The 55850-nt window shown below is 60.9% G+C and carries 55 protein-coding genes, 1 tRNA gene and 2 pseudogenes (2 of these 58 running past the window's edge); 25 read left to right on the forward strand and 33 right to left on the reverse strand.

Annotation, left to right across the window (positions count from 1 at the left end):
- Together FBY02_RS16295 and FBY02_RS16300 are read left to right on the forward strand one after the other, a co-directional pair.
- Window positions 1–1189 carry the 3' portion of a tripartite tricarboxylate transporter permease gene (locus FBY02_RS16295; RefSeq protein ID WP_144929199.1) on the forward strand. It extends 326 nt beyond the left edge of the window, so the window shows 1189 of its 1515 coding nt (coding positions 327–1515); the start codon falls outside the window, past its left edge; its stop codon occupies window positions 1187–1189.
- Window positions 1182–2219: an AbrB family transcriptional regulator gene (locus FBY02_RS16300; protein WP_144929201.1), complete on the forward strand. Its 1038-nt coding sequence runs from the start codon at window positions 1182–1184 to the stop codon at window positions 2217–2219. The genes FBY02_RS16295 and FBY02_RS16300 overlap by 8 nt, the downstream gene beginning before the upstream one ends.
- Window positions 2220–2270: 51 nt before the next feature.
- Here the strand turns inward: FBY02_RS16300 and ung are convergent, their stop codons facing one another.
- Window positions 2271–2963: a uracil-DNA glycosylase gene (ung, locus tag FBY02_RS16305; protein WP_144929203.1), complete on the reverse strand. Its 693-nt coding sequence runs from the start codon at window positions 2961–2963 to the stop codon at window positions 2271–2273.
- Between the two features lie 131 nt (window positions 2964–3094).
- Here ung and FBY02_RS16310 point away from each other — a divergent pair, with 131 nt between their 5' ends.
- Entirely contained in the window at window positions 3095–4207 is a 1113-nt protein-coding gene (locus FBY02_RS16310; RefSeq protein WP_144929205.1) for an enoyl-CoA hydratase/isomerase family protein, read from the forward strand.
- 157 nt (window positions 4208–4364) lie between these two features.
- On the opposite strand, the gene FBY02_RS28425 is transcribed toward FBY02_RS16310, so the two are convergent.
- Window positions 4365–4748, reverse strand: coding sequence for a hypothetical protein (locus FBY02_RS28425; protein WP_144929208.1), 384 nt, complete (start codon window positions 4746–4748; stop codon window positions 4365–4367).
- A gap of 396 nt (window positions 4749–5144) precedes the next feature.
- Between FBY02_RS28425 and FBY02_RS16320 the strand changes: the two are divergent.
- The 5 genes and pseudogenes from FBY02_RS16320 to FBY02_RS16340 form a co-directional block, all read left to right on the forward strand.
- Window positions 5145–5750: pseudogene (locus FBY02_RS16320) on the forward strand (GGDEF domain-containing protein); the annotation flags it as partial.
- Window positions 5743–5961 (forward strand): cysteine-rich CWC family protein, encoded by a 219-nt coding sequence (locus tag FBY02_RS16325; protein WP_144929212.1) that lies wholly within the window; start codon window positions 5743–5745, stop codon window positions 5959–5961. The pseudogene FBY02_RS16320 and the gene FBY02_RS16325, both read left to right, overlap by 8 nt.
- A gap of 33 nt (window positions 5962–5994) precedes the next feature.
- Window positions 5995–6687, forward strand: coding sequence for a pseudouridine synthase (locus FBY02_RS16330; protein ID WP_144929214.1), 693 nt, complete (start codon window positions 5995–5997; stop codon window positions 6685–6687).
- Window positions 6688–6997: 310 nt separating this feature from the next.
- A complete protein-coding gene (locus FBY02_RS16335; RefSeq protein ID WP_144929216.1) occupies window positions 6998–7882 on the forward strand; it encodes an alpha/beta fold hydrolase in 885 nt (294 codons plus the stop codon).
- 157 nt (window positions 7883–8039) lie between these two features.
- A tRNA-Gly gene (locus FBY02_RS16340) sits at window positions 8040–8113 on the forward strand.
- 140 nt (window positions 8114–8253) lie between these two features.
- On the opposite strand, the gene FBY02_RS16345 is transcribed toward FBY02_RS16340, so the two are convergent.
- The 3 genes from FBY02_RS16345 to FBY02_RS16355 form a co-directional block, all read right to left on the reverse strand.
- Window positions 8254–8586, reverse strand: a complete 333-nt coding sequence (locus FBY02_RS16345; protein WP_144929218.1) for a type II toxin-antitoxin system HicB family antitoxin — start codon at window positions 8584–8586, stop codon at window positions 8254–8256.
- The gene (locus tag FBY02_RS16350) at window positions 8583–8837 is read right to left on the reverse strand and encodes a type II toxin-antitoxin system HicA family toxin (RefSeq protein ID WP_144929220.1); all 255 of its coding nucleotides are present in this window, start codon (window positions 8835–8837) and stop codon (window positions 8583–8585) included. Before FBY02_RS16350 ends, FBY02_RS16345 begins: the two co-directional genes overlap by 4 nt.
- Before the next feature lie 287 nt (window positions 8838–9124).
- Window positions 9125–9904 carry an SDR family NAD(P)-dependent oxidoreductase gene (locus tag FBY02_RS16355; protein ID WP_144929222.1) on the reverse strand — a complete coding sequence of 260 codons (780 nt, stop codon included), beginning with the start codon at window positions 9902–9904 and terminating at the stop codon, window positions 9125–9127.
- A gap of 276 nt (window positions 9905–10180) precedes the next feature.
- On the opposite strand from FBY02_RS16355, the gene FBY02_RS16360 reads away from it, so the two are divergent.
- Window positions 10181–12208: a hypothetical protein gene (locus tag FBY02_RS16360; RefSeq protein ID WP_144929224.1), complete on the forward strand. Its 2028-nt coding sequence runs from the start codon at window positions 10181–10183 to the stop codon at window positions 12206–12208.
- A gap of 95 nt (window positions 12209–12303) precedes the next feature.
- On the opposite strand, the gene FBY02_RS16365 is transcribed toward FBY02_RS16360, so the two are convergent.
- A complete protein-coding gene (locus FBY02_RS16365; RefSeq protein ID WP_144929226.1) occupies window positions 12304–12780 on the reverse strand; it encodes an Lrp/AsnC family transcriptional regulator in 477 nt (158 codons plus the stop codon).
- 142 nt (window positions 12781–12922) lie between these two features.
- Here FBY02_RS16365 and FBY02_RS16370 point away from each other — a divergent pair, with 142 nt between their 5' ends.
- Both FBY02_RS16370 and FBY02_RS16375 read left to right on the forward strand, forming a co-directional pair.
- Window positions 12923–13552 carry a LysE family translocator gene (locus FBY02_RS16370; protein WP_144929228.1) on the forward strand — a complete coding sequence of 210 codons (630 nt, stop codon included), beginning with the start codon at window positions 12923–12925 and terminating at the stop codon, window positions 13550–13552.
- Between the two features lie 73 nt (window positions 13553–13625).
- Window positions 13626–13808: pseudogene (locus FBY02_RS16375) on the forward strand (type II toxin-antitoxin system HicB family antitoxin); the annotation flags it as partial.
- A gap of 38 nt (window positions 13809–13846) precedes the next feature.
- Here FBY02_RS16375 and FBY02_RS28125 read toward each other — a convergent pair.
- Window positions 13847–13993, reverse strand: a complete 147-nt coding sequence (locus FBY02_RS28125) for a hypothetical protein (RefSeq protein ID WP_178111909.1) — start codon at window positions 13991–13993, stop codon at window positions 13847–13849.
- 175 nt (window positions 13994–14168) lie between these two features.
- On the opposite strand from FBY02_RS28125, the gene FBY02_RS16380 reads away from it, so the two are divergent.
- Window positions 14169–14573 (forward strand): low affinity iron permease family protein, encoded by a 405-nt coding sequence (locus tag FBY02_RS16380; protein ID WP_055134305.1) that lies wholly within the window; start codon window positions 14169–14171, stop codon window positions 14571–14573.
- Between the two features lie 49 nt (window positions 14574–14622).
- Here the strand turns inward: FBY02_RS16380 and FBY02_RS16385 are convergent, their stop codons facing one another.
- From FBY02_RS16385 to FBY02_RS16395, 3 genes are all read right to left on the reverse strand, one after another.
- Window positions 14623–15531 (reverse strand): SDR family oxidoreductase, encoded by a 909-nt coding sequence (locus FBY02_RS16385; RefSeq protein ID WP_144929230.1) that lies wholly within the window; start codon window positions 15529–15531, stop codon window positions 14623–14625.
- A 73-nt stretch (window positions 15532–15604) separates the two neighbouring features.
- A complete protein-coding gene (locus tag FBY02_RS16390) occupies window positions 15605–16108 on the reverse strand; it encodes a DUF4142 domain-containing protein (protein WP_055134307.1) in 504 nt (167 codons plus the stop codon).
- A gap of 313 nt (window positions 16109–16421) precedes the next feature.
- Complete coding sequence (locus tag FBY02_RS16395; RefSeq protein WP_144929231.1) at window positions 16422–17771, reverse strand: diguanylate cyclase domain-containing protein; 1350 nt, start codon at window positions 17769–17771, stop codon at window positions 16422–16424.
- A 460-nt stretch (window positions 17772–18231) separates the two neighbouring features.
- Here FBY02_RS16395 and FBY02_RS16400 point away from each other — a divergent pair, with 460 nt between their 5' ends.
- A complete protein-coding gene (locus tag FBY02_RS16400) occupies window positions 18232–19467 on the forward strand; it encodes an aminotransferase class I/II-fold pyridoxal phosphate-dependent enzyme (RefSeq protein WP_144929233.1) in 1236 nt (411 codons plus the stop codon).
- 37 nt (window positions 19468–19504) lie between these two features.
- Here the strand turns inward: FBY02_RS16400 and FBY02_RS28130 are convergent, their stop codons facing one another.
- Entirely contained in the window at window positions 19505–19657 is a 153-nt protein-coding gene (locus FBY02_RS28130) for a hypothetical protein (protein ID WP_178111907.1), read from the reverse strand.
- Window positions 19658–19699: 42 nt separating this feature from the next.
- Entirely contained in the window at window positions 19700–20848 is a 1149-nt protein-coding gene (gene yiaY, locus FBY02_RS16405) for an L-threonine dehydrogenase (RefSeq protein ID WP_144929235.1), read from the reverse strand.
- A 141-nt stretch (window positions 20849–20989) separates the two neighbouring features.
- Between yiaY and FBY02_RS16410 the strand changes: the two genes are divergently transcribed.
- The gene (locus tag FBY02_RS16410) at window positions 20990–22009 is read left to right on the forward strand and encodes a DUF4917 family protein (protein WP_144929237.1); all 1020 of its coding nucleotides are present in this window, start codon (window positions 20990–20992) and stop codon (window positions 22007–22009) included.
- Between the two features lie 48 nt (window positions 22010–22057).
- On the opposite strand, the gene FBY02_RS16415 is transcribed toward FBY02_RS16410, so the two are convergent.
- The 6 genes from FBY02_RS16415 to FBY02_RS16440 all read right to left on the reverse strand — a co-directional run bounded on the left by FBY02_RS16415 (window position 22058) and on the right by FBY02_RS16440 (window position 26745).
- Window positions 22058–22402: a YegP family protein gene (locus FBY02_RS16415; protein WP_144929239.1), complete on the reverse strand. Its 345-nt coding sequence runs from the start codon at window positions 22400–22402 to the stop codon at window positions 22058–22060.
- Between the two features lie 71 nt (window positions 22403–22473).
- The gene (locus FBY02_RS16420) at window positions 22474–23055 is read right to left on the reverse strand and encodes a DJ-1/PfpI family protein (protein WP_144929241.1); all 582 of its coding nucleotides are present in this window, start codon (window positions 23053–23055) and stop codon (window positions 22474–22476) included.
- A 206-nt stretch (window positions 23056–23261) separates the two neighbouring features.
- Complete coding sequence (locus tag FBY02_RS16425) at window positions 23262–24479, reverse strand: SAM-dependent methyltransferase (protein WP_144929243.1); 1218 nt, start codon at window positions 24477–24479, stop codon at window positions 23262–23264.
- A 132-nt stretch (window positions 24480–24611) separates the two neighbouring features.
- Window positions 24612–25229, reverse strand: a complete 618-nt coding sequence (locus tag FBY02_RS16430; protein WP_144929245.1) for a TPM domain-containing protein — start codon at window positions 25227–25229, stop codon at window positions 24612–24614.
- Between the two features lie 28 nt (window positions 25230–25257).
- Window positions 25258–26013, reverse strand: coding sequence for a YgcG family protein (locus FBY02_RS28595; protein ID WP_144929247.1), 756 nt, complete (start codon window positions 26011–26013; stop codon window positions 25258–25260).
- A gap of 123 nt (window positions 26014–26136) precedes the next feature.
- Entirely contained in the window at window positions 26137–26745 is a 609-nt protein-coding gene (locus FBY02_RS16440; RefSeq protein WP_047701804.1) for a LemA family protein, read from the reverse strand.
- A 249-nt stretch (window positions 26746–26994) separates the two neighbouring features.
- Between FBY02_RS16440 and bglX the strand changes: the two genes are divergently transcribed.
- Window positions 26995–29286, forward strand: coding sequence for a beta-glucosidase BglX (bglX, locus tag FBY02_RS16445; protein ID WP_144929249.1), 2292 nt, complete (start codon window positions 26995–26997; stop codon window positions 29284–29286).
- A 133-nt stretch (window positions 29287–29419) separates the two neighbouring features.
- Here the strand turns inward: bglX and FBY02_RS16450 are convergent, their stop codons facing one another.
- The 4 genes from FBY02_RS16450 to FBY02_RS16465 all read right to left on the reverse strand — a co-directional run bounded on the left by FBY02_RS16450 (window position 29420) and on the right by FBY02_RS16465 (window position 32718).
- Window positions 29420–30577 carry a phosphatidylserine/phosphatidylglycerophosphate/cardiolipin synthase family protein gene (locus FBY02_RS16450; protein WP_144929251.1) on the reverse strand — a complete coding sequence of 386 codons (1158 nt, stop codon included), beginning with the start codon at window positions 30575–30577 and terminating at the stop codon, window positions 29420–29422.
- Window position 30578: 1 nt separating this feature from the next.
- A complete protein-coding gene (locus FBY02_RS16455; protein WP_144929253.1) occupies window positions 30579–31169 on the reverse strand; it encodes a YceI family protein in 591 nt (196 codons plus the stop codon).
- A 146-nt stretch (window positions 31170–31315) separates the two neighbouring features.
- Window positions 31316–31627 carry an amidase gene (locus FBY02_RS16460; RefSeq protein WP_144929255.1) on the reverse strand — a complete coding sequence of 104 codons (312 nt, stop codon included), beginning with the start codon at window positions 31625–31627 and terminating at the stop codon, window positions 31316–31318.
- Window positions 31624–32718 (reverse strand): serine hydrolase, encoded by a 1095-nt coding sequence (locus FBY02_RS16465; protein ID WP_144929257.1) that lies wholly within the window; start codon window positions 32716–32718, stop codon window positions 31624–31626. The genes FBY02_RS16460 and FBY02_RS16465 overlap by 4 nt, the downstream gene beginning before the upstream one ends.
- A 314-nt stretch (window positions 32719–33032) precedes the next feature.
- Here FBY02_RS16465 and olsB point away from each other — a divergent pair, with 314 nt between their 5' ends.
- Both olsB and FBY02_RS16475 read left to right on the forward strand, forming a co-directional pair.
- Window positions 33033–33788, forward strand: a complete 756-nt coding sequence (gene olsB, locus FBY02_RS16470; RefSeq protein ID WP_144929259.1) for an L-ornithine N(alpha)-acyltransferase — start codon at window positions 33033–33035, stop codon at window positions 33786–33788.
- Window positions 33788–34582, forward strand: a complete 795-nt coding sequence (locus tag FBY02_RS16475; protein WP_144929261.1) for a lysophospholipid acyltransferase family protein — start codon at window positions 33788–33790, stop codon at window positions 34580–34582. The genes olsB and FBY02_RS16475 overlap by 1 nt, the downstream gene beginning before the upstream one ends.
- Window positions 34583–34696: 114 nt before the next feature.
- Here the strand turns inward: FBY02_RS16475 and FBY02_RS16485 are convergent, their stop codons facing one another.
- On the reverse strand, window positions 34697–35281 hold the full coding sequence (locus FBY02_RS16485; protein ID WP_144929263.1) for an ACP phosphodiesterase: 585 nt from the start codon (window positions 35279–35281) through the stop codon (window positions 34697–34699).
- Between the two features lie 165 nt (window positions 35282–35446).
- Here FBY02_RS16485 and FBY02_RS16490 point away from each other — a divergent pair, with 165 nt between their 5' ends.
- The 4 genes from FBY02_RS16490 (at window position 35447) to FBY02_RS16505 (ending at window position 38857) form a co-directional block, all read left to right on the forward strand.
- On the forward strand, window positions 35447–35749 hold the full coding sequence (locus tag FBY02_RS16490) for a helix-turn-helix transcriptional regulator (RefSeq protein WP_003198672.1): 303 nt from the start codon (window positions 35447–35449) through the stop codon (window positions 35747–35749).
- 12 nt (window positions 35750–35761) lie between these two features.
- Window positions 35762–36928: an MFS transporter gene (locus FBY02_RS16495; protein ID WP_144929265.1), complete on the forward strand. Its 1167-nt coding sequence runs from the start codon at window positions 35762–35764 to the stop codon at window positions 36926–36928.
- A gap of 32 nt (window positions 36929–36960) precedes the next feature.
- Window positions 36961–38010 (forward strand): alkene reductase, encoded by a 1050-nt coding sequence (locus tag FBY02_RS16500; RefSeq protein ID WP_144929267.1) that lies wholly within the window; start codon window positions 36961–36963, stop codon window positions 38008–38010.
- A 340-nt stretch (window positions 38011–38350) separates the two neighbouring features.
- On the forward strand, window positions 38351–38857 hold the full coding sequence (locus FBY02_RS16505) for a hypothetical protein (protein ID WP_144929269.1): 507 nt from the start codon (window positions 38351–38353) through the stop codon (window positions 38855–38857).
- 138 nt (window positions 38858–38995) lie between these two features.
- On the opposite strand, the gene FBY02_RS16510 is transcribed toward FBY02_RS16505, so the two are convergent.
- Window positions 38996–39628, reverse strand: coding sequence for a TetR family transcriptional regulator (locus tag FBY02_RS16510; protein ID WP_144929271.1), 633 nt, complete (start codon window positions 39626–39628; stop codon window positions 38996–38998).
- Between the two features lie 258 nt (window positions 39629–39886).
- Here FBY02_RS16510 and FBY02_RS16515 point away from each other — a divergent pair, with 258 nt between their 5' ends.
- From FBY02_RS16515 to adeC, 3 genes are read left to right on the forward strand one after another with little or no spacing between them, the layout of a single operon-like run.
- Window positions 39887–41068 (forward strand): efflux RND transporter periplasmic adaptor subunit, encoded by a 1182-nt coding sequence (locus tag FBY02_RS16515; protein WP_144929273.1) that lies wholly within the window; start codon window positions 39887–39889, stop codon window positions 41066–41068.
- A gap of 3 nt (window positions 41069–41071) precedes the next feature.
- Window positions 41072–44227, forward strand: coding sequence for an efflux RND transporter permease subunit EmhB (gene emhB / locus FBY02_RS16520; RefSeq protein ID WP_144929275.1), 3156 nt, complete (start codon window positions 41072–41074; stop codon window positions 44225–44227).
- Window positions 44224–45681: an AdeC/AdeK/OprM family multidrug efflux complex outer membrane factor gene (adeC, locus tag FBY02_RS16525; protein WP_047701819.1), complete on the forward strand. Its 1458-nt coding sequence runs from the start codon at window positions 44224–44226 to the stop codon at window positions 45679–45681. The genes emhB and adeC overlap by 4 nt, the downstream gene beginning before the upstream one ends.
- Before the next feature lie 543 nt (window positions 45682–46224).
- Here the strand turns inward: adeC and FBY02_RS16530 are convergent.
- Complete coding sequence (locus tag FBY02_RS16530) at window positions 46225–46575, reverse strand: DUF6124 family protein (protein WP_144929277.1); 351 nt, start codon at window positions 46573–46575, stop codon at window positions 46225–46227.
- Window positions 46576–47109: 534 nt separating this feature from the next.
- Here FBY02_RS16530 and FBY02_RS16535 point away from each other — a divergent pair.
- Entirely contained in the window at window positions 47110–48363 is a 1254-nt protein-coding gene (locus tag FBY02_RS16535) for an OprD family porin (protein WP_144929279.1), read from the forward strand.
- A gap of 272 nt (window positions 48364–48635) precedes the next feature.
- Here the strand turns inward: FBY02_RS16535 and pcaC are convergent, their stop codons facing one another.
- The 8 genes from pcaC to FBY02_RS16575 all read right to left on the reverse strand — a co-directional run.
- A complete protein-coding gene (pcaC, locus tag FBY02_RS16540; protein WP_144929281.1) occupies window positions 48636–49028 on the reverse strand; it encodes a 4-carboxymuconolactone decarboxylase in 393 nt (130 codons plus the stop codon).
- Window positions 49029–49038: 10 nt separating this feature from the next.
- Window positions 49039–49830 (reverse strand): 3-oxoadipate enol-lactonase, encoded by a 792-nt coding sequence (pcaD, locus tag FBY02_RS16545; RefSeq protein ID WP_144929283.1) that lies wholly within the window; start codon window positions 49828–49830, stop codon window positions 49039–49041.
- A gap of 12 nt (window positions 49831–49842) precedes the next feature.
- A complete protein-coding gene (locus tag FBY02_RS16550) occupies window positions 49843–51207 on the reverse strand; it encodes a 3-carboxy-cis,cis-muconate cycloisomerase (RefSeq protein ID WP_144929285.1) in 1365 nt (454 codons plus the stop codon).
- A gap of 16 nt (window positions 51208–51223) precedes the next feature.
- The gene (locus FBY02_RS16555; RefSeq protein ID WP_047701827.1) at window positions 51224–52519 is read right to left on the reverse strand and encodes an MFS family transporter; all 1296 of its coding nucleotides are present in this window, start codon (window positions 52517–52519) and stop codon (window positions 51224–51226) included.
- Between the two features lie 172 nt (window positions 52520–52691).
- On the reverse strand, window positions 52692–53258 hold the full coding sequence (gene pcaG / locus FBY02_RS16560) for a protocatechuate 3,4-dioxygenase subunit alpha (protein WP_144929287.1): 567 nt from the start codon (window positions 53256–53258) through the stop codon (window positions 52692–52694).
- Window position 53259: 1 nt separating this feature from the next.
- Entirely contained in the window at window positions 53260–53964 is a 705-nt protein-coding gene (pcaH, locus tag FBY02_RS16565) for a protocatechuate 3,4-dioxygenase subunit beta (RefSeq protein ID WP_144929289.1), read from the reverse strand.
- A gap of 37 nt (window positions 53965–54001) precedes the next feature.
- Window positions 54002–55207, reverse strand: a complete 1206-nt coding sequence (pcaF, locus tag FBY02_RS16570; RefSeq protein WP_178115368.1) for a 3-oxoadipyl-CoA thiolase — start codon at window positions 55205–55207, stop codon at window positions 54002–54004.
- Window positions 55204–55850 carry the 3' portion of a CoA-transferase subunit beta gene (locus tag FBY02_RS16575; protein ID WP_144929293.1) on the reverse strand. The gene runs 133 nt beyond the window's last position, so 647 of the gene's 780 nt are visible here — the last part of the coding sequence; its start codon lies off the right edge, out of view; the stop codon is at window positions 55204–55206. The genes pcaF and FBY02_RS16575 overlap by 4 nt, the downstream gene beginning before the upstream one ends.

Consider the following 55850-nt stretch of genomic DNA (forward strand, 5'->3'; position numbering starts at 1 on the left):
CGTGGCGTTGTCGCTGTCGGCGTGGAGTTCGTTCATCGGAGCGTTCATTGCCACCTGCGGCATGGTGCTGTTCGCCCCACTACTGGCCAAATGGGCGATTGCCTTCGGGCCGGCGGAATATTTCGTCCTGATGGTGTTCGCCATTGTCTGCCTCGGCGGCATGGCTGGCGACCGCCCGCTCAAGACGTTTATCGCGGCGTTGATCGGTCTGTTCCTGTCCTCTGTCGGGATCGACGCCAACAGCGGCGTGTACCGCTTCACCGGTGACAGCGTTCACCTGGCCGACGGTATCCAGTTCGTCGTGCTGGTACTGGGTCTGTTCTCCGTCAGCGAAATCCTGTTGATGCTGGAAAAAACCCATCGCGGCCAGGAAGCGGTGACCGCCACCGGGCGGATGATGTTCAACTTCAAGGAAGCCGCGTCGGTATTCATCGTGAACCTGCGTTGCGGCGTGCTTGGTTTCATCATGGGCGTGTTGCCTGGTGCCGGTGCAACACTGGCCAGTGCCGTGGCCTACATGACCGAAAAACGCATCGCCGGTGCCAGCGGCACTTTCGGCCAAGGCGACAAGCGCGGCCTCGCAGCCCCGGAAACCGCCATCGGCGGCGCGGCCTGCGGTGCGCTGGTACCGATGCTGACCCTCGGCGTTCCCGGCTCGGGCACCACGGCGGTCATGATCGGCGCGCTGTCGCTGTACAACATCACCCCCGGCCCACTGTTGTTCCAACAACAACCGGACATCGTCTGGGGCCTGATCGCGTCGTTGTTCGTTGCCAACATCATGCTGGTGATCCTCAACATCCCGATGATCCGCGTGTTTACCCGTATCCTGGCGGTACCGAACTGGGCACTGGTGCCGGTCATCGCCATCATCACCGGCATCGGTGTCTACGCGGTGCACGCCACCACGTTCGACCTGTTCCTGATGACTGGCATCGGCATCTTCGGCTACATCCTGCGCAAGCTGGACTTCCCGCTGTCGCCGGTCCTGCTGGGGTTCATCCTTGGCGGTCTGATGGAACAGAACCTGCGGCGCGCGCTGTCGATTTCCAACGGTGCATTGGAAATCCTCTGGTCGAGCCCGATCACCTTCGGCTGCTGGATCCTGACAGCGATCATGCTGTTCATGCCACTGCTGCGGATCTGGCGTCGTCGCAGCGCCCAACGACGTGCCGTGGCCAATGTCTGAAACGACCTTCAGACAATGGTGGGGAACACCGCTGGTCGGCCTGGCCGGCGGTTATCTGGCCAGCCTGATCGGCTGGCCTTTGCCCTGGATGGTCGGCTCGTTGCTGGCGATCATCCTGGTGCGCTGCCTGACGCCATGGCAGTTGATGGAAATCCCCGGTGGCCGTAAATGCGGCCAATGGGTGGTGGGCATCGGCATCGGCCTGCATTTCACCCCACAGGTGATGGAACAGGTGTTGGGCCACTTCGGCCTGATCTTCTTCGGCGCGCTGATCACCAGCGTGTCCAGCGTGGTGAGTGTGTGGCTGATGCGCCGCACCGGCGAAGACCGCGCCACCGCGTTTTTCTCCAGCATGCCGGGCGGTTCCGGTGAAATGGTCAACCTTGGCTCGCGCAATGGCGCGGACCTGAGCCGCGTCGCCGCGGGCCAGAGCTTGCGAGTCTTGGTGGTGGTGTTGTGCGTGCCTGCTGCCTTCAAATACCTGTTGGGCGAAGGCGCACCAGTGCAGCACGCCACCACCGTGGACTGGCTGTGGCTGGCGCTGTTGTTCCCGGCGGGCGCCCTGCTCGCCTGGATCTGGGAACGCCTGCGTCAACCCAACCCGTGGCTGTTCGGGCCGCTGCTGGTGAGTGCGGCGGTCAGCATCGGCTGGGACCTGCACATCGGCCTGCCCAACGGCGGCAGCCAGATTGGCCAGTGGCTGATCGGCAGCGGGTTGGGTTGTCACTTCAACCGGCAGTTCTTTCGCCGGGCGCCCTCATTCATGGGGCGCACCTTGATCGGCACCGTGTTGACGATGCTGATCGCCACTCTTGCGGCCCTGGGCCTGAGCACGCTGACCCATCTGGACCTGCGTTCACTGACCCTCGGCATGATGCCCGGCGGCATCGCGGAAATGAGCCTGACAGCGGAGACGCTGCAACTGTCGGTGCCATTGGTGACAGCGTTGCAGGTGATGCGGCTGTTGTTCGTGTTGTTTCTGGCGGAGCCATTGTTCAGGTATTGGATGCGCAGGCCCGGTTCGGCCTGATAACCCTGTGGGAGTGGGCTTGCTCGCGATGAGGCCCGCATTGCCGAACACTTAAACCGGCGGCAACCGCCAATCGATCGGCGCCTCGCCATGTTGTTGGAGAAACTTGTTGGTCCGGCTGAAATGGCCGCAGCCGATGAAACCTCGGTGGGCCGACAGCGGTGACGGATGGACCGAAGTCAGCACCAAATGCTTGGTGGCATCGATCAGCGTCTGCTTGCTCTGGGCATGGGCGCCCCACAACAGGAACACCAAGTGCGGCTGGTGTTCGCTGACGACTTCAATGATCCTGTCGGTAAAGTGTTGCCAGCCTTTTTTGGCGTGGGCGTTGGCATTGGCGCGCTCCACGGTCAGGGTCGTGTTGAGCAGCAACACGCCCTGGTCGGCCCAGCTTTGCAGGTAGCCGTGATTCGGAATGTCGATGTTCAGGTCGCGCTTCAGTTCCTTGTAGATGTTCACCAGGGACGGCGGTGTCGGCACACCCGGCTGTACCGAGAAGCACAAGCCATGGGCCTGGCCTGGACCGTGGTAAGGGTCCTGGCCGAGAATCACCACCTTGACCTTATCCAGCGGCGTGGAATTGAGGGCATTGAAAATCAGTGGAGCCGGCGGATAGATCTCCTTGCCAGCAGCGTATTCACTGCGTAGGAACTCACGCAACTCCGCCATGTAGGGTTGGTCGAACTCGGCACGCAGTGCCTGCTTCCAGCTCGGTTCGAGTTTGATACGGTCGTCAGCAGTCATGGTTGCATCCGGTAAAAAACAATGGGCGCACCCTAGGAAAGCCTACATGGCTTGTCAATTGATCTGACGCAGAACCGGCACTTTCCCACGCAGCGTTCATACTGAACATTCAATTTCTGATCGAGGTCACGATGAATCTGCACTTCGAAGAGCTCACGGGCATCACGGGGGCCCGTATCGGCATCGCTACCCTGGACGCCGAAAAATCCTTGAACGCCCTGTCCTTGCCGATGATCAACGCCTTGCGCGATCGTCTCGATGCCTGGGCCCGGGAACCACAGATCGTTTGTGTATTACTGCGCGGCAACGGCGCCAAGGCCTTCTGCGCAGGGGGCGAAGTACGCAGCCTGGTGGAAGCCTGTCGCGCCCATCCCGGCGAAGTGCCGCCGATGGCGGCGCAATTCTTCGCGGCGGAATATCGCCTGGACTTCAACTTGCACACCTATCCCAAGCCCTTGGTGTGCTGGGGCCACGGCTACGTGCTCGGCGGCGGCATGGGCCTGTTGCAGGGCGCCAGCACCCGGATCGTCACACCAAGCAGTCGCCTGGCGATGCCGGAAATCAGCATCGGCCTGTACCCGGATGTCGGCGCCAGTTGGTTCCTGTCGCGCCTGCCGGGCAAGCTCGGGCTGTTTCTCGGCCTGACCGGCGCCCACATGAACGCCCGGGACGCCATCGACCTGGGCCTGGCCGACCGATTCTTACTGGACGAACAACAGGACGATCTGATCGAAGGCCTGCTGCAGCTCAACTGGCAGGAACAGACCGACATGCAACTCAACAGCCTGCTCAAGGCCTTGGCGCGCGAAGCGTCCGAGCAGTTACCCGAAGCCCAGTGGTTGCCACGTCGGCAACAAATCGACGAATGGTTGGATGTCAGCGACGTGCGCTGCGCCTGGAAGGCCCTCAGCTTGCTGGTGGAGCATCCGGACCCGCTGATTGCCAAGGCTGCCAGGACCATGACCGAAGGCTCCCCGTTGACCGCCCATCTGGTCTGGGAACAGATCGCCCGGGCTCGGCATTTGTCCTTGGCCAGCGTGTTTCGCATGGAATACACATTGAGTCTCAACTGCTGCCGGCATCCTGAATTCAGCGAAGGGGTGCGGGCCCGGTTGATCGACAAGGACCAGAAACCCCGCTGGCACTGGCCGGACATCAACCATGTGCCGGAAGCGGCAGTGGAGGCGCACTTTCACAAAGCCTGGGAAGGACGGCATCCGCTGGCGGATCTGGCTAATGAGTGAATGAAACCGTGTGGGACCGAGCCTGCTCGCGATAGCGGTGTGTCAGCCAACCTTGACGGCACTGACCCGACGCTTTCGCAAGCAGGCTCGCTCACACAGGTTTTGCTACAGGCGAAAAAAAGCGGCGCTCGATGCGCCGCTTTCAATAATCTGGAGATCAGCGGTGATTGCCCCGTCCATCATGATCGCCCCGACCACGCCGATCATGCCCGCCACGCCGATTATCATCCCAACCACCCCGGTAACGGCCGTCCCAGCCGCCCCGACTCGGATAAGACCGATAGGCCGCTCGCGGTGGTGAATAATAATAGCGAGGGCCGGGTTGATAGTAGCGCGGCGAATAATAGCGCGGCGCCGATTGGTAATACCTGGGTGCCGAATAGTAGCGCGGCCCCGAGTAGTAACTCCCACCGCCGTAATAGACCGGCGCCGGTGAGGTATAGACCTCCGAACGGTAATAGCTCGAGTCTCCGTCGTAGTAAGGCACGCATGCCGAAAGAGTCAAACCGAGAAACGCAATGAGCAGCAATCGTCGATACATGGCGGCCTCCTGGACCGCGAATGAGCCACATCAGCGACGCTGATGGGCGGCAGCCACCTTTCGGTAACTGTCGACTAATCTGACAACGAAAACGGAATCTGGTGCGATTTGGCAATAAGTTGAAACATGTAGCTTTTTGCCTGTTTTCCAGACCTTGCCCCCTTCCTCGCCACAGACCGCCCCTCTACAAATCCCATTGCCATTTCCTACAAGCCACTAAACTGAATCCATCCGATCGCCGCTCAGGGAATCGCCATGTCGCCTCGTTCGCCGTTGTATTCCCAACGCAAACCGCTCCTGACACTGGCGGTACTGTTGGGTACGAGTTTTCTGGTGATTTCGCTGCTGGGCTATTACGTCGCCCACACCTCGATCCGTGACCACCAGATCAAGGTCCTGTACCTGAACCTCGTGATCGGCCTGCTGGTCACGCTGGTGGTGTTGGCGGTGCTGTGCCGGATCATCGGGGGTTATCAACGCCGCATCGACGCCCAGGCAACGCTCGACAGCCTGACCGAATTGCCGAACCGTCGTGGCTTCGACCTGCTGGCCGTGCAAGCCCTGCACGAAGCCCAGCGCGAGCCCAAACCCTTGACGGCGCTGCTGGTGGAGCTGGACGATTTCAAGCGACTGGACACCACCCATGGTCACATCGTCAGCGACCAGCTGCTGAGCGGATTTGCCCGCGACCTGAGCGATAGCCTGCGGCATTCGGACATCGTGTGTCGCTGGAGCACCGACGCCTTTGTCGTCCTGCTCAAGGACACCGACGGACAGACAGGTCTGAAAATCGCCGAGAAAATTCGTCAGCACATCGAGAAGCAGCGCTATTTCTGCAGTGGCAAACAACTGTTGGCAACCGTCAGCATCGGCCTCACCACCTTGCAAGACAACGACGCCTTGCACAGCCTGCTGTCGCGGACCGATCATGCACTGCAACGTGCCCGACAGACCGGAAGCAACCGAACCTGCGTTGAGATGCCCCACTCCAGTTATGAATAAACCCGACCTGTGCCCTGCCTGCGGCAGCGCCAACGACTGCACCCTGGCCAACCCGAAAACAGCCGACCGAACCTGCTGGTGCTACGGCGTGAGTATCGACCCGGCTGTGCTCGAGGCATTGCCGGTCGAGCTGCGCGAACAATCCTGCCTGTGCCCGCGCTGCGCCCAGGTCGAAAGCCAATTGCGCGCCAGACAGCCACCGATCGCGTAAGATCCCCACCTCCGCTCCTATGCCTGAATACCCATGCGTGTCGACCGTTTCCTCAGCAATCTGCCGCGCTTCAATCGCCAACAGGTCCGGTTGTTGTTGGTGACGCGCCGGGTGCGAATCGACGGCCTGGTGATCAGCGACCCGCACGCCCAGGTCCGTGAGTTCAGCCGTGTCGAAGTCGACGACGAACTGTTGCAGGCAGGCCGACCGGCGCGGTATTTCATGTTGCATAAACCTGCCGGCTGCGTCAGTGCCACGCGCGATCCGCAGCACCCCACCGTACTCGATTGGCTGGACGAACCGGACAAGGACGACCTGCACATCGCCGGACGTCTGGATTTCAACACCACCGGGCTGATGCTGATCACCAATGACGGCAACTGGTCGCGACGCCTGACCCAGCCGCAAACGAAGCTGCCAAAGGTCTACTACGTCGAGACCGAGCAGACCATCACTGCCGAGTACGCCATCACCTTCGCCCGAGGCCTGTACTTTGCCTTCGAAGACCTCACCACCCAGCCTGCGGAGTTGACACTGCTGGGCCCGAAGTCGGCGCGGCTGAGCATCGTTGAAGGACGCTATCACCAGGTCAAACGCATGTTCGGCCACTTCGACAACAAAGTGCTGCGCCTGCATCGCGAACGCATGGGGCCGCTTTCGCTGGACGCCGATCTCGAGCCGGGCCATTACCGCGCCTTGACCCCGGCAGAGGTCTGCCTGATCTGATCAGACGACCGTCGGGCAGAAGCGTCGAACAATTTTCAAAAGGACACTTGCGCAACGGCCGTCCCCCTGCTTGAATCAAACCGTCGGCCGAAATGTGACCGATGAGTCACCCCATACCTCTAAGAAACTTTTTGTCGGCCGCAACCCTCTGGTTGCGCCTTGCCCGCCGACAGACTGCCCGCCAAATAACAACACCCGTCGACCGCTTCCTTGGGATCGACTTGGGCCTTATCTTCCAGGCGAATGCCTACCTGTCACATTGCCCGTGCAATCTCATTGCGCGCATACCCGCTTGCCAGGAGTCTATGACATGAGGCCAGAAATCGCTGTGCTGGATATACAGGGTCAGTATCGGGTTTACACGGAGTTCTATCGCGCAGACGCCGCACAAAAGACCATCATTCTGGTCAACGGCTCGCTGGCCACTACCGCGTCGTTTGCACAGACCGTCAAGAACCTTCATCCGCAATTCAACGTCGTACTGTACGACCAACCGTACGCAGGCAAGTCCAAGCCCCACAACCGGCACGAGAAGATGCTGACGAAGGAGGTCGAGGGCCAGATCCTGCTGGAACTGATCGATCATTTCGCCGCCGAACACGTGTTGTCATTCTCATGGGGCGGCGCCGCCACGTTGACCGCATTGTCCCATCGCCCACGGCGCATCGAAAAAGCAGTGATCAGCTCATTTTCACCGGTTCTCAATGCCCCCATGCGCGACTACCTCGAACGTGGCGTCGATTACCTGAGCAGCCTGGACGGCGACCGGGTGGGGCATCTGGTCAACAGCACCATCGGCAAACACCTGCCACCGCTGTTCAAGCGCTTCAACCATCGCCATGTCAGCAATCTGGCCGAGCATGAATATGGACAGATGCATTTCCACATCAGCGAAGTGCTCCAGAGCGACCTGCGCTGCTATGCAACGGCCGCAAAAAAAATCAACGTACCGGTGCTGTTCCTCAACGGTGAATGGGACGAATACACCTCGGCCGCCGACGCCAGGCTGTTCGCCGACTATGTGCAACACAGTACGTTCAGCACGCTGCAAGCCACCGGGCACTTCCTGGACATGGAACACAAGGCCGCCTTCCGGGACAGCCGTAACGCGTTGCTCGGCTTCCTCAAGCCGGGCCACCACGAAAGTCGACCGCGTTACAGCCAGATGCAGGGCTACCATGCACTGGCAATCTGAAACCGCGTCCTCGCGAGCAAGCTCCGTCCCCTCGACAACGGGGCTTGCCCGCGAATGACCGCTCTGGTTTGAGGCTTGGGTTGCCCGGGAACCTCGCCGCAGGCAAAGAAAAACTTCAAATCCGCGCCCACATCTGGTACAAAGTCAGCCGCTCTGAGCGGGTGTCGTATAATGGCATTACTCCAGCTTCCCAAGCTGATAACGAGGGTTCGATTCCCTTCACCCGCTCCAATCGAATTCTGGTCTCGCGTCATGGTGGTTTTGACGAGGGATATAAAAAACCGGCACTGAGTGGCCGGTTTTTTTGGTCTTGAATTTACGATTACGCCATGGCTGAGCGCGATGAGTCAGGACTGATACCGTAGCCTGTCTCAGGCGTGCGCCTCACGATCAAGCACATCAGCCACCCACTGGTTGATGCTCTTGTGAGCAAGCTGAGCTTTTACGGCGACTGTTGCATGGAGCGCGGGGGCGAGGCGTAGGCTGAGATTGCCAGAATAGGGCTTTTGCGGTGCCCGTCCCAGTTTGGCACACGTCTCCAAATAATCAGTCACCGCCTCTTCAAACGCTGCCCGAAGCTCGCTGACAGATTCGCCGTGAAAGCCTACGATATCCTTGATACCAGCGATGTGGCCTACAAAGAGACCGTCTTCATCGCTGTAGTCAATCCGAGCGGCATAGCCTTGATAATTCATAACGTTCACGGGATAACTCCTGCTTGTTCAAGGAAAGCCCGAGCATCACGTACCTGGTAGGGCTTTGCTTCTTTGTCTGGGTGGGGGCGGTGGAATGTTGCGACCACACCGTTCAATTCGAAACGTACACGCGATCCACTGCCTTCGATGGTCTTGGCACCCGTTGCGCTGAGCAACGACTCAATACGAGCCCACTCCAGCGTTGAAGGTGTCGGCCTAGAGAATATGGCTCTGAGCGTGCCGAGCTGCTTGTTGTCCATGGTATTACACCGTGATACCAAAAAAAAGATACATCATCTGCGCTTGACGTCGCTGATGCATGAGCTGCACCGATCAACAACGTAAAAACTCAGTTGACTAAGAGATTCAGCGGTCCTGTTGAACCGCCATGAAATATCGGGGGGATTATTATTAGAACGCTCTGCGAAGCTGACGAATCTGTTCTACGGAGCACTATTTCTCATCTACTCAGTCATGGGTAGCGGGCTGTTCCCGCTTAGCTCGTAGGCCCAATCAGAGAGTTACGTATGAAAAAGGATCGTCTTTTTCACGCTCGGCCTTTGTTCTCGGAAAGGCAGTTGCCCCCATCCACCACCAGAACCTCGCCCGTAATGTAGCTGGACTCCGGGGAAGCCAGAAAAGCGACCGCCGCAGCCACCTCATCCGGTCTACCGGCACGCCCGACAGGAACATACTGCGCTGCGCTCATTTCCTCCGCCGTGCTGGACTGCGTCGCGATCCACCCAGGAGCAACTGAGTTCACAGTGATACCGTACGGCGCGACTTCCAGCGCCAGGCTCATGTTCATGCCCACCATCCCTGCTTTCGCCGCCGCATACGCGGCCTCGCCGGGGTTGCTGACGCGGGTGCCAGTGGTAGAACTGATCTGGACGATGCGTCCGTAACGACGATTCTGCATTCCCGGCAACACCGCGCGAGTCAGCAGGAATGCAGTGGTCAGATTACGGGCAATCGAAGTGTTCCACAGCTCGACGCTCATAGTGGCCACTTCAGCGAACGTTTCAGGTTCCCCCTGTATCGCCATGCCGGCGTTGTTCACGAGTATATCGATCCGCCCCCATAGCGATTCAGCCCAGGTCACCAGTTCGTCGACCTGGGCCGGTTGAGTAAGATCCGCAGCACGTCCTTGCACCTCATGACCTTCCGCACTCAGTTGCGCGACGCGATCATGGATACGGGCACTGCTGCCGGTGATGATCAGTTTTGCACCCGCCTCCCCGAGCCGTCGCGCGATAGCCAGGCCAATCCCATGTTCGCTGCCAGCGCCACTGACCAATGCGACCTGACCATTCCAGCTTTTGACCATTGCACGGCTCCACAAAGAGACACACGAAGACAGTTTGACTGTCCAGAGTAGACGCCAGGCGCCCGCTTCGATGCAATGAAGATTCTGAACGGCAGGGAATGGCAGAAGCGGGTGGCCTATCTTGGGCAATAAAACCGGCTTGTTAATCCTATTTTTCGTAAATAAAGAGGCCACATGCCACTAGCACGGTACGGATACCGGACTAGACTTTCAACGCTTCGCAGCCACGAAGCATCACTCAAAAGCTGCTTTTATCCGCGGATAGGGAGATCTCTCATGTTCAGCCTCGACGCCTCTGGATATACGAAAAGCGCCACCGCCCCTGCATTTGCCACAGTTCCGCCCGTCAATGCCGGCATCGAAAGCACCAGCGTGACCGTTGTCTGGCAGAATATTCTGCAAAGTGACGTGCTTCAGATGCTCTCGGAAATCAATCCTCCTCTGACCGGTTCCTTCATTGATTACCGATACTGGGCAAACGGCATTCTCCGTTGGGCACTGAGCCAGCAGGACGGCAATGGCAACCCGCTTTATGCTTTCGCTATCCCGTCATGGGAAACGGGCTTCGATGACAACGGCAATCCCGTCGTCGGGGCATTTCTGTTCCCTGTGGGGACCCAGGTCACCGTGCTCCAACCCAGCGACGACGAACTCAACGCCGCGTTGGCGAGTGTCTATGGCAACCAGCCGCCCCTCACATTGACCACGAACCAGACCGGCGATCCTGACGAGCGCCGCTGGGCCGCTGCCGCCCATGCCTATGCCCTGTCGCAAAACGACGCCAACGGTAACGCCTACGTGGCCGGCATCCCGAGCTGGGAAATGGCGGTCGAAGGTGACCAGACCATCCGCGGTGTTTTCGCTTTCAGCAACACCCCTGGTATCCAAGTGTTCGAGGCTGGTCGAGCCGCCCTCATGGATCAGATCCTCGCGGGCATTCTCGAACCCTTGAACAGCCCGAACCTGATGGATACGAACATGAGTGTCCTCGCCGTGGCCGCCAACCGTTGGGCCATGCGCTACGGTGCTGTATGCGGCGCCGCTACCTTTGGCTATTGCTCGGCCCAATACCCCGAGGGAGGCGAGTGGTACACCCTCTTCACCCACGACATTGTCATCTGTTTTGCGCCACAGCAGCCGACCATGGACCTGCTGCAATCCATCGTCGATCAGCCCGCAGTCGCCTGGCCTGATTTCAACGGTGCCTACTCGGCGCTGTGCATCGTGCTTGGCAATATCATCAATGGCGCGAACTCCAATGACCCACTCGATCCGCGTGAGCTGGCTGTGGCTTCTCCCGCCTGGTCCCCGAACACCGTCGCCAACCAGCTCGACAACTGGTTGCAATTCGACACGGACGGCAACTACAGCCTGTCTCCAACCGCACCGGCGGCGCCGACCGGCGTGGCCGCTGACGACTGGCTCCAAATCATCTATACCGTCTGGCAGGAGATGAGCGCCGTCGAACAACTCCAATCCCTCTACACCTACACCCAAGGAACCCTGAACACAGCCCAAGGCACGGCAAATAGCCTGATAAGCGGCGCTATCGCCAACATGCAAGCCAAGACCGACGACAGTACGCTGCTGGACTTCGGCCAGTTGCTCAAGGACCTCGGTTATTCGCTGGTATGGTTCTTCTCCGGAACCACTGCTGCCTGGGCCAACCTGGCGGCGGTTGCCGTGACCGATGTCATTCGTGTGATCACCAACACCCTCGGCGGGACGTCCAGTTCGATCACCATCAGCCAGTACTGGGATCAGGTCGCTGACTCCTTCGAAGCGAGCAACAAGAGCCTCAGTCACTTCTACACGACCATCGCCGGCGACCATGGACGCCTGGTGAACTTCTACAGGTATGCCGACAACGGTAACCTCCCGATACCCACCGGCAACAACGGCGGTTCCTCGACGGACTACGACAGTTCCACTGCCACCGCCATGGCCAACGGGCTGATGCTGCAGGCCTACCAGAACCTGATGCCGCTCTACTGGGCAATCGCCTGGGCCTACCCCAATCCATACGTCGGCCCGGGATACAGTGCTTATATTCCACTCACCATTCCAGAAGCTCCGGAAGGCACCTATGTCGAGGGGACGTATTACGAGTTTGCGATCGTCTGGAGCAGCAGTGGCGTCATCAAAAGCTATCCGACGCCGGCGATGATGACGGACCTCACTGACACACTGAACGTCAATCTGATGGATGTCCTGGCGCGGACCCAGCCCTGGCTCGGTATCACCGCTTGGTTTGGCTGGTTCGCCGGCACCCAGGTCAACTTGCAAGGCCCTTATACCCGCTGATCCGTAAACACTAGCCCCAACGGCGCGGCGCCCGCGCCGTTGGGGCTAGCCACGCGTCCGAATTGCAATTTGCACCGTAGCCGGTAAAGGCTGACTCATGCCCCAGGCAAATGCCCCAACGGCAACGGTCCCGGGGTCTTCACGGTATGAATCGCAAAGTTACTGCGAATATCACTGACCCCCGGCAGCTTGAGCAGTCGCCCCGTAAGAAAGCGGTCGTACGCCCGTAAGTCCGGCACTACCACCTGCAGCAGGAAGTCCGACTCTCCCGATACCAGAAACGCTGAAATCACCTCCGGCAACGCCGTGACAGCCTGGCGAAATGCGTCAGCCTGTTCGTCGTTATGCCGTTCAACCTTGATACCGACGAATATCGTCAACCCAAGGCCCACTTCATCCCGGTCGAGGACAGCCTGGTAGCCGCGAATCACACCGGCCTCTTCGAGCATCCGCACGCGGCGCAGACACGGCGAGGGTGACAGGCCGATCTCCTCGGCCAGTTGCACATTGCTCAGGCGGCCATCGCGTTGCAACGCGGCGAGGATCTTGCGATCGAAGGCATCGAGTTTCATAGCTTGGCATTATCCAGATTCTTTTATTTGATTGTTGGCAGGTTATGCCAACTTTTGCCAATTTAGAAGCTGACTTCGCAACCACCTGCCCTGCCCTTCCACCTTAGACTGGCATTCTCAAACGTTACGGAGGGGGCGTCGCATGACAGAGTTCTGGTTGTTCTTGATGGCTTTGACGGTGGTATATCTGTTACCGGGACCCGACATGATTCTGTTGCTGCAAACCGGTGCACGTCAGGGTAAAGGTCCGGCACTGGCGACGGCGGTGGGCTTGGGAGTCGCTCGGGGATGTCATGTCGCATTGGCTGCGTTGGGGCTCTCGGCATTATTCAAGACCGCGCCCTGGACCTTCGACGCAGTGCGCCTGGCCGGTGCGGCCTACCTGCTGTGGATCGGCTTTCAATGCCTGCGGAGCACATTGTTGCCAAGCTTTGAAGCGGCCGGTATCGAACCTGGAAAACAGCGCGGGAGGCAGGCGATTCGGCGCGGGTTGTTGACCAATCTGCTCAACCCCAAGGCATTACTGTTCTGTTCGATATTGCTGCCACAGTTCATCGATCCACGGAGCGGTTCGGTACTTGGGCAATTTGCGACCCTCGGTGTGATTCTTGTCGGCGTTGGCTTGCTGTTCGATTGCGCCTACGCACTAGTGGGGGTGGCGCTTGGCCGCTGGTTGCAACGCTCCCCTTCAGCCCAGCGTATGCAGCAGTGGTTGTTTGGGAGCCTGTTGATCGGGTTTGCGGTGCGGCTGACATTTGTGCGGCAGGCGTAGAGTACCGGAGTCTCGAAACGGCTCGACAAATACGAGTCCAAATCCTGGGGCTGCTTCGCAGCCCCTCCCTTACACCTGGGCGCTGGTGGACATTGATGTGACCAAGTACCTGGGCAAGGCGCAGAAACTCAATATCACCCTGCCCGGCTACCTGCTGAACCGTATCGATGAATATGTACTGCATCATCCGGAAGAAAAGAGCCGCTCCGGTTTCCTGGCTTCGGCAGCGCTCAAGGTGTTGCAGCAGGGGCGGTAAACCGCTGGAAACAAAACCTGTGGGAGCGAGGTCGAGGTCTATTTTTTCTGGGCGTCGGATTCTTTCATCTGCACCGAAGATTGGGTGCCGTCAGTGTTGTCCTTGGTTTCATTGTCCGAATTGTCGAAACAGCCTTGCAGGACGAGCAGGCTACAGGCGAGGCAGAACGTGCGCGTGAGGTTCATGGTGTACTCCGGCTGTGGGCTTTAAGGAGTGACCGATGAAGGCAGCAAATGGTTGCGACAGACTTCAGCCAGGACGACAGACGTTCGCCCCAGGGCCGCACCTAAATGTAAGTAGAATTTTCAGCGAGGCGTTGCTGTCACACCAGACAGGTGCAATCCCATAAGGAACACAGCAATGACCTTCGCAAAAATCGCGCAAAAACTGTCCCTGTGGGCGGGGAGCCCCAAGACATTCCTTGGGGCAATCGTGCTGCTCGTGCTTTGGGCGTGCAGCGGGCCACTGTTCAAGTTCAACGATACGTGGCAACTGATCATCAACACATCCACGACGATCATTACCTTCCTGATGGTGTTCCTGATCCAGAATACGCAGAACCGCGACACCGATATCCTGCACCTGAAGATCGACGAATTGTTGCGCGCGACCAGCGAAGCGCAAAACGCAATGCTCGGGCTCGAGGCGCTGGATCTCAAGCAATTGGAAGCATTGAGGAAGCATTACCAAGCCATGGGACAAGGCGAGGCTAAAAGCCTGGAAGGGTTGGAAAAGAAAAGCAAGATCGATCTGAATCAGTGCTGATCGCGCTGGCGCGAGTGGCGTGGTGCCACTCGCGCATGCTGAACGTGCCTCAAGGCAGCGGGTTACCCCCGGTCACGCCGAAGACTTCGCCAGTGATGTAGCTCGACTCCTGGGATGCCAACAGTACATACAGCGGCGCACATTCGGCCGGCTGCCCGGGACGCTTCATCGGCACCTGGGAGCCAAAGGTAGGAATCTTCTCCTGGGGTTGTCCGCCGCTGGGTTGCAGTACCGTCCAGATCGGTCCGGGCGCAACCGCGTTGACGCGGATACCCTTACCGATCACCTGCCCCGCCAATGCCTTGGTGAAGGCCACGATGGCCGCCTTGGTGGTGGCGTAATCCAGCAGCGTCGCGGACGGATCGTAGGATTGGATCGAGGCGGTGTTGATGATCGTCGCCCCTGCCGGCATCAGTGGCACCGCAGCCTTGCAGATCCAGAACATCGCGTAGATGTTGGTTTTCATGGTGTCATCGAATTGCGCGGTAGTGATGTCGGCGATGTCCTTTTGCGCCTCCTGCTTGCCGGCAACGTTTACCAGGATATCCAGGCCCCCCAATTGCTCGTGGGCGCTCCTCACCAGTTGGACGCAGAAGGCTTCGTCCTTGAGATCACCGGGAATCGCAATGGCTTTACGGCCTTCGGCTTCGATCAGTTCGATGACTTGCCGAGCGTCGCGCTCTTCGCTGGGCAGGTAATTGATCGCGACATCGGCCCCCTCCCGGGCGTAGGCAATGGCGGCTGCGCGGCCAATACCCGAGTCGGCGCCGGTCACCAGCGCCTTGCGACCTTCCAGGCGGCCGAAGCCTTGATAGCTTTTTTCACCATGGTCGGGCTTGGGCACCATGTCCTGGTCGATACCGGGTGGCGATTGCGGCTGGTCTGGAAACGGTGGACGGGGATACTGAGTCAGCGGGTTCTGCATCGCGTATTGGTTGGGTTCTCGGCGTGTAGACATCGAGGTTCTCCTTTCGGCGGGCAAGAAAAGCCGGGCGCGAAAGCCCCGGCCCTGAATATAAGACATGCCGCGATCAGCGACTGGCCTGCAGTGCCCTGGCCATTTCCAGATGGGTCTGCAATTTCGGCAAGGTTTCATCGGCAAACGCTTTGATTTCCGGCACTTCGGTGGTCTTGGCTTCCTGTTCGATCTGCGCGATGGCTTCCTCGGTAGCCTTGACCTGGCTGGCGGCATAAGCGGCCTCGAACGACTCGCCTTCCTGCATCTGCGGGATCATGGTCTTGGCCTTGTCAGCGACCTCCTCCCGTGGTGCGACAGGCAGGTCGAGTTTTTTCGCAATCTTGGCCAGGTGCTGGTTGGCGGTGGTGCGGTCGTTGATCACCATGATGGTGTAATCCTTCACCTCCCTGGACTCGGCTTTGCCGTGGGCCATGCGACTGGCCTCGATGTCGGCCATGCCTTTGGCGGAGGCATCGTTGATGAATTCGGCTGGCGATTGGGCCCAGGCACTGTTGGCACCCAGGCCCATCAGCACGACGAGACTGGTGGTGCGAAAAAAGGTAGCCATCCGGCTCATGGTCGCGCCCTCCTCGTAGTTGAACGTTCGGGCAGGTCTCCTGCCTCTGAATCAGAACCACTGATGACCGCTCAGCGACCGCCTTTCGGCTGTCGACGGTCATGATGGTGGTTCTCCCACTTTTGCGACCCGCTTAAGCCACCTTGGTTCGATTGCGGGCGATGTTCTCGGGATGAATGCTGCGTGAACCCGGCATGCCCCGGCCCTCAAGAACCATGGATATCGGCGAGCAAGGCCCACCTGACATTCGAAAGGACCAGGAGCGCAAAGGTTTGAATAAACCAGCGACGCCACGACGAACGGTGACGTGCTTTCAGATGCCGAAGGCTCTGTGGTTCTGGCGTTTGGCGGCGTACATCGCTTCGTCGGCATGGCGGAAAAGTGCCACGTCTTCGATACCGTGGTCCGGGAAACAGGCCACGCCGATGCTCGGCTCGATGCTCAGGCAGTGTTCGCCCAGTCGCAGCGGCTGGGTCAACGCCTGACGGATTTTTTCTTGCACACCATGGGCATCTTCCAGTGCCTGGATGCTATGGAGCAGCACCACGAACTCATCGCCACCAATGCGCGCAACCGTGTCGGAATCACGTACACAGCCTTGGAGCCGACTGGCCACCGCTTGCAACAGCAGGTCACCGACACCGTGGCCGTAGGTGTCGTTGACCTGTTTGAAGCGGTCCAGGTCGATATACAGCAATGCCATGCGCCCTGACGCCAGGCGGGCACTCGCCAGAGCGGCCTTGAACCGTTCACGCAGCAGTTCGCGATTCGGCACCTGGGTCAGCTGGTCGTACTGCGCCATGCGCTGCAAGCGGGCGTGCAGTTGCTGGCGCTCGATGGCCAGGGTGATCTGCGAGCAGACGTACTGCAGCAATTCCATGTCCTGCTCGGTGTAGCGCTCCTTGTCCTGGGCACTCTTGAGGATCATTGCGCCAATCGTGCCATTTTGCGAGTTCAGCGGCACACCCAGCCAGCACGGCGCGTCCGGCTGCTCCACGAGGTCAAAAAAAGCGGGTGGCAGTGGATTGCAATCAGGCGTCAGCAGGATCGGCTGACCACTGCGGATCACCTCGGTGGACAAGCGCCTGGTAATCGTCCCCGGCAGTTCGGGTTGCCGTTCCTGATCGTCGACGTGATAGGCAAAATTCAATTGGGCGCATTGTTCATCGTACAGCGCCACCGAGAAGTTCAGGGCCGGCAGCCACTCACCGATGATCAGGTGGATACGCTTGAAGAGCGCGAGCAGGTCTGCCGCGGCATGGGCCGCTTCGGAAATGGCGTACAGCGCCGCCTGTCGGGACTCGGCCAGTTTACGTTCGGTAATGTCCCGGGCCACGGCGATGCGCAATTGATCAATTTCTGACCAGCGCGCTGACCACAGGATATGCACCACCCGACCGTCCTTGCGCAGGTAGCGATTCTCGAAGTTGAGCTTGGGCTCGCCGTCCATGATCTCCCGCGCCGCCTCGAGAGTACGCTGGCGGTCGCCGGGGTGAACCAGTTCGATCATCGGCCGACCGATCAGCTCCTGAGGGGTGTAACCGAAAATGCGTTCGCAGGCGGCACTGACAAACACGAAACGCCCCTGTCCGTCGACGGCACACACGGCGTCCAGCAAAAGGTCGATGTAACTGGCCAGCGGCGCGGAATCTCGAGTACCCATTGGCTGAAAGCCATCCGGAGAATGCAGCAGTGGGCGAATCGGGTGATCGGACATACACCCCACGATACAAAGAGGATAGCGCAGCCAATCAAGCCACCCGAGAAAATTGATTGCAATAAGCCATCTATGGCTGATCGGTATGACCGAGCGGCCCATCCCGGGAACTCCGCAAAGGAAATGGATGTTACGCCCTTTTACCAATACCTTGACAGCGCTTCAGGCCAGGGAAAACGCAGCGGATCCGGGGCCATCCGACTAAACCCACCGAGCTCCGACTCACCGTAGGGAATCCCCGTCCACGTTCATAGGCAAGGTCCTACACGGAAGACTCCGGCAGCCCTCAAACACGCCAGAAACAGCCGATTCAAAGCCTTGCGCGGTGGTCTGTAAAGTCCAGAAACACACAGATATTGAAACAACCCACGGACTGCAGCTCTCAACCAAGGAATGTCATCGCACCATGAACCAGATCGCGCAACCCACCCATCGCTTCACCAACTATCGCAAGGTCATTTCCCTCGCGGATCAGGACTGGCAATGTGCCGAGGCCGGAAAGATCTCGGGGCTCAACGTCGAGGTCAAGACGCCCAACGTCCTGGTCGACCAGCACGGTCGCACCCTCCACCACTTCTGTACGACATCCTACCTGGGCCTGGACTATCATCCCGCCTTGCTGGACGGCGCCATGACCGCGCTCTGGGAAACCGGGACCCTGCGTGTCGCCACCCCTAAGAATCGCTGCAAGCTGGCGATCCTGGCCCAATACGAAACCCAACTGTCGGAACTGTTCGGCGCCAGTTGTCTGAGTGCCTTGTCCTGCAGCGCGGCAAGCGCCGGGATCCTGCCGCTGCTGGCCAGCGGTGCCCTCACGGGCAATCGACCACCCGTCATGGTCTTCGACAAGCATGCCCACTATTCGATGACCCACTTCAAGACCGCTTGCGCCGATGAAACCCAGGTCATCACCTGCCCACATAACGACATGGACTTCATCGAGGACCTGTGCAAGCGCGAACGCAACGTCGCCTACGTGACTGACAGCGCCTACAGCATGGGCGGCATGGCGGACCTGGACAGCCTGCTGTTTCTCAAGCAGCGGTACGGCCTGTTCCTGTACCTGGACGACTCCCACGCGTTGTCCTCCGTCGGTAAGTGCGGTGCGGGGCTGGTCCGCTCGCGCCTGCCTGCCGTGGACGAACGCACGCTGATCGTCGCCTCGCTGGCCAAATCGTTCGGCGCCAGTGGCGGGTTGGCCATGTTCGGCAGTGAGCGGCATAAAGCACTGGTGCAGCGTTACGGTGGGCCGAGCAACTGGTCCCAAAGCCTGAACGCAGCGGCCATCGGTGCCGGCATGGCCTCGATCCGCCTGCATCGCAGCCGGGAGCTGGTGTCGTTGCAGGAGCGTTTGCAGGTTAATATCCGCCTCTTCGACAAACTTGTCCGTACCGAGCAGCGCGGCAACCCGATGGCGATACGTCTGGTGCCCTGTGGTGAAGCCGCCCTGGCGAACCGCCTGGCGGTTGAACTGGCCGAGCTGGGGTACCTCACGTCGGCGGTCTTTTTCCCCGTGGTGCCACAAGACCAGGCGGCCATACGCATTACCCTGCGCGCCGACATGGAAGCGAATGTGATCCAGTCCTTTTGCGAACAGATCACCAGCCTGCTGCAGGCCCACGGGCGTGATATCCGCCCCTGACACGAGTCATCGATGAAAAGCGGTACAACCCTGATCGTCACTTGCACCACCGTTTCCCTGGCACACTGGGCGGCCAGCGACGGATGATGGGTTGGGGCATCGCGCCGGTGCCCGGCGCTACGCCATGGCACTGAGCGGCTTCCTGCACCAACTGCTGGCCGCTAGCGACCATGGCCTGCATGCAGGCCATGCCGCCTCGGGATCGCTAGTGTGGTGTTTCAAAAATGCCACACTAGAACGCGTTGCGGAAAATTTCCTCGATCTGCCGTTGATCCGCTGCCCGCGGGTTGGTCAGGCCGCAGGCGTCTTTCAGGGCGTTGGCGGCCAGCACCGGCACGTCATCGAGGCGCATGCCCAACTCACGCAGGCCGGCCGGGATCTCCACGTCCCGGGCCAGGCTGACGATCGCGGCGATGGCGGCCTGGGCGCCTTCCTCCGGGCTGGATCGGAACGTATCGCCCCCCATGGCATGGCCCACATCGGTCAGGCGCGTAGCGCACACCGAGGCATTGAAACTCTGCACGTGGGGCAACAGTACAGCGTTGCAAACGCCATGGGGCAAGTCGTAGAAACCGCCCAACTGGTGAGCCATGGCGTGTACGAAACCCAGCGAAGCATTGTTGAATGCCATCCCGGCGAGAAACTGCGCGTAAGCCATGTTCTCCCGTGCCGCCAGATCGTGGCCGTCACGCACCGCCAGGCGCAGGTTGTTGCTGATCAGGGTGATGGCTTTCAGGGCACAGGCATCGGTGATCGGGCTGGCGGCGGTGGACACGTAGGCTTCGACCGCGTGGGTCAGCGCATCCATGCCCGTCGCAGCCGTCAGTCCCTTGGGCATTGCCACCATCAGCGCCGGATCGTTGACTGACATGAGCGGCGTCACGTTACGGTCGACAATCGCCATTTTCACGTGGCGCGATTCGTCGGTGATGATGCAGAAGCGAGTCATCTCGCTGGCGGTGCCAGCCGTGGTGTTGATGGCGATCAGCGGCAATTGCGGCTTGGCCGACCGGTCGACACCCTCGTAGTCGCGGATCTGCCCGCCATTGGTGGCGCACAGGGCAATGCCCTTGGCGCAGTCATGGGGCGAACCGCCGCCCAGCGACACCACGAAATCGCATTGGCTTTCCTTCAACAATCCCAAGCCACTCTCGACGTTCGCGGTGCTCGGGTTGGGCTTGGCACCGTCGAAAATCACCGAGGCGATGTCCTGCAGCGCCAGCAGGTCGGCCACCCTGCCCGCAACGCCGGCCCTGGCCAGCCCCACGTCGGTCACGATGAGCGCCTTGCGAAAACCGTAGTTGCGAATGGCGGTCATGGCCTCGTCGAGGCAACCCAGCCCCATGACGTTCACGGCGGGAATGAAAAAAGTGCTACTCATGGGGACACGCTCCTGGAAGAGGCCGGATCGGCACGGGCCTACAGGATTGACCAGTCAGTCACGCGGTTCCTTGATCTGGCTCAAGAGTCGGTCGTGATAAAGTCGCGCCCTGCCCTTGCCACGTTTTGAGATGACTTTCCAATGACCGACTTCCAGGAATACGACGCCCGGCTTGAAGATTGGGAGACCTTGCGCGCCCATACCGCTTTCAGCGGGCTGCTGGTGGGCAATGGCGCCAGCCGTGCCGTATGGGATGATTTCGGCTATGACTCGCTGTTCGAGAACGCCCGCACCGTCGAGGAAAAGCCCCTGAGCCCGTCGGAGTTGAGCGTGTTCGACGCGCTGCAGACCCGCAGCTTCGAACAGGTGCTCGGTGCGCTGAAAACCACCAGCCGGGTCAACAAGGCCCTCGCCGTCAGCTCCGCCGCCCCGCGCAATCGCTACTACGCGATCAAGGAAGCGCTGATCAACACCGTGCACGCGGTGCATATCCCATGGCGATTGGTACAGCCATCGACCTTGGCGGCGCTCGGCCAGGAGTTGAGCCGTTATGCCACGGTGTTCACCACCAATTACGACCTGCTCAACCACTGGGCGATCCAGCAGGCGCCGCACGCCATTACCGATCTGTTCACCGGCGCCGACCACAGTTTCGATCTGCGCCAGGCGACCACGGAAAAACCACGACTGTTGTACCTGCACGGCGGCCTGCACCTGGTGCGCAACCAGGACGGCACGGCGCGCAAGCTCACGTCCACCGAAGGCTCGCTGCTGGGCAATTTCGCCATCAACAACACCCTCAAGACCCTCGACGACGTGCCGCTGTTCGTCAATGAAGGCCCGAGCGAGGACAAGCTCAAGACCATCCGCAGTTCCGACTACCTGTCGTTCTGCTACGACCAACTGCTGCACCACGGCGACAACCTGTGCCTGTTCGGCCACGCCCTGGGCGAGCAGGACCGGCATATCGTCCACGCCTTGCGTCAGGCAAAACCACGAACCATGGCGGTCTCGATCTACCCCCGCAGCCAGGCGTTCATCCAGCACCAGAAGCGCCATTACGCCAAGCTGTTCCAAGGATTGGACATGGAACTGCGCTTCTTCGACGCCAAGAGCCATCCGTTGGGCGATCCGAAGCTGTCGGTGCCGGTGGAGGTGTAGGAACAGTAAGGGCTGAGGGGAAGCATTAACTTATGGCATTGATTGCTTTCAAAGCGCCAGCAGGGTCTTGTCCTTGATCATCGTGGTCGGTCCATTCGCCTTGACACTGGCAATGCCCTTGTCCCGGGCGGCGTCCGATGAATAGGTTTCGCTGCTGCCGATCACTTCGTGGTTGGCAGCCTTGAGATTGAAATAGGGATGGCCATCCCTGGTGTTCTTGAGCTCATAGCGCTCGGTCAAGGGGCTGTTCTTCTGCACCGCGGCGATACCTCCATCGGCACCGCTGCGGGTGGCGTACAACTCGCTGGTCAGGATCGTTTCGGCGTTGGCTGCCTTGAGCACGAACCGAAACTGGCCGCTGCTGTGCTTGCTGATTTCGTACCATCCGGACATGATCATTTCCTCGAGAGGTCAAGAGCTTCAAGAGTAAAGACCTGCCCCGCCGGCTCTGCCAGTCGGCGCCACTACAGGGTGATGGCCGTGCCCAACAGCGTCAGGAACCCCGCCAGCCAGTTCGGATGAGCCGGCCAGGCCGGTGCAGTCGCCAGGTTGCCCTGGACATGACCTTCGGTCACCGGAATGTCGATGAAGGTCCCGCCCGCCAGGCGCACTTCCGGGGCGCAGGCCGGGTAAGCACTGCATTCACGCCCTTCCAGAATGCCCGCCGCCGCCAACAACTGTGCACCATGGCACACCGCGGCGATCGGCTTGCCCGCCACATCGAAATCGCGCACCAGTTGCAGGACCTTTTCATTCAGCCGCAAATATTCCGGCGCCCGTCCGCCGGGGATCAGCAGCGCGTCGTAGGCAGCCGCTGCGACATTGGCAAAATCATGGTTAAGGGCGAACAGGTGGCCCGGTTTCTCGCTGTAGGTCTGGTCGCCTTCGAAGTCGTGGATCGCCGTGCGCACGGTCTGCCCGGCGGTCTTGTCAGGGCACACCGCGTGCACGGTATGGCCGACCATCTGCAAGGCCTGGAACGGCACCATCACCTCATAGTCTTCGACATAATCGCCGACCAGCATCAGGATTTTCTTTGCGGCCATGGGTTGGGCTCCTTTGGGAATGCGTGAGGGGTGAACGCATTAAAGGTAGTCCGGCGGGGAAGGCTTCACTTGTCATCTGACGGGCTGCACATAGCCCCTGTGGGAGCGGGCTTGCTCGCGAAAGCGATATGTCAGTCACAGCTCAGTCGCCAGATCCACCGCATTCGCGAGCAAGCCCGCTCCCACAAGGGCCAAGCTCTATCAATTCAGGCGAGATAACCGTCAGCCCGCAGCAGGGTTTCGAGGCAGTGTTCGGTGATGTGGTAGAACGCCTTCAGTTCCTGGATCTTCGCCAGCAGCTCGGCCGGATCGATCGGCGTGGCGCGTTTGACCGCCAGGATCATCTTGTTCTTGTTGGTGTGTTCCAGGGAAATGAACTCGAACACCTTGGTTTCGTAGCCACAGGCCTCCAGGAACAGCGCTCGCAGGCTGTCGGTGACCATTTCCGCCTGCTGGCCCAGGTGCAGGCCATATTGCAGCATCGGCTTGAGCAGCGCCGGGCTCTGGATCTGCAAGCGGATCTGCTTGTGGCAGCACGGCGAGCACATGATGATCGAGGCGCCCGAGCGGATACCCATGTGGATCGCGTAGTCGGTGGCGATGTCGCAGGCATGCAAGGCGATCATCACGTCCACCGCACTCGGCGCCACGCTACGCACGTCACCGTGCTGGAAGCTCAGGCCCGGGTGTTGCAGGCGTGCGGCGGCCTCGTTGCATAGCCGCACCATGTCCTCGCGCAACTCGACGCCGGTCACCACGCCTTCGGCCTGCAAGGTGTTGCGCAGGTAGTCGTGAATGGCGAAAGTCAGGTAGCCCTTGCCCGAACCGAAGTCCGACACCCGTACCGGTTTGTCCAGGTCCAGCGGCGAGGAGGTCAGCGCATGGCTGAAGACTTCGATGAACTTGTTGATCTGCTTCCACTTGCGCGACATGGCCGGGATCAGCTCGTGCTTGTGGTTGGTCACGCCCAGGTCGGCCAGGAACGGCCGACTCAGGTCGAGAAAGCGGTTTTTCTCACGGTTGTGTTCCACCGAGGACACTTCGCGCAATTGCTGGGGCTTGCTCTTGAACAGTGAAGACTTGCCTTTCTTGCTGTACTCCAACTGTGCCTCGTCGGTGACCGCCAGCAAATGGGCATTCTTGAACGAAGCCGGCAACAACGCCGCGATGGTCGCCACGCCTTCGACCAGCGGGAAATTCTTGGTGATGTCGCGGGTTTTGTAGCGGTAGACGAAAGACAGGCAAGGCTGCTCCTTGACCGTCAGTTGCTTGATGATCAGCCGTTGGAGATCCGCTTCATCACCGACATGCTTGGCCAGCACCAGCTTGATGAACGCGTTCTGGTCGAGGCTGGCCTGCAGCAGCTCGATGAACTGGGCATGGTGATCCGGCGCGGGACGGGCAGGAGTTGCAGTAACGGACATGGAAAAGCGGCCTCGGGGCGGGCGGATCGGGAATGGCGGGTATTTTAGGAGGAATGGGGTGTCAGGGCACGAGGAATTCTTGTGGTGAGGGGGATTTATCCCCTCGCCACAACGGAACTCCGATAGGTAGCGTCAGCCCAGTACCACCAACCGGTTCGGCAGCTCATTGCGTTCGTGAGTCACCGGAACATGGGTTTTGAGCAACTCGCCGCAGGCTTCGATGCAGGTCACAAAGCCTTGCAAGGTCTGCCCCTGGCGGACCTGCTCGGTGAAGGCCGCGACAATGGCCTCCCAGTTCCGGTTATCGAGGCGTCTGGAAATACCCTCGTCCACCAGGATCTCCACGTAGCGCTCGGCCTCGCAGACGAAGATCAGCATTCCGGTACCGCCCACGGTGTGATGCAGGTTCTGTTCGAGAAACTGCCGACGAGCCAGGTTGGACGCCCGCCAGTGGCGCACCGAGCGGGGAATCAAGTGGGTGGTGACCTTCGGAATGCGAAACACCAGGCACAGCACGATGAAACTGATCCACTGCACCAGCAACAGGCTGTGCATGCTCAACCAACCCGTCAGGTAATGCAGCACTCCTGGTACCACCAGGGCCAGCAGGCTGGCCCATAGCAGCGGGATGTAGGCATAGTCGTCGGCGCGCGCAGCGAGCACCGTGACCAGTTCGGCGTCGGTATCCCGCTCGACCCTGGCGATGGCTTCGGCCACCTTGCGTTGTTCGTGTTCAGTCAGTAATGCCATGGTTAAAAGTGCCCGCTCATTATTATTCTCACCAGCCGCCCGACGAACCGCCGCCCCCGAAACTGCCACCGCCGCCGCTGAAACCACCGCCTCCACCACCGCCGAAACCGCCGCCGCCAAAGCCTCCCCCGCTTGAGCCGCTGGAGCCGCCTCCCCCGGCCGGTAGAATCCCCAACACCTGGCAGACCATGATCGTGACGATGAACAACATCACCAGCATCACGAATGTCCACGGATGCCGCGAGACGAAGTCGCCCTCCTCCTGCTCGCCCGCATTGTATGCGGCAGCCGGCTCATCCAGAGGGCTGCCCCCCAACACCACCAGCATTGCCGCGACGCCGTCGCTGATGCCCTTGTCGAAGTTGCCGGTCTTGAACGCCGGGGTGATCACCTGGTTGATGATCACCGAACTCTGGGCGTCGGTCAGACGGTCTTCCAGGCCGTAGCCCACCTCGATGCGCAGTTTACGGTCATCCCGGGCGACGATCAGCAGGGCACCGTTGTTCTTGTCTTTCTGCCCGATGCCCCAGTGGCGCCCCAGCTGGTAGCCGAAGTCTTCGATGCTGGTGCCTTGCAGGTCCGCCAGCGTGACCACCACTACCTGTTCCCCAGTGGCCTGCTCGTGGGCCTTGAGCTGCGCATCCAATTGCTCGCGCACCGACGGCTGAAGCAACTGGGCGGTATCCACCACCCGCCCGGTCAGCGCCGGAAACTTCAGCTCGGCCTGGGCCATGACTGCAAACACCCAGAGCAACAGCACCAGGCCAAATTTCAACACACGCATTGGAACCTCTGTGGGAGCGGGCTTGCTCGCGAAAGCGTTGGGTCAGCGGGCAACATTATTGGATGTGCTGTCGCCTTCGCGAGCAAGCCCGCTCCCACAACGCTTCAAGCTGCCGGGTATCGGTCAGAATTTCACCTGCGGCGCTTTTTCGGCGTCGGGGCTGGTGGCCTCGAAGGTCTGACGGATCGGCAGGTCGCTGTACATCACGCTGTGCCACAACCGCCCCGGGAAGGTCCGGATCTCAGTGTTGTACTTCTGCACCGCCAGGATGAAATCGCGACGGGCCACGGCGATACGGTTCTCGGTGCCTTCGAGTTGCGATTGCAGCGCCAGGAAGTTCTGGTTGGCCTTAAGGTCCGGGTAGCGCTCGGACACCACCATCAGGCGGCTCAGCGCACCGGTCAATTGATCCTGGGCCTGCTGGAACTGCTTGAGTTTTTCCGGGTTGTCCAGGGTGTTGGCATCGACCTGGATCGAGGTGGCCTTGGCGCGCGCCTCGATGACGGCGGTCAGGGTTTCCTGCTCGTGCTGGGCATAGCCCTTGACGGTTTCCACCAGGTTCGGGATCAGGTCGGCGCGCCGCTGGTACTGGTTCTGCACCTGGCCCCAGGCTGCCTTGGCCTGTTCGTCGAGGGTCGGAATCGTGTTGATGCCGCAGCCGGCCAGCAACGCTGTGAACAGCATCAGGGCCAGCATTCGCAAGCCGCTTCGGTGGTTCAGTCGTAGATTCATCGGGTGAAGCTCTCCCTTGCCTTTACATTGGAAAACACGGCCACCTATCCCGCCGGTGTCTGGGGCATAATCTGCCGCCGCACTGGATTGAAACGGATCGATGGGCTAAAAGATGCGCGGTGCGAAACTAAGTTCAGCCCCATGGGTTCGAAAGTGTGCTGCATTTGACCGAACAACAATAGCCACTCCTCACATTTCGGCTGACGGCGTGTCCTGATTACCGCCTTTGGGCCTGCGAGAAAACTATTCATGAAGAAGCTGTGTTTGCTGGGCCTGTTTGTCAGTCTGGCCAGTCAATCCGTATTAGCCGACACCCTGCCAGCCCCCATAGAGAACAAGGACGCTTTCATCGGTAACCTGATGAAGCAGATGACCCTCGAGGAAAAGATCGGCCAGTTGCGCCTGATCAGCATCGGCCCGGAAATGCCCCGGGAGATGATCCGCAAGGAAATCGCCGCCGGCAACATCGGTGGTACGTTCAACTCCATCACCCGTGATGAAAACCGTCCGATGCAGGACGCGGCCATGCGCAGCCGGCTGAAGATCCCGATGTTCTTCGCCTATGACGTGATCCACGGCCACCGCACCATTTTCCCGATTCCCCTGGCCCTGGCTTCGAGCTGGGACATGGACGCCATCTACCGCTCCGGCCGCATCGCCGCCCAGGAGGCCGCGGCCGACAGCCTGGACATCACGTTCGCGCCGATGGTCGACATTTCCCGCGACCCACGCTGGGGTCGGACCTCCGAGGGCTTTGGCGAAGACACCTACCTGGTGTCGCGCATTGCCGGGGTGATGGTCAAGGCGTTCCAGGGCAACGGTGCCAACGCGGCCGACAGCATCATGGCCAGCGTCAAGCACTTTGCCCTGTATGGCGCCGTTGAAGGCGGCCGGGACTACAACACCGTGGACATGAGCCCGGTGAAAATGTACCAGGACTACCTGCCGCCCTACCGCGCCGCCATCGATGCCGGTGCCGGCGGGGTGATGGTGGCGTTGAACTCCATCAACGGCGTGCCGGCCACGGCCAACACTTGGCTGATGAACGATCTGCTGCGCAAGGAATGGGGCTTCAAGGGCCTGGCCGTCAGTGACCACGGTGCCATCTTCGAACTGATCAAGCACGGCGTCGCCAAGGACGGTCGCGAAGCGGCGAAGCTGGCGATCAAGGCCGGTATCGACATGAGCATGAACGACTCGCTGTATGGCAAGGAATTGCCGGGGCTGCTCAAGGCCGGCGAGATCGAACAGAGCGACATCGACAACGCCGTGCGTGAAGTGCTCGTCGCCAAGTACGACATGGGCCTGTTCAAGGACCCGTACCTGCGTATCGGCAAGGCCGAGGATGACCCGGCCGATACCTACGCCGAAAGCCGCCTGCACCGCGCCGATGCCCGTGACGTGGCACGCCGCAGCCTGGTCCTGCTGGAAAACCGCAACCAGACCCTGCCGCTGAAGAAGAACGCGAAAATTGCCTTGGTCGGCCCGCTGGCCAAGGCACCGATCGACATGATGGGCAGTTGGGCCGCCGCCGGTCGCCCCGCGCAGTCGGTCACCCTGTTCGACGGTATGAGCCGCGCCCTCGGTGGTGACGCCAAGTTCATCTATGCCCGTGGCGCCAACATCACCAGCGACAAGAAGGTGCTCGACTACCTGAACTTCCTCAACTTCGACGCCCCGGAAGTGGTGGACGATCCACGTCCGGCCCAGGTGCTGATCGACGAAGCGGTGAAAGCCGCCAGGCAAGCCGATGTGGTGGTGGCCGCCGTGGGTGAATCCCGTGGCATGTCCCACGAGTCTTCGAGCCGCACCGAGCTGAACATCCCCGCCAGCCAGCGCGAGCTGATCAAGGCCCTGAAAGCCACCGGCAAGCCACTGGTGCTGGTACTGATGAACGGCCGTCCGCTGTCGTTGCTGGAAGAAAAACAGCAGGCCGATGCCATCCTGGAAACCTGGTTCAGCGGCACCGAAGGCGGCAACGCTATCGCCGACGTGCTGTTCGGTGACTACAACCCGTCGGGCAAACTGCCGATCACCTTCCCACGCTCGGTGGGTCAGATTCCGACCTACTACAACCACCTGAGCATTGGCCGTCCGTTCACCCCGGGCAAGCCAGGCAACTACACCTCACAGTACTTCGATGACACTACCGGTCCGCTGTACCCGTTCGGCTACGGCCTGAGCTACACCGAGTTCAGCCTGTCGGACATGGCCCTGTCCTCCACCACGCTGAACAAAACCGGCAAGCTCGACGCCAGCGTGACCGTGGAGAACACCGGCAAGCGCGACGGCGAAACCGTGGTGCAGCTTTACATCCAGGACGTGACCGGATCGATCATCCGTCCGGTGAAGGAACTGAAGAACTTCCAGAAGGTGATGCTCAAGGCCGGCGAGAAGAAGGTCATTCATTTCTCCATCAGCGAAGACGACCTGAAGTTCTACAACGCCCAGCTCAAGTACGCGGCTGAGCCAGGCAAATTCAACGTGCAGATCGGCCTGGACTCCCAGGATGTGAAGCAGCAGAGTTTTGAGTTGCTCTGACTCCAGGGCAACACACTTTCCCCTGTGGGAGCGGGCTTGCTCGCGAATGCGGTGTATCAGTCAACCATTCAGTTGGCTGATACACCGCATTCGCGAGCAAGCCCGCTCCCACATTGGGATTCTCGGTGTATCGTCAGCCCCGCCGATCCAGCAGATTCACCACCACCCGATCCACCAGCCCCCACACCCGCTGCTTGAAACGCTTCCACAACGGCCGGCGCTGCCAGGCATCGAGGCTGACTTGCAGGCTTTGGCTGAAGTCCTGCTCGAAGCTTGCCGCCACTGCGCGGCTGAGTCTGGAATCCAGGGCTTCGAGGTTCGCTTCCAGGTTGAAGCGCAGGTTCCAGTGGTCGAAATTGCACGAACCGATACTGACCCAGTCGTCCACCAGCACCATTTTCAAGTGCAGGAAACACGGCTGGTACTCGAAGATTTTCACCCCGGCCTTGAGCAGGCGCGGGTAGTAGCGGTGCCCGGCGTAGCGCACGGACGGATGATCGGTGCGCGGGCCGGTGAGCAGCAGGCGCACGTCGATGCCCCGGGTGGCGGCCTTACGCAAGGAACGGCGCACGTTCCAGGTCGGCAGGAAGTACGGCGTCGCCATCCAGATGCGTTTCTGGCCGCTGTTCAAGGCCCGGGACAGCGATTGCAGGATATCGCGGTGCTGGCGGGCGTCCGCATACGCCACCCGGCCCATGCCCTCGCCCGCCGGTGGCACCCGCGGCAGACGCGGCAGGCCGAAGTTGGAAGCGGGCTTCCAGGCCCGGCGATGGCGGTTGGCGAGCCACTGGCGATCGAACAGCAACTGCCAGTCCAGCACCAGCGGGCCGACGATTTCCACCATCACTTCGTGCCACTCGCTGCGACCGTCCAGGGGGTTCCAGAATTCATCGGTCACCCCGGTACCGCCGACCACCGCCAGACGCTGATCCACCAACAACAGTTTGCGGTGGTCGCGATAGAAATTACGCACCCAGCGGCGCCAGCTCAGGCGGTTGTAGAAACGCAACTCCACACCGGCCTCGATCAGCCGATTGCGCAAGCTCAGGGTAAACGCCAGGCTGCCATAGTCATCGAACAGGCAACGCACCCGGACACCGCGCTCGGCCGCCTGGACAAGCGCCTGGACCATCGCTTCGGCACAGGCGCCCGCCTCCACCAGGTACAGCTCCAGTTCGACTTGCTCCTGGGCGCGGGCGATCTCCACGAGCATGCGCGGAAAGAATTGCGGGCCGTCGATCAACAGCTCGAACCGATTGCCTTCACGCCAGGGAAAGACCGGGCCGCTCATGTCAGCGCGCCGTAAAGATCAGCACCGCACTCACCGGTACCGAAAGGCTGATGGCCGACAGCCCGGCCATTTTTCGCAACGTCTCCAGGCCCGGCGCCAAGTCGAAGTCCGCCGCGTTGAGCACCACCGGTTCCAGGGTCACCACCTGGAACCGGTGTTCATCCAACCGCGTCGCCAGGAGTTCGACGTTGTACTCGTGCTGTTTGCCATGCAAGTCCACGATCAGCGGCAGGCGCAGTTCCAACTGGGCGCCGTTGGCCAGGTCCTGGATCGGCAACAGATCGATCTGCGCAGTGACGGTGGCTTCACCGAACTGCTTGATGTTGAACAGTTCGGTGCGCATGCGCTCGTCCCGCAGGGGGATGCCGCTGTTGATCGACTCCAGTTCCACTTCCAAACGCGCCAGCCCCTTGGGCTGGACCTGGCCATGCAGCACCAGGAAGCGCTGGACCTCGGAAACATTGCCGTTCTTGCTGCTGACGAACGACAACCGTGACGACTCACCGTCCAGGTACCAATCGGCCCGGGCAGGCAGCACAACGCCGGCCAGCAGCAAGGTCGCGACAGCGAAGGAAAGACACTGCTTGAACATACACACTCGGAGGGCAGATAAACCTGTGGCGAACCTTAACCGGGCCGAGGGCGCTTGCAAACTGTCTGTTTAATCCATCGTCCGGCCCACGGCCCCCGTGGCGAGGGGATTTATCCCCTCGCCACAAGGTTCGTGTCGCTCCAAGCTCACGGCTCCAACCGGCACCCCTGCCGCTCCCCCAACCACCGCGCACTGTTGCCGCGTCCCAGCCCGGCGACCGTCACGCGTTTCGCTTCAGGGGTTTCGAGAAAGTCGCTGATGGGTACCGACTGTTTCACGTAGCCACGGCAGTAGTCGGCCGGTTGCAGCATCACGTAGCGGCACGAGCAATACTCCTTGGCGGTGTAGGCGCTGATGATGTCGGGGAACGCTCGCAGGGCCACCCGATCGATCCAGATCCAGCTGAACAGCGTAATAAGCAGCGCCACCATCAGCGTCAACATTGACCTGCGTCTCATGGCTGCACCGCCCCGGCGAACGCCGCCATGACACGCTTGAGCAATTCGTTATGGCGATAGCTGCCGTCGCGGTCGTCACCGTATCGCACAATAACCAACCTGGCGCTGGGAATGACATACAACGCCTGCCCCCAATGCCCAAGTGCGGCATAGGTGTCCGCCGGCGCATCGGGCCAGGGGTGGAGGCTGGGGTCGGTGGCGCGGTTGAGCCACCAGTGTCCGCCGGGCACGGCCTCGTCCTGGCCGGCCTGGAACCGGGTGAAAGGTTCGCGATTGAACGCCACCCACTCCTTGGGAATCAGCTGCCGCTCGCCCCAGCGGCCATCGCGCTGCATCAGCAAGCCGACACGGGCCAGGTCGCGGGCGGTGAGGTAGGCGTAGGACGAACCGACAAAGGTGCCGCTGGCATCGGTTTCCCAAACAGCATGGCGGATGCCCAGCGGTTCGAACAATGCCGTCCAGGGATAGTCGGGATATCGCGCCGGGCCGACGATATTTTTCAAGGCCGCCGCCAGCAGATTGCTGTCGCCGCTGGAATAACGGAACGACTGCCCCGGTGGACTGTAGCGCTCATGTTGCGTGGTGAACGCCGCCATGTCGCGGTGCCCCCGGGTATAGAGCATCGCCACCACCGAGGAGTGGAGCGGTGCGTACTCATAGTCCTCCTGCCAGTCCAGGCCCGAGGCCCAATGGAAAAGGTCGGCCAGGGTCAAGTCCGGCGAGTGGCTCAACGCGGGGTAATACCGGGCCACCGGGTCCTGCAGGGCAAACCGTCGTTCACCGTAGGCCACGCCAAACACCGTCGCCATCAGGCTTTTGCTGATGGACCAGGTCAGGTGCAGAGCGTCGGCGCTGGTGGGGCCGGCGTAGCGCTCATAGACCAGACGCCCATCCTGGATCACCAGCAGCGCGTCGGTGCGAATGCCTTGGCGGGTGGCATCGTCGCGCGGTGCAAAAGCGTATTGCTCGAGGGCTTCGATGCTCGACCCGACGGGTGTCGGGCCGATTGGCCATTGCTCGCCAGGCCAGTCTTCGGCATGGACGCTCTGGTTGAACAGCAGGAGCGGAATCAGGAACCAGCCTTTGCGCATACGGTGGGGCTCGGAGGATTGAACCTGTCGAGCTTAGCCGGCGTTGATGACAGTTTTGCTGGCTGCGGCATTCCCTTGTGGGAGCGAGCCTGCTCGCGATGCAGGGTCTCAGCCAACATCGATGCAACTGATCCACCGCTATCGCGAGCAGGCTCGCACACAGGGGATTCTTGCGGGCTGTCACATAAGCATCACCAAAGCTTCATGGCGATGACACCGGGGCTACATAGCCTGACTTTGCGCAACATGGCTGCATAAAGAAAGTCGATTGGCTCAACCCCAAGACGGGTACACAGCCCGCACGGAGATTCGCTATGACTCAGATCGCCCGCATCAGCGACACCGGCAATGAACGCCGCCTGCAAGCCGAACGCCTGATCGGCGCCCAGGCACTGCAAGAAGCCCAAGCCCTGCGCTTCAACGTCTTCAGCGGCGAATTCAACGCCAAGCTCAAGGGCGCGGAAATGGGTCTGGACATGGATGACTACGATGTTCACTGCGCCCACATCGGCGTACGCGACCTGAACACCGGGCGCCTCGTGGCGACCACCCGCCTGCTCGACCACCAGGCCGCCAGCAGTCTGGGCCGTTTCTACAGTGAAGAAGAATTCAATCTCCACGGCCTGATCCACCTCAAGGGGCCGATCCTGGAAATCGGCCGTACCTGCGTCGACCCGGCCTACCGCAACGGCGGCACCATCGCGGTGCTCTGGGGTGAGCTGGCGGAAGTCCTGAACGAGGGCGGCTACAGCTACCTGATGGGTTGCGCGAGCATTCCGATGCAGGACGGCGGCATCCAGGCCCAGGCGATCATGCAACGCCTGCGCGAGCGCTACTTGTGCACCGAGCACTTGCAAGCCGAGCCGAAAAAACCGTTGCCGACCCTCGACGTACCGTCCAACGTCATCGCCGAAATGCCGCCGCTGCTCAAGGCCTACATGCGCCTGGGCGCGAAGATCTGCGGCGAGCCGTGCTGGGACGAAGACTTTCAGGTGGCCGACGTGTTTATCCTGCTCAAGCGCGACGACCTCTGCCCACGCTACGCCCGCCACTTCAAGGCAGCGGTGTGATGAGCCGGTTACGGGTGTACGCGCGTATCGCGCGAGTGCTGCTGGTGGTGGCGCTGGGCTTGACGATGGCGAGCGTGTTCGGCCTGTTCGAACGCCTGGGCCTTGCCAATTCCATGCTGCGTCGTCAGCGCTGGTCAAGATTTTTCATGGCGCGCTTGAGCAATGCCCTGCCCTTTTCCGTGACGGTCCACGGTCAGTTGCCGCAACGGCCGATGCTGTGGGTCAGCAATCACGTGTCCTGGACCGATATCCCGCTGCTGGGCATGCTCGCGCCATTGTCGTTTCTGTCCAAGGCCGAGGTGCGTACCTGGCCGGTGGCCGGTTGGTTGGCGGCCAAGGCCGGCAGCCTGTTTATCCGACGCGGTTCGGGTGACAGCCAGTTGATTCGCAAGCAGATGAGTCGTCATCTGGAGCAGGCGCATCCGCTGCTGATGTTCCCGGAAGGCACCACCACCGATGGCCGTTCGTTGCGCACCTTCCATGGCCGCCTGCTGTCGGCGGCCATCGATGCCGACGTCGCGTTGCAGCCCGTGGCGATCCGTTACTTGCGCAACGGCGAGCCTGATTCGCTGGCCCCCTTCATTGGCGATGACGACTTGCTGTCGCACCTGATGCGTTTGTTCGCCAATGATCGGGGCGACGTGCACATCCACCTGCTGCAACCCATCGCCTGCCACGGCCAGGAACGTGCAGCGCTGGCGTTCCAGGCGCAGCAGGCGGTGCACAAGGCCTTGTTCGGGACGATTCCCGAGAAACAACAAACGCCGATGCGGCCTGCGGCGATTGCGGCCTGATCCGGATTTTTGCGCGGCCCCCCTGTGGGAGCGGGCTTGCTCGTGAAGACGGCAGTACATTCAACACAGATGTTGACTGATCCACCGCCTTCGCGAGCAAGCCCGCTCCCACATTTAGTTATTTAGCGTGACCTGACTCAGCACAAAATCCTGCAACTGCGGGTAAAACAACCGAAAGTCTTCGGTCAACGGCTCATAGAGCCTGATCAACTCTTCCATCGCCCCGGTCAGTTCCTCGGGTCGGGACAGGCGGCGGGAAATGCCGCGCAGTACCTGCCCCAGCACTTCGAATTCCTGATAAGACCCCAGCCAGTCATCCGCCGCCATATACGGCGCGATCTGTGCCAGGCGCCCGGGCAATTGCGGTTCGGTGCGCAGTACCTGGTAGACGCGGGAGGTGAAATCCACCAGCGCCCCTTCGCCGTACAACGCCCAGTCCCGAGCCAGGCAGTGGTCGAAAAACACGTCCAGCACGATCCCGGCATAGCGCCGTCGCACCGTGGAAAAACGCGACAGGGCAATGTCCACCAAGGGATGGCGGTCGGTGTACATGTCGATACGCCGGTGCAGGGCAATCGCCGCTTCGATCTGCGGATCGTACTGTCCTTGCAACGGCCCTTTGACGAAGTCGCCGTAGAGGCTGCCGAGCAGTTGTTCCCGGCCGGAGCCGCCAAGGTGCAGGTGCGCGAGGTAGTTCATGACCCGCAGCTTAGCACCACCGCGCCCATATCGTTATAACCCGATATAGCGATTTGTTCGGTATTCAGATCAAATCCATATTGGTATATCGCGAAATAACGATCTAAGGTTCGCTTCATCGCGATATAGCGTTTTACTCACCTGAACTCACTACGAACCGCCCACATGACCCTTGACCTCGACGAAATAATAAAAGCACTGGCGCACCCGGTACGGCGAGACATTCTCAACTGGCTCAAAGACCCCAAGGTCCAGTTCCCTGAACAATTGCACAACCATGAGTTCGGCATCTGCGCCGGACAGATCGACCAGCGTTGCGGCCTGTCACAGTCCACGGTGTCGGCCCATCTGGCGGTGTTGCAACGGGCGGGGCTGATCACCAGCCAGAAGGTCGGTCAATGGCACTTCTTCAAACGCAACGAGGAAGTGATCCAGCAATTCCTCAAGCAAATGAGCCAAGAGCTCTGACAAGGATTCGCCATGCCCCTCTCACTCCTCATCCTGGCCCTCAGCGCCTTCGCCATCGGTACCACCGAGTTCGTCATCATGGGCCTGTTGCCCGATGTGGCGACTGACCTGGGTGTATCGATCCCCGGCGCCGGCTGGCTGGTGACCGGCTACGCCCTGGGCGTGGCCATCGGTGCTCCCTTCATGGCCCTGGCCACCGCCCGGCTGCCACGCAAGGCCGCGCTGGTGGCGCTGATGGGAATTTTCATCATCGGCAACCTGCTGTGCGCCATTGCCAGCGACTATAACGTGCTGATGTTCGCCCGGGTCGTGACCGCCTTGTGCCACGGCGCCTTCTTCGGAATCGGTTCGGTGGTGGCCGCCGGCCTGGTGGCGCCCAACAAGCGTGCCTCGGCCGTGGCGTTGATGTTCACCGGCCTGACCCTGGCCAACGTGCTCGGCGTCCCGCTGGGTACGGCACTGGGCCAGGAAGCTGGCTGGCGCTCGACCTTCTGGGCCGTGACCCTCATCGGTGTGGTAGCGCTGATCGGTCTGATCCGCTTCCTGCCAGCCAAGCGTGATGAAGAAAAACTCGACATGCGCTCGGAACTGGTAGCGCTCAAGGGAACGGGCCTATGGCTCTCCCTGGGCATGACGGCACTGTTTTCCGCCTCGGTGTTCACCCTGTTCACCTACGTCGCGCCGTTGCTGGGTGAAGTCACCGGCGTGTCGCCCCGTGGCGTGACCTGGACCCTGGTGCTGATCGGCCTGGGCCTGACCCTGGGCAATATCATCGGCGGCAAGCTGGCGGACAAGAGCCTGGCGAACACGCTGATCGGTGTGTTCGTCACCATGGCCGTAGTCTCCACCGTGTTGAGCTGGACCAGCGTGGCGCTGATCCCAACCGAAATCACCCTGTTCCTCTGGGCCACCGCCTGCTTCGCGGCCGTGCCGGCCCTGCAAGTCAACGTGGTGACCTTCGGCAAAGAGGCACCGAACCTGGTGTCCACCCTGAACATCGGCGCTTTCAACATCGGCAATGCCTTGGGCGCCTGGGTCGGCGGCAGCGTCATCGACCAGGGCCTGGGCCTGACGAGCGTCCCGCTGGCCGCCGGTGCGCTAGCGGTACTGGCACTGTTGATCACCCTGATTACTTTCCGCCAGGGCGCCAACCCCGACCTGGCTCCGGCAACTCGTTGACTTTTACCTTCCACTTTCGAGGCTTGTGATTCATGACGACTATTTTCGACCCGATCAAACTCGGCGACATCGAGCTGAAGAACCGCATCATCATGGCGCCACTGACCCGCTGCCGCGCCGACGCGGGCCGCGTGCCCAACGCGTTGATGGCCGAGTACTACGTGCAACGCGCCTCCGCCGGCCTGATCCTCAGTGAAGCCACTTCCGTCACGCCGATGGGCGTGGGCTACCCGGACACCCCAGGTATCTGGTCCAACGACCAGGTGCGCGGCTGGGCCAACGTGACCAAGGCGATCCACGGCGCCGGCGGCAAGATCTTCCTGCAACTGTGGCACGTCGGCCGGATCTCCCATCCGTCGTACCTGAATGGCGAAACCCCGGTGGCACCCAGCGCCATCCAGCCTAAGGGCCACGTGAGCCTGGTGCGTCCATTGGCCGACTACCCGACGCCACGGGCCCTGGAAACCGCTGAAATTGCCGACATCGTCGACGCCTACCGCGTAGGCGCCGAGAACGCCAAGGCCGCCGGTTTCGACGGCGTGGAAATCCACGGCGCCAACGGCTACCTGCTCGACCAGTTCCTGCAAAGCAGCACCAACCAGCGTACCGACCACTACGGCGGCTCCCTGGAAAACCGCGCCCGCCTGTTGCTGGAAGTGACCGACGCCGTTATCGAAGTCTGGGGTGCCGGCCGGGTTGGCGTGCACCTGGCGCCACGTGCCGACTCCCATGACATGGGCGACGAGAACCGCCTGGAAACCTTCAGCTACGTGGCCCGCGAACTGGGCAAGCGTGGCATCGCCTTCATCTGCTCCCGCGAGAAAGAAGGCGACGACAGCATCGGCCCACAACTCAAGCAAGCTTTCGGCGGCCCGTACATTGCCAATGAGCGCTTCACCAAGGACAGCGCCAACGCCTGGCTGGCCGAAGGCAAGGCTGATGCCGTGGCATTTGGTGTGCCTTTCATTGCCAACCCGGACTTGCCGGCACGCTTGAAAGCCGATGCGCCGCTGAATGAGCCGCACCCGGAAACGTTCTATGGAAAGGGTCCGGTGGGTTATATCGATTATCCCGTGATGTAAGCATGTAACTCAGGTCAACTGAAAAGCCCTGACTCGAAAGAGCCGGGGCTTTTTCATGCCTGCAAACTTTAAATCCGCGTCAATTATCCAGAGCAGAAATATCGAATAACAAGACGAAACTTATCCACGGTGGATTCATACATTGAACAACGCTAATAATAAAACCGGAACGACACTTCACCCACTCAAAGGATTGACGCTTATACATTCATTTCCAACAATGATTCAACACACTGACAAGTAAAGCTCGGCAAAACAACACCATCCAATCAAACACAGCAACATACCCACAATGTATGCAAGCTTCAGCGAGCCTTGCATTTATGAGAGACGCATAACCATGAATATTCTGAAAAGTTTCATCCTTGCCCTGGTACTGGGGCCCGCTATGGTTGCCAACAGCATGGCCAACACCGGCATCACCGTAGAGATTACAAACAATACCAACGGTACGTTGAGCATGACCAACCTGCTGACCGATCCGCCACAGCCTGCGGACTTTTCCTCGAACGCTTATGACGTATCGCCCAAGTCCATTCGCAATATTCATTTCGTCCATCAAAGGAGTTACACCTATCCCACAGCGGGTTGGCAGCCCACACTGAAGAAAGTCAAACCTATTGAACTCGTTATTTCTTATGCGCTGAACAATTACGACTTCGAATGCCAGATGCAAACCCGATTCCAAGCCCCAATCGTCTTTGGCGCCCTGGAACCCCGTTACCAGCCGGCCTGGAACAGTCGATCAAACTACACTGGCGATGGCAAATACACGTGCAGGACTGAAATCTCGCAAAAGATGCTCGAGCCGCCCTTCAACTACACTGTTCGCCTGATTGTCGAATAGGCCGTAGACACACGAAAGCGACGCGCGCGTTGTCAATGTGCCAACGGTTCATCTATAAAGTACCCCGCCGGGCTTGAAGTCCGTCGGGGTATTGGTCGTCAGCTATTGACACATATCGACGCAATTACGCATTTTGTTTCATTTGCGCAGGTTGGGGCTCAGGCGCAGCATATCCAGCCCGATGTCCACCCAGCGCTCGGCTTCACCAGCCAGGGCGAAGCTGTCGGGGACCAACAACCATTGGTAGAGGATGCCATCGATGTAGGCATGGAGGGCAACCGCCGCCCTTTCCGGGTCCATATCATCCGACAACTGTCCACGCTTCATTGCATTGCGCAACGACAACGCGATGCGCACATTGCAGTCGAGGCTGACTTCGCGCCGCTGCTGGCGCAAATCGCACATCTCATCGGTGAACTCGCACTTATGGAAAAGAATCTCATTGATGCGTCGGGTTTTCGGGTCCAGGGCCACCTGTTGGAACAACCGCACCAACAGCTTCCGGACGCAGCCCAACGGGTCCGGCTCCTCTTCGTTTTCACTGGCGCGGGCCAGTTCATCGAGCGGCTCGTGCAAGGTGTCGAGCATGGCCTGGAGCAGATCCGCCTTGTTGCTGAAATGCCAATAGATCGCTCCGCGCGTCACACCGGCCAGGGTCGCAATGTCGGCCAGCGTCGTGCGCGCCACGCCACGCTCGAAAAAGGCTTTTTCGGCCGCTTCGAGTATCTGGCTGCGAGTCTCCAGAGCTTCCTCTTTGGTACGACGAACCATGGCAGTAAACACCTCAATCAGGATGCATGAGCAATGCGTAAGGTCAGTTGAGCGAATCGAGCGCCCTCTCATAGAGCGAACCTTCGGTCAACAGGGCCTTTGTCAGGCTTTTGTAAAGTTGGATGGTACGCAATCTGGCTGTTTACAAACAACCATGTACGTAAGTATATTTCTTAGCAACCTACTAATTGAAAATGACACCTTTCTAACTTTCCACCTTTCGAGTGCGCCTATTGCGCGCCTGACCCGAGGATTTCCATGCAATTCAAGCCAGCTGTTACCGCTCTGGTTACCGCCATCGCCCTGGCATCACTGCTCAGCGGATGCAAAAAGGAAGAGGCGGCCCCCGCCGCACCACCCCCTCAGGTCGGCGTCGTAACCCTCAAAACCCAGCCTTTCACCTTGACGTCCGAATTGCCCGGCCGAACCAGCGCGTTCCGTGTCGCGGAAGTCCGTCCACAGGTCAACGGCATCATCCTCAAGCGTCTGTTCAAGGAAGGCGCCGACGTCAAGGCCGGCCAGCAGCTGTATCAGATCGACCCGGCCGTGTACGAAGCGACCCTCAAGAGTGCCGAAGCGAACCTGCGGTCAACCAAATCCATCGCCGATCGCTACAAGCAGTTGGTGGATGAACAGGCCGTCAGCCGCCAGGAATACGACACCGCCGTGGCCAATCGCCTCGAATCGGAAGCCAACCTGCAAACCGCCCAGATCAACGTGCGCTACACCAAGGTCTATGCGCCGATTTCCGGTCGCATCGGCCGTTCTTCGGTCACCGAGGGCGCGCTGGTCAGCAACGGTCAGGCCGACGCCCTGGCGACTATCCAGCAGTTGGACCCGATCTATGTCGACGTGACGCAGAGCTCGGTCGAACTGCTGCAATTGCGCCGTGAGCTGGAAAGTGGACGGTTGCAGAAGGCTGGCGACAATGCCGCCATGGTCAAGCTGACCCTGGAAGACGGCAGCCAGTATGCCCATGACGGCAAGCTGGAGTTTTCCGAAGTGTCGGTCGATCAGACCACTGGCTCCGTCACCCTGCGGGCCGTGTTCCCCAACCCGGACCACACCCTCCTGCCGGGCATGTTCGTTCACGCGCAATTGCAAGCCGGTGTGAACAGCGCGGCGATTCTCGCGCCGCAGCAGGGCGTGACCCGTGACCTCAAGGGCTTGCCGACCGCTTTGGTGGTAGGCCCGGACAACAAGGTCGAACTGCGTCAGCTCAAGGCCAGTCGCACCGTCGGCAGCCAATGGCTGATCGAAGACGGGCTCAAGGCTGGCGACCGCCTGATTACCGAAGGCCTGCAGTACGTGCGGCCTGGGGTTGAAGTCAAGGCCACCGAAGCCACCAACGTGAACAGCAATGCGGGCACCAACGCAGCCACCAAGAACCCGGCCCCCGCTCAGGCAGCTGACAAAGCAGCCGGCGGCAAAGGGGAGTAAACCATGTCGAAATTCTTTATCGACCGTCCGATCTTCGCCTGGGTGATCGCCCTGGTGATCATGCTGGTCGGGGCTCTATCGATCCTCAAGTTGCCGATCAACCAGTACCCAAGCATTGCACCGCCGGCCATCGCGATCCAGGTCACCTACCCGGGTGCGTCCGCGCAAACCGTGCAGGACACCGTGGTCCAGGTGATCGAGCAGCAGCTCAACGGTATCGACAACCTGCGTTATGTGTCCTCGGAAAGTAACTCCGACGGCAGCATGACCATCACCGCGACCTTCGAGCAGGGTACCAACTCCGATACCGCGCAGGTCCAGGTCCAGAACAAGCTGAACCTGGCCACCCCGTTGCTGCCGCAAGAAGTGCAGCAGCAGGGCATCCGCGTGACCAAGTCAGTGAAGAACTTCCTGATGGTGATCGGCGTTGTATCGCGCGATGGCAGCATGACCAAGGACGACCTGTCCAACTACATCGTGTCCAACATGCAGGACCCGATTTCGCGCACGGCCGGTGTCGGTGACTTCCAGGTCTTCGGCGCCCAGTACGCGATGCGGATCTGGCTCGACCCGGCCAAGCTGAACAACTATGCCCTGACCCCGGTGGACGTCAAAACCGCCATCGCCGCGCAGAACGTCCAGGTGTCCTCCGGCCAGCTCGGCGGCCTGCCTGCCCTGCCCGGCCAGCAACTGAACGCCACCATCATCGGCAAGACCCGCCTGCAGACCGCTGAACAGTTCAAGGCGATTCTGCTCAAGGTCAACCCGGATGGCTCGCAAGTGCGCGTCGGTGACGTCGCCGATGTCGGCCTGGGTGGCGAGAACTACAGCATCAGTGCCCAGTTCAACGGCGCCCCGGCTTCGGGCCTGGCCGTCAAACTGGCCAACGGTGCCAACGCCCTCGACACGGCCAAGGCCCTGCGCAAGACCATCAACGACCTCAAGCCGTTCTTCCCGCAAGGCATGGAAGTCGTGTTCCCCTACGACACTACGCCAGTGGTGAGCGAGTCGATCAAGGGCGTGGTGGAAACCCTGGTGGAAGCTGTCGCGCTGGTATTCCTGGTGATGTTCCTGTTCCTGCAGAACTTCCGCGCCACCATCATCACCACGATGACCGTGCCGGTTGTGCTGTTGGGTACGTTCGGGATCCTCGCGGCGTTCGGTTTCAGCATCAACACCCTGACCATGTTCGGCATGGTGCTCGCCATCGGCTTGCTGGTGGACGACGCTATCGTCGTGGTGGAAAACGTCGAACGGGTAATGAGCGAGGAAGGCCTGTCGCCCAAAGAGGCAACGAAAAAGTCCATGGGCCAGATCCAGGGCGCGCTGGTGGGTATTGCCCTGGTGCTTTCGGCGGTACTGCTGCCGATGGCGTTTTTCGGCGGTTCCACCGGTGTGATCTATAAACAGTTCTCCATCACCATCGTCTCAGCCATGGCCCTGTCGGTACTGGTGGCGCTGATCTTCACCCCGGCGCTCTGCGCGACCATGCTCAAACCCATTGCCAAGGGTGACCATGGCGTGGAGAAGCGTGGGTTCTTCGGCTGGTTCAACCGCAACTTCGACCGCAGCGTGCAGAGCTACGAGCGGGGTGTCGGCAATATCCTGCGCCATAAAGCGCCGTACTTGCTGGTCTATCTGATTATCGTCGTCGGTATGATCTGGCTGTTCATGCGCATTCCGGCGTCTTTCCTCCCCGAGGAAGACCAGGGGGTACTGTTTGCCCAGGTCCAGACGCCAGCCGGGTCCAGCGCCCAGCGCACCCAGGTGGTGGTGGACAAGATGCGTGAGTACCTGCTGCGTCCAGGCAAGGATGGCGGTGAAGGCGATGGCGTGGCCTCGGTGTTCACCGTGACCGGCTTCAACTTCGCCGGCCGCGGCCAGAGCTCGGGCATGGCCTTCATCATGCTCAAGCCGTGGGAAGAGCGTAACGCCGATAACAGCGTGTTCAAGATCTCCGCCCGCGCCCAGCAACACTTCTTCACCTTCCGCGACGCCATGGTGTTCGCCTTTGCCCCTCCGGCGGTGTTGGAGCTGGGTAACGCCACAGGTTTCGACGTGTTCCTGCAGGACCGTGCCGGCGTCGGCCATCAGAAGTTGATGGAAGCGCGTAACCAGTTCCTGGGCATGGCGTCCCAAAGCAAGGTACTGGCCCAGGTGCGTCCGAACGGCCTGAACGACGAGCCGCAATACCAACTGGAAATCGATGACGAGAAGGCCAGCGCCCTGGGCGTGACCATTTCGGATATTAACAACACCCTGTCGATTGCCCTGGGCAGTAGCTACGTCAACGACTTCATCGACCGTGGTCGGGTGAAGAAGGTGTATGTCCAAGGACAGGCAGGCGCTCGCATGAGCCCTGAAGACCTGCAGAAATGGTACGTGCGCAACAGCGCGGGAACCATGGTGCCGTTCACCGCGTTTGCCAAGGGCGAGTGGATATACGGCTCGCCGAAGCTGTCCCGTTACAACGGCGTGGAAGCGATGGAAGTGCTCGGCACCCCGGCCCCGGGCTACTCCACCGGTGAAGCCATGGCTGAAGTCGAGGCCATCGCCAAGAAGCTGCCGGCCGGTGTCGGTATTTCCTGGACCGGCCTGTCGTATGAAGAACGACTGGCGGGCTCCCAGATGCCGGCGCTGTTCGCGCTGTCGATCCTGATGGTGTTCCTCTGCCTGGCGGCGTTGTATGAGAGCTGGTCGATCCCGATTGCGATCGTGCTCGTGGTGCCGCTGGGGATCATCGGTGCGTTGATGGCGACCAGCTTGCGCGGTCTTTCCAATGACGTGTACTTTCTGGTCGGTCTGTTGACCACCATCGGCCTGGTCGCGAAAAACGCCATCCTGATCGTCGAGTTCGCCAAGGAACTGCACGAGCAAGGCAAGAGCCTGCAGGAGGCGGCCATCGAGGCTTGCCGGATGCGACTGCGGCCGATCATCATGACTTCGCTCGCGTTTATCCTCGGCGTGGTGCCCTTGGCAATTTCCACAGGCGCCGGCTCGGGTAGCCAACATGCCATCGGTACCGTGGTGATCGGCGGGATGATCACCGCCACCGTCCTGGCGATCTTCTGGGTGCCGCTGTTCTTCGTGGCCGTTTCGTCGATAGGTCGTCGCAAAAAGGACGACACCCCTGAAACCATTAAAGAGGCTGGGCAATGAGCAAGTCGTTACTCTCTCTGACCATCGCCGCCGTCGTGCTCAGCGGCTGCTCGCTGATCCCCGATTATCAGCGGCCCGAAGCACCGGTCGCGGCGCAATACCCGCAAGGTCCTGCCTACGAGCCGGCCAAGGCGGCCGGCCAGGCGGCCGCAGAACAAGGCTGGAAGCAGTTCTTCCATGACCCGGCCCTGCAACAGTTGATCCAGGTTGCCCTGGAAAACAACCGCGACCTGCGCGTCGCGGCACTGAACATCGATGCCTACGCCGCGCAGTACAACATCCAGCGCGCGGACCTGTTCCCGGCGGTCTCGGCCACGGGTTCCGGCAGCCGCCAGCGGGTACCGGCACGGGCCTCGCAGACCGGACAAGCAGCCATCAGCAGCTCCTACTCGGCCACCCTGGGCATCAGTGCCTATGAACTGGACCTGTTCGGTCGGGTTCGCAGCCTGAGCGAGCAAGCGCTGCAAAGCTACTTCGCCACTGAGGAAGCTCGCCGCAGTACCCAGATCAGCCTGGTGGCCAGCGTCGCCAACGCCTATCTGACCTGGCAGGCCGACAAGGAACTGCTCAAGCTGACCCAGGAAACCCTGGGGACCTACGAGCAGAGCCTCAAGCTGACCACCCGCAGCGCCGATGTCGGCGTCGCCTCGGCGCTTGACCTGAGCCAGGCGCGCACGGCGGTGGAAAACGCCCGTGTGCAACTGGCCCGCTACACCCGCCAGGTAGCCCAGGACGAAAACAACCTGACCCTGCTGCTGGGCACCGGCCTGCCGGCCAACCTGAACACGCAACCGCTGAGCAACGACCTGCTCAGTGAAGTGCCGGCCGGGTTGCCGTCGGACTTGCTGCAACGTCGTCCGGACATTCTCCAGGCCGAACACAACTTGCTGGCCGCCAACGCCAACATCGGCGCCGCGCGGGCCGCGTTCTTCCCGAGCATCAGCCTGACGGCCAACGCCGGCACGCTGAGCCCGGACCTGTCCGGCCTGTTCAAGGGCGGCTCGGGCACCTGGACCTTCGCCCCGCAGATCAACCTGCCGATCTTCAACGCCGGCAGCCTGCGGGCGAGCCTGGACTACGCCAAGATTCAGAAAGACATCAACGTCGCTCAGTACGAGAAGTCGATCCAGACGGCATTCCAGGAAGTCTCCGACGGCCTGGCCGCGCGCCAGACCTACAACGAGCAGTTGCAGGCCCAGACCGATTTCGTCGCCGCCAACCAGGATTACTACCGCCTGGCCGAGCGTCGCTATCGCATTGGTGTCGACAGCAACCTGACCTTCCTCGACGCCCAACGCCAGCTGTTCAGCGCTCAACAGTCGCTGATCACCGACCGCCTCGCGCAATTGACCAGCGAGGTCAACCTGTACAAGGCGCTGGGTGGTGGCTGGAATGCCGAGACGGGCAAGAACGAGCCGGTGAAGGAAGAAGCGCCGAAGATGAAATTGTTCTGACTTGATGCTTGAACGCTGAAACACGAAGCCCACCGAGAGGTGGGCTTTTTGTTTGGGTTCTACAGAGTTGTGTGGGAGCAAGGCTTGCCCGCGAAGAAGGCGACATGGTCATTCTCCTGTGGGAGCGAGCTTGCTCGCGATGGTGGCCTGACAGGCGGCCGGGGGGGTTGTTTACTGAGTACATATCCATTACTGCGGTAACGGCCACTTAGGGTTTCGCCCTGACGGCGACTTACTTTCTTTCAAACGCCAAAGAAAGTAAGCAAAGAACGCTGGCCCCACCACTCGGCACCTCGCCTACGCTCGGTGTGCCCTCACTCCGGCATTGCTCCGTGGGCCCGCCGCGAAGGGCCATCCATGGCCCAGCGCGGCTATCCCGGCATCCATGCCGGGATGCCCACTGCGCAATGCCTGCGTTCGGCCAGCGTGGTTAATGGGGCATTCAAGATCAAAAGCAAAAGCAAAAGCGCGTGATCAACTGAAGTACTGTCATCGCGAGCAAGCTTTGCTCCCACAGCCCAGCTGGGGGATAGCCCCACTTGGCTAACGCGGGTCGACGATATCCAACGCACGATTAGCCAATAGCTCACTCAATTCAACCATCTGCGCCACGCCCAATGCGACATGCCGCCGCGAGCCTTCCAGATCGAACGCCAGATCATTGACCATGGCATTGGCCGAGGCCAGGGTTTCGCTGAGATTCGCCAGCAGAGACTCGGTGTCGAGGGTATCGATGACGGTGAAAACTTGAGTTGAGGTTTTGGGCTTGGGATCAGGGTGGGTGCCAAGATGGAAATCGAGTGCTCGGTCTGCTGCCTCTTGGAGTTTGTCTGGATCGGGGTCGTTGTAGGGGAAAGCGCCTCCAGCTGGCGAAGAGGTTTGATGTTTGTTCATAACGGAGCTCCTGTTTCAATTGGAGCCGAGACGTATAGTCCGGCACTGGCGCCTAACAAATTCGGCGGGCTTGCAGTCCCGGTCGCTGAATGGGCAGCGACACAAAAAGGCTAGAGGCACGGCTTCCGAGCGACAACCTTAAAAGCTTGTCGGAAAAATCGACGCGTCTGTCAGACCGTCCACGAGCCCTGTGGGAGCGAGCCTGCTCGCGATAGCGGAGGACCAGGCACAGCTGTGTTGTCTGACACGCCGCTATCGCGAGCAGGCTCGCTCCCACAGTTTTTTTGGGTTGAGCTCAGGTGTTTTTGCCGTTCGATAATCGCCCAAAACCGATAATCGCCAATTGAAGCGATCCCGGCCTGCCCTTCACCATCCCTCGCACACAACAAGAACGACAGGTTCCTCGCCATGACCACACGCCCCGCCTCGCCCGGCTGATCCTCAGCCATCTACCCGTTGGTTCCACCGTTTCGTCTGCAACCCAGGTTTGCGGCAGCGGTTCTTCTCGTCCATAAAAAAAACAGAGACACGCCCATGAAGTCCACACAGCATTTGTTCCCTAGCCTCATCGCCGTTGCCCTGGCCGGTTCCGCCCTGCCTGTCTTGGCCGCAGAGTCGGGGTTTGTCGAAGATGCGAAGGTCAATCTCAACCTGCGTAACTTCTACTTCAACCGCAACTTCACCAACCCGAACAACGCCCAGGGCAAGGCCGAGGAATGGACCCAGAGTTTCATCCTCGACGCCAAGTCCGGTTTCACCCAGGGCCCAGTGGGGTTCGGCATGGACGTGTTGGGGCTGTACTCGATCAAGCTCGATGGCGGTAAAGGCACCGCTGGCACCCAGTTGCTGCCGGTCCACGATGACGGTCGCCCGGCCGATGACTTCGGCCGTTTGGGCGTGGCCCTGAAGGCCAAGGTGTCGAAGACCGAATTGAAGGTCGGTGAATGGATGCCGGTGCTGCCGATCTTGCGTTCCGACGACGGCCGCTCCCTGCCGCAAACCTTCCGCGGCGGCCAGGTGACCTCCACCGAGATCAGCGGCCTGAGCCTCTATGGCGGTCAGTTCCGCGGCAACAGCCCGCGCAACGATGCGAGCATGGAAGACATGTTCATGAACGGCCGCCCGGCCTTCACCTCCGACCGCTTCAACTTCGGCGGCGGCGAATATGCCTTCAACGACAAACGCACCCAGGTCGGCGTCTGGTACGCGGAACTGAGCGACATCTACCAGCAACAGTATTTCAACCTGACCCACAGCCAGCCCATCGGCGACTGGACCCTGGGCGCCAACCTCGGTTACTTCACCGGCAAGGAAAACGGCAGTGCCCTGGCCGGCGACCTGGACAACAGAACCGCGTTCGCCATGCTCTCGGCCAAGTACGGTGGCAACACCTTCTACGTCGGCCTGCAGAAACTCAGCGGCGACGATGCCTGGATGCGTGTCAACGGCACCAGCGGCGGCACCCTGGCCAACGACAGTTACAACTCCAGCTACGACAACGCCAAGGAAAAATCCTGGCAACTGCGCCACGACTTCAACTTCGCCGCTGTCGGTGTGCCGGGCCTGACGTTGATGAACCGCTACATCAGCGGTGACAACGTGCACACCGCCACGGTGGACGATGGCAAGGAATGGGGACGCGAGACCGAACTGGCCTACACCGTGCAGAGCGGCGCGTTGAAGAGCCTCAACGTGAAATGGCGTAACTCGACGCTGCGGCGGGACTTCAGCACCAATGAGTTCGATGAGAACCGGTTGATTGTCAGCTATCCGATCAGTTTGTTGTAAGAGCCAGCAGCGCAGGCGGCGGCTAATTAATGTGGGAGCGGGCTTGCTCGCGAAGACGCAGGCACATTCAGCATCATCGCCAACTGACCCACCGCTTTCGCGAGCAAGCCCGCTCCCACAGGGGATTGGTGGCGTGTGCAGTATCGACGGTCGTCGAAGATTCAATGTGGGAGCGGGCTTGCTCGCGAAGGCGCAGGTACATTCAGCATCATCGCCAACTGACATACCGCTTTCGCGAGCAGGCTCGCTCCCACAGGGGATTGATGGCGGCCTTAAGTTCGGGACTCAACCCCGAGCTCATCCCACACCGACTCGGCCAGGTGGAACGTGGCGTTGGCGGCAGGAATGCCGCAGTAGATGGCGCTCTGCATGATCACCTCCTTGATCTCGCCACGGCTCACACCATTGTTGGCGGCGGCACGCAGGTGCAGTTTGAGTTCTTCGTTGCGGTTCATGCCGATCAGCATGGCGAGGGTGATCAGGCTGCGGGTGTGGCGCGGCAGGCCCGGGCGGGTCCAGATGTCGCCCCAGGCGTGACGGGTGATCATCTCCTGGAATTCGCTGTTGAACTCGGTCAGGGCATCGAGGCTGCGATCAACGTGGGCATCGCCCAGCACTGCGCGGCGGACTTGCATGCCTTCGTCGTAACGTTGTTTCTCGTCCACAAAAAACTCCTCAGGCGTCGAGCAGAAAATCCAGCACCCGCGTACTGAACGCAGCGCTGGCCTGAACATTGGAAAGGTGTGCGGCACGGAACTCGGCGTACTGCGCCCCGGCGACCCGCTCTTGGATAAAATGCCCGCCCGACGGCGGCGTCACCGCGTCTTCTGTACCGGCAATCACCAACAGCGGCACATGGATCGACGCCAACTGCTCGCGGAAGTCGGCATCACGCACCGCCGCACAGTTGGCGGCATAGCCCTGAGGCGAAGTGGCAGCAAGCATATCGGTGATTTTCTGGGCCTTTTCTGGATAAGCCTCGGAGAAATCCGGCGTAAACCAACGGACAATCGAGGCATCCCGCAGCGCCACCATGGCCGCCTTGCCGTCACGCAGTACGGTTTCGATGCGTGGGTTCCACATCGATGGGTCACCGATCTTGGCCGCGGTGTTGCACACCACCAGCTTGTGCAGCCGCTCGCCGGCGTTGATGCCCAGCCACTGGCCGATCAGACCGCCCATGGACAAACCGCAGAAGTGCACCTTGTCGATACCCAGCGCATCGAGCATCGCCAGCACATCGCGACCCAGTTGTTCGATGCTATAAGGCCCTTCGGTGACCAACGACCGGCCGTGACCACGGGTGTCGAAACGCAGTACGCGAAAGTGCTCACTGAACGCTGCTACCTGCTCGTCCCACATGTTCAGGTCGGTCCCCAATGAATTGGACAGTACCAACACCGGGGCGTCTTGCGGCCCGTCGAATCGATAGTTCAGTTCGCCGTCGGCGAGTTTGACGAATCCCACAACAGTCTCCTTTCAGACCTTCAAGGCAAGGTGTTCGGCCACTGCCCGGGCGACCCAGGTCTGGGCCTGGCCGAGGTAATGGGCGGGGTTGAGCAAATGATCGAGTTCGGCCGCGGACAAGTGTGCGCAAACCTGGGATTCGTCCCCCAATACGTCGCGCAGGTGACGCTGTTCGGCCACCGCACGCTTGCAGCACTGCTCCAGTAGATGGTGCGCGGTGTCGCGTCCGACACGCTGGGCCAGGACGATGCTCACCGCTTCGGCCAGCACCAGGCCCTGGGTCAGGTCGAGGTTGCGAGCCATGCGCGCCGCGTCCACCTCCAGCCCTTCCGCCAGCAACCGCGCCTGTTGCAGGGCACCGGACACCAGGCAGCAGATCTCCGGCAGGGTTTCCCATTCGGCATGCCAGAGGCCCAGGCTGCGCTCATGCTCCTGGGGCATCGCACTGAACAGCGTCGACAACAATCCAGGCACCCGCGTTGCCGCACCAATCAGTACCGCCGCGCCCACCGGGTTGCGCTTGTGGGGCATGGTCGACGAACCGCCCTTGCCCGGTGCCGACGGCTCGAACGCCTCGCCGGCCTCGGTCTGCATCAACAGGCTGATGTCGCGGCCGAGCTTGCCCAGGCTACCGGCGATCAGGCCCAGCACCGAGCCGAACTCCACCAGTCGGTCGCGCTGGGTGTGCCAGGGTTGTTCCGGCAGCCCCAGTTGCAGCTCGGCGGCCAGGGCTTCAGCGACAGGCAGCGCCTGTTCGCCCAATGCGGCGAGCGTTCCGGAGGCACCGCCGAATTGCAGCACCAACAAGCGCGGCTTGAGTTCCGACAGACGCTGGCGGCTGCGGGTGATCGCTCCCAGCCATCCGGCGATTTTCATGCCCAGGGTCACCGGAGTCGCATGTTGCAACCAGGTGCGCCCGGCCAACGGTGTAGCGGCGTAGCGCTCGGCTTGTCGGGCGAGGATAACCGCCAGTTGCGCCAGCTCCCCCTCGATCAGTGCCAGCGCCCGGCGCAGCTGCAAGACCAGGCCGCTGTCCATCACGTCCTGGCTGGTAGCACCCAGGTGCACGTAACGCTCGGCCTCGGCGCTCTGGCTGGCGATGCGCTTGCCCAATGCCTTGACCAGCGGAATCGCCGAATTGCCGGCACTGGCAATCGCTTCGCCCAATGCCGAAAAATCGTACAACCGGGCCTGACAGGCCCCCTCGATGGGAGCCACCACGTCCTGGGGGATCAGCCCAACCCGCGCTTCGGCCCGGGCCAGTGCCGCCTCGACGTCGAGCATGGCTTGCACCCGGCCGGCATCGCAGAACACCTCGCGCATGTCGCGGGCGGTGAAGTAGGCATCGAACAGCTGATTGCCCGGTCGTTCGTTCATAAACAGTCCTAGGGTGTCAAAGGTCGTGATGCAAATACGTCGGTTGCTTCGGCAGACGCAGGCTGAACAGGAACGCCACCACCATCATGACCGTGACGTACCAGTAAAAGGCGTTTTCCATGCCTTGGGCTTTCAGGCTCAAGGCAACGTACTCCGCCGAACCGCCAAAAATCGCATTCGCCACCGCGTAGGCCAACCCTACTCCCAGGGCCCGCACTTCGGGTGGAAACATTTCAGCTTTTACCAGGCCGCTGATGGAGGTGTAGAAGCTGACGATTGCCAGAGCCAGGGTAATCAGGACGAACGCCAGGAATGGGCTGCTGATGCTTTTGAGGGTCAACAGGATCGGCACCGTGCACAAGGCCCCCAACGCGCCGAACCAGAGCATGGAGTTACGGCGACCGATCTTGTCCGCCAGCATGCCGAACAGCGGTTGCATGCACATGTAGAGAAACAGTGCGCCGGTCATGATGTAACTGGCGGTCTTGGCATGCAGGCCCGCCGTGTTCACCAGGTATTTCTGCATGTAGGTGGTGAACGTATAGAAAATCAGCGAGCCGCCGGCGGTGTAGCCCAGCACGGTGATGAACGCGGCCTTGTGGTCGCGAAACAGAGCGGCGATGCTGCCGGCATCCTTGTTCTCGCGCATTTCCTTGCTGCTGGTTTCCTTCAGGGAGCGGCGCAGGAACAGGGAAATCAATGCGGCCACGGCACCGACCACGAAGGGAATCCGCCAGCCATAGGCACGCAGTTCGTCTTCGTTGAGGAACTGTTGCAGGATCACCACCAGCGACACGGCCAGCAGTTGCCCACCGATCAGCGTCACGTACTGGAACGACGCGAAAAAACCGCGCTGGCCCTTGAGGGCGACTTCGCTCATGTAGGTGGCGGTAGTGCCGTACTCACCGCCCACCGACAAACCTTGGAGCAAGCGGGCGAACAACAGCAACACCGGCGCCCAGACGCCAATGTCCTTGTAGGTGGGCAGGCAGGCGATGAGCAACGAGCCGAAGCACATCATCAGCACCGAAATCATCATCGAATTCTTGCGCCCGTGACGGTCTGCCACCCGGCCGAAAATCCAGCCGCCGATCGGCCGCATCAGGAACCCGGCGGCGAAGACACCGGCGGTGTTGACCAGTTGCACCGTGGGGTTGTCGGACGGGAAGAACGCCGGCGCGAAATAGATCGCGCAGAACGCATAGACGTAGAAGTCGAACCATTCGACCAGGTTGCCGGAGGAGGCGCCGACGATGGCGAAGATGCGCTTGCTGCGTTCTTCGCCGGTGTAGTGGCTGGTTAAGGTGGTCATGGATTATTCACTCTTGGGGAATCGACAAAGTCTAGACACACTTCGTAACAGCCCCGTTCCACAGTATCGCCTTGTGGGAGCGAGCCTGCTCGCGACAGCGGTGCATCAGTTGCCAGCGATACCGGCTGACCTGACGCCATCGCGAGCAGGCTCGCTCCCACAGATAAAGCCATCAGTAGTCGAAGAACACCGTCTCGGCATCCGTCCCCTGCAGAATCACATTCCACTGGTACACGCCCGACGCATCGGGTTTGCTCACGATGGTGGCGCGACGTTCTTCAGGTACGCAGGCCAGCAGCGGGTCGGCTTCGTTGGCCGGTTCGCCGTCGAAATAGATACGCGTCAGCAGGTGCTTGACCAAGCCACGGGCGAAGACCAGTACCACCAGGTGCGGGGCCTGTGTCGTGCCGCCCAGGCCCGGCACGGTGCCCGGCTTGATGGTGGTGAACCGGAAGCGCCCCTCGGCGTCCACCGGCACCCGACCGAAACCTTCGAAATGCGGGTCCAGGGGTTTGTCCTGATCGTCTTCAGGGTGGGCGTATTTACCGGCGGCGTTGGCCTGCCAGACTTCCAGCATCGCGTCGTTGACGAACTCGCCGTTGCCGTCGATCACCTGCCCGGTGATCGCCACGCGCTGGCCGAGGGTTTGGGCGACGGTCATGTCTTCGCGGTTCAACCAGGTCAGGCCGATGTGGTAGTAAGGGCCGACGGTATGGGACGTGGTGGCGGTAAGCGTCATCTTATTTCTCCATCGGCGTGGCGTCGCGGCCACGCAAGACGATGTCCCAGCGATAACCGAGGGCGTAGTGAGGGATGGTTTTTTCCAGGTCGAAACTGGCGATCAGGCGCTCCTTGGCGCTGGTGTCCGGCACGCAGTTGTAGATCGGATCGTAGGCCAGCAGCGGGTCGCCGGGGAAATACATCTGGGTCACCAGGCGCGTCAGGATGCTCGGCCCGAACAACGAAAAATGGATATGCGCCGGGCGCCAGGCATTGTGGTGGTTGCCCCAGGGGTAGGCGCCGGGCTTGATGGTCTGGAACTGGTACCAGCCGTCGGCATCCGTGATGGCGCGACCGGTGCCGGTGAAATTCGGGTCCAGCGGCGCATCGTGTTTATCGCGGTCATGGTTGTAGCGACCGGCGGCGTTGGCCTGCCAGATCTCTACCAGAATGCCCGGCACGGGATGGCCGTTCTCATCCAGCACACGCCCATGAATGATGATCCGCTCCCCCAGGGGTTCGCCGGCATGCTGGGCGGTCAGGTCGTTGTCGTTCTCCTGCACACGGTCGGCGCCGATGATCGGGCCGGTGATTTCCGACAGCGAGTGAGGCAGATGCACCAACGGCTTGGACGGCGAGCGCAGGTTGGTGGACTGATACGGCGGGTGCAGGTACTCCGGCTGGGTGCCCGCTTGGGGGCGACGGTAACCAGGCTTGTCAGTCATGAAGCATTCCTCGGTTTCTTATGAGTAGTACGGTGCGTCAGACGCGCTCGATAGCCAATGCCAAGCCCTGGCCGACACCGACGCACATGGTCGCCAGGCCTTTCTTGCCGCCGGTCTTTTCCAGATGATGCAGCGCCGTCAGCACCAGTCGCGCCCCGCTCATGCCCAATGGATGGCCGAGTGCGATGGCGCCGCCGTTCGGGTTGACCTGCAGCGCATCGTCCGCCAGCCCCAATTCGCGCAGCACCGCCAGGCCCTGGCTGGCAAACGCTTCATTGAGTTCGATCACATCGAAATCGGCGACTGTCAGGCCCAGACGTTCCGTCAACTTGCGCACCGCCGGCACCGGGCCGATGCCCATCACCCGTGGTGCCACGCCAGCACTGGCCATGCCCAACACTTTGCCGCGAGGGGTCAGGCCGTGTTTCTTCACCGCTTCGGCCGAGGCCAGGATCAACGCCGCCGCGCCGTCATTCACACCCGAGGCGTTGCCGGCGGTGACGGTCTTGTCCGGGCCGTTGACCGGTTTGAGTTTGTTCAGGGCTTCCAGCGTGGTATCGGCGCGGGGATGCTCGTCCTGCTCGACCACGGTTTCGCCTTTCTTGTGGGCAATGCGCACCGGTACGATTTCTTCGGCGAAAAATCCTGCGGCCTGGGCCGCCGCCGTGCGTTGCTGGCTGCGCAGGGCGAACGCGTCCTGGTCGGCGCGGGACACCGCGTAATCGTCCGCCACGTTATCGGCGGTCTGAGGCATCGCGTCCACGCCGTACTGGGCTTTCATCAAGGGGTTGATGAAGCGCCAGCCAATGGTGGTGTCTTCCAGTTTCATGTTGCGGGAAAACGCCGCGTCGGCCTTGCCCATCACGAACGGCGCACGGGACATCGACTCCACGCCGCCAGCGATGGCCAGTTCCATTTCGCCGCTGGCGATGGCGCGGAATGCCGTGCCAATGGCGTCCATGCCCGAAGCGCAGAGGCGGTTGAGGGTCACGCCGGGAATGCTCTCTGGCAGCCCTGCCAGCAACAGCGCCATGCGCGCCACGTTGCGGTTGTCTTCGCCGGCCTGGTTGGCGCAACCGAGGAACACCTCGTCCACCGCACTCCAGTCCACCGATGGGTTGCGCTCCATCAGCGCCTTGATCGGCACGGCCGCCAGGTCATCGGCGCGCACCGCGGCCAAACCACCGCCGAAGCGGCCGATGGGGGTTCGAATCGCATCACAGATATAAACGTCGCGCATCAGGCTTCTCCCGGTGCCTGGCCGTGAGCCGCCGCCGTGCGAGCTTCCAGATCGCGCAGTGCGCGCAGCTCCACGTCGGTCGGCTCGGCGGTGGTGTGCACCTGGTCGGCGAAACGGATCGCCCATCCGGTGGCGGCGATGACCTGCTCACGGGTCACGCCGGGGTGCAGTGAAGTCACCACGAATTCATGGGTGCCGGCTTCCGGCTCCATGATACACAGGTCGGTGATGATACCCACCGGCCCCGCACCCGGCAGGCCCAGGCGCCTGCGGGAATCACCGCCCTCGCCGTGACCGACCGAAGTGATGAAGTCCAGCTTATCGACGAACGAACGCGCCGACTGCTTGAGGATGATCAACACGCTCTTGGCCGAGCCGGCGATTTCCGGTGCACCGCCGGCGCCCGGCAGGCGGACTTTTGGCTGATGGTAATTGCCCACCACCGTGGTGTTGATGTTGCCGAAACGGTCGACCTGTGCCGCGCCAAGGAAACCGACGTCGATACGCCCACCCTGCAGCCAGTAGCGGAAAATTTCACCGGTCGGTACGACGGTATCCGCCGTTTCAGCCAGCTCACCATCGCCAATGGACAGCGGCAACACGCTGGGTTTGGCACCAATCGGGCCGGACTCGTAGATCAGCACGA

Origin of the sequence: Pseudomonas sp. SJZ078, from assembly GCF_007828255.1 — a bacterium.
Taxonomy (GTDB): Bacteria; Pseudomonadota; Gammaproteobacteria; order Pseudomonadales; family Pseudomonadaceae; genus Aquipseudomonas.

Excerpts from the sequence above, each read along its gene's own strand:
- FBY02_RS16300 (WP_144929201.1), top strand. The coding sequence starts at position 1,182 with ATGTCTGAAACGACCTTCAGACAATGGTGGGGAACACCGCTGGTCGGC.
- ung (WP_144929203.1), bottom strand. The coding sequence starts at position 2,963 with ATGACTGCTGACGACCGTATCAAACTCGAACCGAGCTGGAAGCAGGCA.
- FBY02_RS16310 (WP_144929205.1), top strand. The coding sequence starts at position 3,095 with ATGAATCTGCACTTCGAAGAGCTCACGGGCATCACGGGGGCCCGTATC.
- FBY02_RS28425 (WP_144929208.1), bottom strand. The coding sequence starts at position 4,748 with ATGTATCGACGATTGCTGCTCATTGCGTTTCTCGGTTTGACTCTTTCG.
- FBY02_RS16325 (WP_144929212.1), top strand. The coding sequence starts at position 5,743 with ATGAATAAACCCGACCTGTGCCCTGCCTGCGGCAGCGCCAACGACTGC.
- FBY02_RS16330 (WP_144929214.1), top strand. The coding sequence starts at position 5,995 with ATGCGTGTCGACCGTTTCCTCAGCAATCTGCCGCGCTTCAATCGCCAA.
- FBY02_RS16335 (WP_144929216.1), top strand. The coding sequence starts at position 6,998 with ATGAGGCCAGAAATCGCTGTGCTGGATATACAGGGTCAGTATCGGGTT.
- FBY02_RS16350 (WP_144929220.1), bottom strand. The coding sequence starts at position 8,837 with ATGGACAACAAGCAGCTCGGCACGCTCAGAGCCATATTCTCTAGGCCG.
- FBY02_RS16355 (WP_144929222.1), bottom strand. The coding sequence starts at position 9,904 with ATGGTCAAAAGCTGGAATGGTCAGGTCGCATTGGTCAGTGGCGCTGGC.
- FBY02_RS16360 (WP_144929224.1), top strand. The coding sequence starts at position 10,181 with ATGTTCAGCCTCGACGCCTCTGGATATACGAAAAGCGCCACCGCCCCT.
- FBY02_RS16365 (WP_144929226.1), bottom strand. The coding sequence starts at position 12,780 with ATGAAACTCGATGCCTTCGATCGCAAGATCCTCGCCGCGTTGCAACGC.
- FBY02_RS16370 (WP_144929228.1), top strand. The coding sequence starts at position 12,923 with ATGACAGAGTTCTGGTTGTTCTTGATGGCTTTGACGGTGGTATATCTG.
- FBY02_RS28125 (WP_178111909.1), bottom strand. The coding sequence starts at position 13,993 with ATGAACCTCACGCGCACGTTCTGCCTCGCCTGTAGCCTGCTCGTCCTG.
- FBY02_RS16380 (WP_055134305.1), top strand. The coding sequence starts at position 14,169 with ATGACCTTCGCAAAAATCGCGCAAAAACTGTCCCTGTGGGCGGGGAGC.
- FBY02_RS16385 (WP_144929230.1), bottom strand. The coding sequence starts at position 15,531 with ATGTCTACACGCCGAGAACCCAACCAATACGCGATGCAGAACCCGCTG.
- FBY02_RS16390 (WP_055134307.1), bottom strand. The coding sequence starts at position 16,108 with ATGAGCCGGATGGCTACCTTTTTTCGCACCACCAGTCTCGTCGTGCTG.
- FBY02_RS16395 (WP_144929231.1), bottom strand. The coding sequence starts at position 17,771 with ATGGGTACTCGAGATTCCGCGCCGCTGGCCAGTTACATCGACCTTTTG.
- FBY02_RS16400 (WP_144929233.1), top strand. The coding sequence starts at position 18,232 with ATGAACCAGATCGCGCAACCCACCCATCGCTTCACCAACTATCGCAAG.
- FBY02_RS28130 (WP_178111907.1), bottom strand. The coding sequence starts at position 19,657 with ATGGCCTGCATGCAGGCCATGGTCGCTAGCGGCCAGCAGTTGGTGCAG.
- yiaY (WP_144929235.1), bottom strand. The coding sequence starts at position 20,848 with ATGAGTAGCACTTTTTTCATTCCCGCCGTGAACGTCATGGGGCTGGGT.
- FBY02_RS16410 (WP_144929237.1), top strand. The coding sequence starts at position 20,990 with ATGACCGACTTCCAGGAATACGACGCCCGGCTTGAAGATTGGGAGACC.
- FBY02_RS16415 (WP_144929239.1), bottom strand. The coding sequence starts at position 22,402 with ATGTCCGGATGGTACGAAATCAGCAAGCACAGCAGCGGCCAGTTTCGG.
- FBY02_RS16420 (WP_144929241.1), bottom strand. The coding sequence starts at position 23,055 with ATGGCCGCAAAGAAAATCCTGATGCTGGTCGGCGATTATGTCGAAGAC.
- FBY02_RS16425 (WP_144929243.1), bottom strand. The coding sequence starts at position 24,479 with ATGTCCGTTACTGCAACTCCTGCCCGTCCCGCGCCGGATCACCATGCC.
- FBY02_RS16430 (WP_144929245.1), bottom strand. The coding sequence starts at position 25,229 with ATGGCATTACTGACTGAACACGAACAACGCAAGGTGGCCGAAGCCATC.
- FBY02_RS28595 (WP_144929247.1), bottom strand. The coding sequence starts at position 26,013 with ATGCGTGTGTTGAAATTTGGCCTGGTGCTGTTGCTCTGGGTGTTTGCA.
- FBY02_RS16440 (WP_047701804.1), bottom strand. The coding sequence starts at position 26,745 with ATGAATCTACGACTGAACCACCGAAGCGGCTTGCGAATGCTGGCCCTG.
- bglX (WP_144929249.1), top strand. The coding sequence starts at position 26,995 with ATGAAGAAGCTGTGTTTGCTGGGCCTGTTTGTCAGTCTGGCCAGTCAA.
- FBY02_RS16450 (WP_144929251.1), bottom strand. The coding sequence starts at position 30,577 with ATGAGCGGCCCGGTCTTTCCCTGGCGTGAAGGCAATCGGTTCGAGCTG.
- FBY02_RS16455 (WP_144929253.1), bottom strand. The coding sequence starts at position 31,169 with ATGTTCAAGCAGTGTCTTTCCTTCGCTGTCGCGACCTTGCTGCTGGCC.
- FBY02_RS16460 (WP_144929255.1), bottom strand. The coding sequence starts at position 31,627 with ATGAGACGCAGGTCAATGTTGACGCTGATGGTGGCGCTGCTTATTACG.
- FBY02_RS16465 (WP_144929257.1), bottom strand. The coding sequence starts at position 32,718 with ATGCGCAAAGGCTGGTTCCTGATTCCGCTCCTGCTGTTCAACCAGAGC.
- olsB (WP_144929259.1), top strand. The coding sequence starts at position 33,033 with ATGACTCAGATCGCCCGCATCAGCGACACCGGCAATGAACGCCGCCTG.
- FBY02_RS16475 (WP_144929261.1), top strand. The coding sequence starts at position 33,788 with ATGAGCCGGTTACGGGTGTACGCGCGTATCGCGCGAGTGCTGCTGGTG.
- FBY02_RS16485 (WP_144929263.1), bottom strand. The coding sequence starts at position 35,281 with ATGAACTACCTCGCGCACCTGCACCTTGGCGGCTCCGGCCGGGAACAA.
- FBY02_RS16490 (WP_003198672.1), top strand. The coding sequence starts at position 35,447 with ATGACCCTTGACCTCGACGAAATAATAAAAGCACTGGCGCACCCGGTA.
- FBY02_RS16495 (WP_144929265.1), top strand. The coding sequence starts at position 35,762 with ATGCCCCTCTCACTCCTCATCCTGGCCCTCAGCGCCTTCGCCATCGGT.
- FBY02_RS16500 (WP_144929267.1), top strand. The coding sequence starts at position 36,961 with ATGACGACTATTTTCGACCCGATCAAACTCGGCGACATCGAGCTGAAG.
- FBY02_RS16505 (WP_144929269.1), top strand. The coding sequence starts at position 38,351 with ATGAATATTCTGAAAAGTTTCATCCTTGCCCTGGTACTGGGGCCCGCT.
- FBY02_RS16510 (WP_144929271.1), bottom strand. The coding sequence starts at position 39,628 with ATGGTTCGTCGTACCAAAGAGGAAGCTCTGGAGACTCGCAGCCAGATA.
- FBY02_RS16515 (WP_144929273.1), top strand. The coding sequence starts at position 39,887 with ATGCAATTCAAGCCAGCTGTTACCGCTCTGGTTACCGCCATCGCCCTG.
- emhB (WP_144929275.1), top strand. The coding sequence starts at position 41,072 with ATGTCGAAATTCTTTATCGACCGTCCGATCTTCGCCTGGGTGATCGCC.
- adeC (WP_047701819.1), top strand. The coding sequence starts at position 44,224 with ATGAGCAAGTCGTTACTCTCTCTGACCATCGCCGCCGTCGTGCTCAGC.
- FBY02_RS16530 (WP_144929277.1), bottom strand. The coding sequence starts at position 46,575 with ATGAACAAACATCAAACCTCTTCGCCAGCTGGAGGCGCTTTCCCCTAC.
- FBY02_RS16535 (WP_144929279.1), top strand. The coding sequence starts at position 47,110 with ATGAAGTCCACACAGCATTTGTTCCCTAGCCTCATCGCCGTTGCCCTG.
- FBY02_RS16550 (WP_144929285.1), bottom strand. The coding sequence starts at position 51,207 with ATGAACGAACGACCGGGCAATCAGCTGTTCGATGCCTACTTCACCGCC.
- FBY02_RS16555 (WP_047701827.1), bottom strand. The coding sequence starts at position 52,519 with ATGACCACCTTAACCAGCCACTACACCGGCGAAGAACGCAGCAAGCGC.
- pcaG (WP_144929287.1), bottom strand. The coding sequence starts at position 53,258 with ATGACGCTTACCGCCACCACGTCCCATACCGTCGGCCCTTACTACCAC.
- pcaH (WP_144929289.1), bottom strand. The coding sequence starts at position 53,964 with ATGACTGACAAGCCTGGTTACCGTCGCCCCCAAGCGGGCACCCAGCCG.